General features: G+C 66.8%; 54 protein-coding genes (2 of these 54 running past the window's edge). 24 read left to right on the top strand and 30 right to left on the bottom strand.

The features are described from left to right. Window positions 1-515, bottom strand: the 5' portion of a protein-coding gene (locus ACIGJC_RS00485) for a 5-oxoprolinase subunit C family protein (RefSeq protein ID WP_483710091.1). 505 nt of this gene lie to the left of the window's left edge; the window shows 515 of its 1,020 coding nt (coding positions 1-515); its start codon is at window positions 513-515; the stop codon falls past the left edge of the window. Next, a complete protein-coding gene (gene pxpB / locus ACIGJC_RS00480; RefSeq protein ID WP_483710090.1) occupies window positions 512-1,162 on the bottom strand; it encodes a 5-oxoprolinase subunit PxpB in 651 nt (216 codons plus the stop codon). The genes ACIGJC_RS00485 and pxpB overlap by 4 nt, the downstream gene beginning before the upstream one ends. Before the next feature lie 407 nt (window positions 1,163-1,569). Here pxpB and ACIGJC_RS00475 point away from each other — a divergent pair, with 407 nt between their 5' ends. Genes ACIGJC_RS00475 through ACIGJC_RS00465 form a run of 3 tightly spaced genes read left to right on the top strand, consistent with a single transcriptional unit; the run spans window position 1,570 to window position 6,944 of the window. Then, entirely contained in the window at window positions 1,570-3,537 is a 1,968-nt protein-coding gene (locus ACIGJC_RS00475) for an IucA/IucC family protein (protein ID WP_483710089.1), read from the top strand. Then, window positions 3,534-4,781, top strand: a complete 1,248-nt coding sequence (locus ACIGJC_RS00470; protein WP_483710088.1) for a rhizoferrin export MFS transporter — start codon at window positions 3,534-3,536, stop codon at window positions 4,779-4,781. Before ACIGJC_RS00475 ends, ACIGJC_RS00470 begins: the two co-directional genes overlap by 4 nt. Before the next feature lie 48 nt (window positions 4,782-4,829). After that, entirely contained in the window at window positions 4,830-6,944 is a 2,115-nt protein-coding gene (locus tag ACIGJC_RS00465) for a TonB-dependent receptor (protein ID WP_483710087.1), read from the top strand. A gap of 94 nt (window positions 6,945-7,038) precedes the next feature. Here the strand turns inward: ACIGJC_RS00465 and lipA are convergent, their stop codons facing one another. The 3 genes from lipA to ACIGJC_RS00450 form a co-directional block, all read right to left on the bottom strand. Then, complete coding sequence (gene lipA / locus ACIGJC_RS00460; RefSeq protein ID WP_483710086.1) at window positions 7,039-8,034, bottom strand: lipoyl synthase; 996 nt, start codon at window positions 8,032-8,034, stop codon at window positions 7,039-7,041. A 49-nt stretch (window positions 8,035-8,083) separates the two neighbouring features. After that, the gene (lipB, locus tag ACIGJC_RS00455) at window positions 8,084-8,794 is read right to left on the bottom strand and encodes a lipoyl(octanoyl) transferase LipB (RefSeq protein ID WP_483710085.1); all 711 of its coding nucleotides are present in this window, start codon (window positions 8,792-8,794) and stop codon (window positions 8,084-8,086) included. Between the two features lie 165 nt (window positions 8,795-8,959). Continuing rightward, window positions 8,960-9,328, bottom strand: coding sequence for a DUF2917 domain-containing protein (locus ACIGJC_RS00450; RefSeq protein WP_483710084.1), 369 nt, complete (start codon window positions 9,326-9,328; stop codon window positions 8,960-8,962). Here ACIGJC_RS00450 and ACIGJC_RS00445 point away from each other — a divergent pair. Both ACIGJC_RS00445 and ACIGJC_RS00440 read left to right on the top strand, forming a co-directional pair. Then, a complete protein-coding gene (locus ACIGJC_RS00445) occupies window positions 9,327-9,494 on the top strand; it encodes a hypothetical protein (RefSeq protein WP_483710083.1) in 168 nt (55 codons plus the stop codon). The genes ACIGJC_RS00450 and ACIGJC_RS00445 overlap by 2 nt on opposite strands. A 37-nt stretch (window positions 9,495-9,531) precedes the next feature. After that, window positions 9,532-10,491, top strand: coding sequence for a transcriptional regulator GcvA (locus ACIGJC_RS00440; RefSeq protein ID WP_483710082.1), 960 nt, complete (start codon window positions 9,532-9,534; stop codon window positions 10,489-10,491). 4 nt (window positions 10,492-10,495) lie between these two features. Here ACIGJC_RS00440 and ACIGJC_RS00435 read toward each other — a convergent pair whose 3' ends face one another. The 7 genes from ACIGJC_RS00435 to ACIGJC_RS00405 form a co-directional block, all read right to left on the bottom strand. Continuing rightward, on the bottom strand, window positions 10,496-11,542 hold the full coding sequence (locus ACIGJC_RS00435; RefSeq protein ID WP_483710081.1) for a tyrosine recombinase XerC: 1,047 nt from the start codon (window positions 11,540-11,542) through the stop codon (window positions 10,496-10,498). A gap of 35 nt (window positions 11,543-11,577) precedes the next feature. Then, the gene (locus ACIGJC_RS00430) at window positions 11,578-12,249 is read right to left on the bottom strand and encodes a DUF484 family protein (protein WP_483710080.1); all 672 of its coding nucleotides are present in this window, start codon (window positions 12,247-12,249) and stop codon (window positions 11,578-11,580) included. A gap of 83 nt (window positions 12,250-12,332) precedes the next feature. Further along, the gene (gene rodA, locus ACIGJC_RS00425) at window positions 12,333-13,475 is read right to left on the bottom strand and encodes a rod shape-determining protein RodA (RefSeq protein WP_483710079.1); all 1,143 of its coding nucleotides are present in this window, start codon (window positions 13,473-13,475) and stop codon (window positions 12,333-12,335) included. Between the two features lie 11 nt (window positions 13,476-13,486). Further along, window positions 13,487-15,790: a penicillin-binding protein 2 gene (gene mrdA / locus ACIGJC_RS00420; protein ID WP_483710078.1), complete on the bottom strand. Its 2,304-nt coding sequence runs from the start codon at window positions 15,788-15,790 to the stop codon at window positions 13,487-13,489. Between the two features lie 31 nt (window positions 15,791-15,821). Then, entirely contained in the window at window positions 15,822-16,334 is a 513-nt protein-coding gene (gene mreD / locus ACIGJC_RS00415) for a rod shape-determining protein MreD (RefSeq protein ID WP_224082885.1), read from the bottom strand. After that, the gene (gene mreC / locus ACIGJC_RS00410; protein WP_483710077.1) at window positions 16,334-17,299 is read right to left on the bottom strand and encodes a rod shape-determining protein MreC; all 966 of its coding nucleotides are present in this window, start codon (window positions 17,297-17,299) and stop codon (window positions 16,334-16,336) included. Before mreC ends, mreD begins: the two co-directional genes overlap by 1 nt. Before the next feature lie 211 nt (window positions 17,300-17,510). After that, window positions 17,511-18,554 (bottom strand): rod shape-determining protein, encoded by a 1,044-nt coding sequence (locus ACIGJC_RS00405; RefSeq protein WP_483710076.1) that lies wholly within the window; start codon window positions 18,552-18,554, stop codon window positions 17,511-17,513. A gap of 622 nt (window positions 18,555-19,176) precedes the next feature. Between ACIGJC_RS00405 and gatC the strand changes: the two genes are divergently transcribed. From gatC to gatB, 5 genes are all read left to right on the top strand, one after another. Next, the gene (gene gatC / locus ACIGJC_RS00400; protein WP_483710075.1) at window positions 19,177-19,476 is read left to right on the top strand and encodes an Asp-tRNA(Asn)/Glu-tRNA(Gln) amidotransferase subunit GatC; all 300 of its coding nucleotides are present in this window, start codon (window positions 19,177-19,179) and stop codon (window positions 19,474-19,476) included. 64 nt (window positions 19,477-19,540) lie between these two features. After that, window positions 19,541-21,046, top strand: a complete 1,506-nt coding sequence (gene gatA / locus ACIGJC_RS00395) for an Asp-tRNA(Asn)/Glu-tRNA(Gln) amidotransferase subunit GatA (RefSeq protein WP_483710074.1) — start codon at window positions 19,541-19,543, stop codon at window positions 21,044-21,046. Next, entirely contained in the window at window positions 21,043-21,507 is a 465-nt protein-coding gene (locus tag ACIGJC_RS00390; protein ID WP_483710073.1) for a hypothetical protein, read from the top strand. Before gatA ends, ACIGJC_RS00390 begins: the two co-directional genes overlap by 4 nt. Before the next feature lie 9 nt (window positions 21,508-21,516). Continuing rightward, window positions 21,517-22,599: a dienelactone hydrolase family protein gene (locus ACIGJC_RS00385; protein ID WP_483710072.1), complete on the top strand. Its 1,083-nt coding sequence runs from the start codon at window positions 21,517-21,519 to the stop codon at window positions 22,597-22,599. Between the two features lie 84 nt (window positions 22,600-22,683). Further along, a complete protein-coding gene (gene gatB, locus ACIGJC_RS00380) occupies window positions 22,684-24,141 on the top strand; it encodes an Asp-tRNA(Asn)/Glu-tRNA(Gln) amidotransferase subunit GatB (RefSeq protein WP_483710071.1) in 1,458 nt (485 codons plus the stop codon). A gap of 63 nt (window positions 24,142-24,204) precedes the next feature. Here gatB and ACIGJC_RS00375 read toward each other — a convergent pair whose 3' ends face one another. From ACIGJC_RS00375 to ACIGJC_RS00360, 4 genes are all read right to left on the bottom strand, one after another. Beyond that, the gene (locus ACIGJC_RS00375; RefSeq protein ID WP_483710070.1) at window positions 24,205-25,104 is read right to left on the bottom strand and encodes a transglutaminase family protein; all 900 of its coding nucleotides are present in this window, start codon (window positions 25,102-25,104) and stop codon (window positions 24,205-24,207) included. Window positions 25,105-25,112: 8 nt separating this feature from the next. After that, complete coding sequence (locus ACIGJC_RS00370) at window positions 25,113-27,734, bottom strand: circularly permuted type 2 ATP-grasp protein (RefSeq protein ID WP_483710069.1); 2,622 nt, start codon at window positions 27,732-27,734, stop codon at window positions 25,113-25,115. Next, window positions 27,731-28,402: a tetratricopeptide repeat protein gene (locus ACIGJC_RS00365; protein ID WP_483711577.1), complete on the bottom strand. Its 672-nt coding sequence runs from the start codon at window positions 28,400-28,402 to the stop codon at window positions 27,731-27,733. The genes ACIGJC_RS00370 and ACIGJC_RS00365 overlap by 4 nt, the downstream gene beginning before the upstream one ends. A gap of 231 nt (window positions 28,403-28,633) precedes the next feature. Then, the gene (locus tag ACIGJC_RS00360) at window positions 28,634-29,605 is read right to left on the bottom strand and encodes a magnesium and cobalt transport protein CorA (protein ID WP_483710067.1); all 972 of its coding nucleotides are present in this window, start codon (window positions 29,603-29,605) and stop codon (window positions 28,634-28,636) included. A gap of 198 nt (window positions 29,606-29,803) precedes the next feature. On the opposite strand from ACIGJC_RS00360, the gene minC reads away from it, so the two are divergent. The 4 genes from minC to ACIGJC_RS00340 all read left to right on the top strand — a co-directional run bounded on the left by minC (window position 29,804) and on the right by ACIGJC_RS00340 (window position 33,147). Further along, window positions 29,804-30,604, top strand: a complete 801-nt coding sequence (gene minC / locus ACIGJC_RS00355; protein ID WP_483710065.1) for a septum site-determining protein MinC — start codon at window positions 29,804-29,806, stop codon at window positions 30,602-30,604. Between the two features lie 67 nt (window positions 30,605-30,671). Then, on the top strand, window positions 30,672-31,487 hold the full coding sequence (gene minD, locus ACIGJC_RS00350) for a septum site-determining protein MinD (RefSeq protein ID WP_483710063.1): 816 nt from the start codon (window positions 30,672-30,674) through the stop codon (window positions 31,485-31,487). A 24-nt stretch (window positions 31,488-31,511) separates the two neighbouring features. Further along, complete coding sequence (gene minE, locus ACIGJC_RS00345) at window positions 31,512-31,766, top strand: cell division topological specificity factor MinE (RefSeq protein ID WP_006164360.1); 255 nt, start codon at window positions 31,512-31,514, stop codon at window positions 31,764-31,766. A 292-nt stretch (window positions 31,767-32,058) separates the two neighbouring features. Beyond that, entirely contained in the window at window positions 32,059-33,147 is a 1,089-nt protein-coding gene (locus ACIGJC_RS00340) for a porin (protein ID WP_483710060.1), read from the top strand. Between the two features lie 82 nt (window positions 33,148-33,229). Here the strand turns inward: ACIGJC_RS00340 and ACIGJC_RS00335 are convergent, their stop codons facing one another. Further along, complete coding sequence (locus ACIGJC_RS00335; protein ID WP_483710058.1) at window positions 33,230-33,937, bottom strand: response regulator transcription factor; 708 nt, start codon at window positions 33,935-33,937, stop codon at window positions 33,230-33,232. Between the two features lie 212 nt (window positions 33,938-34,149). Between ACIGJC_RS00335 and ACIGJC_RS00330 the strand changes: the two genes are divergently transcribed. Next, window positions 34,150-34,854 (top strand): response regulator transcription factor, encoded by a 705-nt coding sequence (locus ACIGJC_RS00330; RefSeq protein ID WP_483710057.1) that lies wholly within the window; start codon window positions 34,150-34,152, stop codon window positions 34,852-34,854. Here the strand turns inward: ACIGJC_RS00330 and ACIGJC_RS00325 are convergent. After that, a complete protein-coding gene (locus tag ACIGJC_RS00325) occupies window positions 34,841-35,827 on the bottom strand; it encodes a Bug family tripartite tricarboxylate transporter substrate binding protein (RefSeq protein WP_483710056.1) in 987 nt (328 codons plus the stop codon). The genes ACIGJC_RS00330 and ACIGJC_RS00325 overlap by 14 nt on opposite strands. An 83-nt stretch (window positions 35,828-35,910) precedes the next feature. Further along, window positions 35,911-36,114, bottom strand: a complete 204-nt coding sequence (locus ACIGJC_RS00320; RefSeq protein WP_483711576.1) for a hypothetical protein — start codon at window positions 36,112-36,114, stop codon at window positions 35,911-35,913. Here ACIGJC_RS00320 and ACIGJC_RS00315 point away from each other — a divergent pair. Both ACIGJC_RS00315 and ACIGJC_RS00310 read left to right on the top strand, forming a co-directional pair. Continuing rightward, the gene (locus ACIGJC_RS00315; protein WP_483711585.1) at window positions 36,014-36,370 is read left to right on the top strand and encodes a hypothetical protein; all 357 of its coding nucleotides are present in this window, start codon (window positions 36,014-36,016) and stop codon (window positions 36,368-36,370) included. The two genes, ACIGJC_RS00320 and ACIGJC_RS00315, sit on opposite strands and share 101 nt — an antisense overlap. A 184-nt stretch (window positions 36,371-36,554) precedes the next feature. Next, a complete protein-coding gene (locus ACIGJC_RS00310; protein WP_483710055.1) occupies window positions 36,555-37,310 on the top strand; it encodes a hemerythrin domain-containing protein in 756 nt (251 codons plus the stop codon). Here the strand turns inward: ACIGJC_RS00310 and ACIGJC_RS00305 are convergent, their stop codons facing one another. The 3 genes from ACIGJC_RS00305 to ACIGJC_RS00295 all read right to left on the bottom strand — a co-directional run bounded on the left by ACIGJC_RS00305 (window position 37,311) and on the right by ACIGJC_RS00295 (window position 40,568). Further along, window positions 37,311-38,705 carry a GAF domain-containing protein gene (locus ACIGJC_RS00305; protein WP_483710053.1) on the bottom strand — a complete coding sequence of 465 codons (1,395 nt, stop codon included), beginning with the start codon at window positions 38,703-38,705 and terminating at the stop codon, window positions 37,311-37,313. It lies immediately after the preceding gene. A gap of 1 nt (window position 38,706) precedes the next feature. After that, window positions 38,707-39,186 (bottom strand): hypothetical protein, encoded by a 480-nt coding sequence (locus ACIGJC_RS00300; protein WP_483710052.1) that lies wholly within the window; start codon window positions 39,184-39,186, stop codon window positions 38,707-38,709. Window positions 39,187-39,335: 149 nt separating this feature from the next. After that, the gene (locus ACIGJC_RS00295) at window positions 39,336-40,568 is read right to left on the bottom strand and encodes an MFS transporter (protein ID WP_483710050.1); all 1,233 of its coding nucleotides are present in this window, start codon (window positions 40,566-40,568) and stop codon (window positions 39,336-39,338) included. 127 nt (window positions 40,569-40,695) lie between these two features. Here ACIGJC_RS00295 and ACIGJC_RS00290 point away from each other — a divergent pair, with 127 nt between their 5' ends. After that, window positions 40,696-41,523 (top strand): AraC family transcriptional regulator, encoded by an 828-nt coding sequence (locus ACIGJC_RS00290; protein ID WP_483710049.1) that lies wholly within the window; start codon window positions 40,696-40,698, stop codon window positions 41,521-41,523. A 6-nt stretch (window positions 41,524-41,529) separates the two neighbouring features. Here the strand turns inward: ACIGJC_RS00290 and ACIGJC_RS00285 are convergent, their stop codons facing one another. From ACIGJC_RS00285 to ACIGJC_RS00275, 3 genes are all read right to left on the bottom strand, one after another. Then, window positions 41,530-42,753 carry a M20 aminoacylase family protein gene (locus tag ACIGJC_RS00285; protein WP_483710048.1) on the bottom strand — a complete coding sequence of 408 codons (1,224 nt, stop codon included), beginning with the start codon at window positions 42,751-42,753 and terminating at the stop codon, window positions 41,530-41,532. Window positions 42,754-43,105: 352 nt separating this feature from the next. Beyond that, window positions 43,106-43,948, bottom strand: a complete 843-nt coding sequence (locus ACIGJC_RS00280) for a fumarylacetoacetate hydrolase family protein (RefSeq protein ID WP_483710046.1) — start codon at window positions 43,946-43,948, stop codon at window positions 43,106-43,108. Then, the gene (locus ACIGJC_RS00275; RefSeq protein ID WP_483710044.1) at window positions 43,945-44,682 is read right to left on the bottom strand and encodes a GntR family transcriptional regulator; all 738 of its coding nucleotides are present in this window, start codon (window positions 44,680-44,682) and stop codon (window positions 43,945-43,947) included. The genes ACIGJC_RS00280 and ACIGJC_RS00275 overlap by 4 nt, the downstream gene beginning before the upstream one ends. 180 nt (window positions 44,683-44,862) lie before the next feature. Here ACIGJC_RS00275 and ACIGJC_RS00270 point away from each other — a divergent pair, with 180 nt between their 5' ends. The 6 genes from ACIGJC_RS00270 to gstA all read left to right on the top strand — a co-directional run bounded on the left by ACIGJC_RS00270 (window position 44,863) and on the right by gstA (window position 51,216). After that, window positions 44,863-46,161 carry an MFS transporter gene (locus ACIGJC_RS00270; protein WP_483710042.1) on the top strand — a complete coding sequence of 433 codons (1,299 nt, stop codon included), beginning with the start codon at window positions 44,863-44,865 and terminating at the stop codon, window positions 46,159-46,161. A gap of 89 nt (window positions 46,162-46,250) precedes the next feature. Then, window positions 46,251-47,447 carry a serine hydrolase domain-containing protein gene (locus tag ACIGJC_RS00265; protein WP_483710040.1) on the top strand — a complete coding sequence of 399 codons (1,197 nt, stop codon included), beginning with the start codon at window positions 46,251-46,253 and terminating at the stop codon, window positions 47,445-47,447. A 65-nt stretch (window positions 47,448-47,512) separates the two neighbouring features. Next, window positions 47,513-48,241, top strand: a complete 729-nt coding sequence (locus tag ACIGJC_RS00260) for a maleate cis-trans isomerase family protein (protein WP_483710038.1) — start codon at window positions 47,513-47,515, stop codon at window positions 48,239-48,241. A gap of 31 nt (window positions 48,242-48,272) precedes the next feature. Continuing rightward, window positions 48,273-49,694 carry a dihydropyrimidinase gene (gene hydA, locus ACIGJC_RS00255; RefSeq protein ID WP_483710036.1) on the top strand — a complete coding sequence of 474 codons (1,422 nt, stop codon included), beginning with the start codon at window positions 48,273-48,275 and terminating at the stop codon, window positions 49,692-49,694. A 35-nt stretch (window positions 49,695-49,729) separates the two neighbouring features. Continuing rightward, window positions 49,730-50,467: an aspartate/glutamate racemase family protein gene (locus tag ACIGJC_RS00250; protein WP_483710035.1), complete on the top strand. Its 738-nt coding sequence runs from the start codon at window positions 49,730-49,732 to the stop codon at window positions 50,465-50,467. Window positions 50,468-50,589: 122 nt separating this feature from the next. Further along, on the top strand, window positions 50,590-51,216 hold the full coding sequence (gstA, locus tag ACIGJC_RS00245) for a glutathione transferase GstA (protein ID WP_483710033.1): 627 nt from the start codon (window positions 50,590-50,592) through the stop codon (window positions 51,214-51,216). On the opposite strand, the gene ACIGJC_RS00240 is transcribed toward gstA, so the two are convergent. The 5 genes from ACIGJC_RS00240 to dbpA all read right to left on the bottom strand — a co-directional run. Then, a complete protein-coding gene (locus ACIGJC_RS00240) occupies window positions 51,217-52,008 on the bottom strand; it encodes an oxygen-binding di-iron domain-containing protein (protein WP_483710032.1) in 792 nt (263 codons plus the stop codon). A gap of 135 nt (window positions 52,009-52,143) precedes the next feature. Further along, on the bottom strand, window positions 52,144-52,785 hold the full coding sequence (locus ACIGJC_RS00235; protein ID WP_483710030.1) for a glutathione peroxidase: 642 nt from the start codon (window positions 52,783-52,785) through the stop codon (window positions 52,144-52,146). Between the two features lie 91 nt (window positions 52,786-52,876). Further along, window positions 52,877-54,367 carry an MDR family MFS transporter gene (locus ACIGJC_RS00230; protein ID WP_483711575.1) on the bottom strand — a complete coding sequence of 497 codons (1,491 nt, stop codon included), beginning with the start codon at window positions 54,365-54,367 and terminating at the stop codon, window positions 52,877-52,879. A 336-nt stretch (window positions 54,368-54,703) separates the two neighbouring features. After that, window positions 54,704-55,144, bottom strand: a complete 441-nt coding sequence (locus ACIGJC_RS00225; protein ID WP_483710028.1) for a CBS domain-containing protein — start codon at window positions 55,142-55,144, stop codon at window positions 54,704-54,706. A 149-nt stretch (window positions 55,145-55,293) separates the two neighbouring features. Beyond that, window positions 55,294-56,361, bottom strand: partial view of an ATP-dependent RNA helicase DbpA gene (gene dbpA / locus ACIGJC_RS00220; RefSeq protein WP_483710026.1) — the 3' portion only. It continues 351 nt past the right edge of the window; the window shows 1,068 of its 1,419 coding nt (coding positions 352-1,419); its start codon lies off the right edge, out of view; its stop codon occupies window positions 55,294-55,296.

Below are 56,361 nucleotides of genomic sequence, written 5' to 3'. Positions count from 1 at the left end.
GCCCACGACGGCGCTTGCACGCCGAGCCAGTCGGAGCCCTCGGCCACGCCGGGGCGTGCGGCGGCAAGGCGGTCGCCCTCACGCAAGGCACGGCCGGCAAAACCGCCGAAACCGGCTTTGAGGTCAGTGCTGCGCGAGCCCATGACAGGCTCCACATCGATGCCGCCCGCCACGCACAGGTAGACGCGCGTGCCGCCGCGCGTCGCGGGCAGCGTGAGCGTCTCGCCACGGTGGACATCGAAGGCATGCCACGACCAGACCGATACGCCGTCGAGGTTGGCGTTGCACTCGGCGCCGGCCAGTGCCACGCGCATATCTTCGTGGAAACGCACGGCCGCACGGCCGAGCGTGAATTCGACCGCGGCACAGCCGGCGGCGTTGCCGAGCAGCCGGTTGCCGATGGTCAGCGCCAGCGGATCCATGGCGCCCGCAAGCCCCACGCCAAAGCGGCGAAAGCCGGTGCGGCCAAGGTCCTGCACGGAGGCCAGCGCACCAGGCCGGACGATCTCGATCACGCGATGACCTCCTCGGCAACAAAACGCACGGTATCGCCGGGGGCAAACAGCGAAGGCGGGTCGCGGTCGGCCACGAACAGCGCGGCGTCGGTTCGCCCGATCAATTGCCAGCCGCCGGGGGCGGCAGCCGGATAGATGCCGGTCTGCTCGCCGCCGATGCCCACGGAGCCGGCCGGGACGGCCAGCCGCGGCTCGCGTCGGCGCGGCGTGGCCAGCTCCGGCGCCAGTCCGCCCATGTAGGCGAAGCCTGGCTGGAAACCCAGGAAGTAGACGACGTACTCGCCAGCGCTGTGGCGGCGCACCACTTCCTGCGCGCTCAGGCCCGTATGCGCAGCGACGTCGGCCAGGTCGGGCCCATGCTCGCCGCCGTAGCGCACGGGAATTTCCACGAGCCGGCCGGCGGCCTGGCTCGCCTCGCCCGAGGCCCAGGCGAGCTTCAGGTTGCGCTCCAGCGCGGCCACATCGGCGGCCTCGTCAAAGATCACCGTCAGGTTGTTCATGCCGGGCACGACATCGACGACGCCGCGCCAGTCGGACGCGCGCGCCGCCATGGCCCAGATGCGGCGCTGCGCCGCGAGCGAAGCCGGCGGCGGCACGCTGCAGAGCAGCGCCTGTTCGGCAAGACGGCGGACGGTGCATTGGGGCATGGCGACTAGAGGTGAAAACAAGGCTGGCCACGGTATATGCAGTGTAGGCAGCAAAATACCGGGGCACGAAGAGCGTCGAAGGACGCTCGCGCGATTTAATAGCACTTCATCGACAATTTATCGATGAATTCATCATATCGAAACCCTGTCATGGCGGGCACCGGGGATGACCCTAGGTTTCCGCTGGGCCCGGACGGAATTCCGTATGACACAGATCGAGGAGGAGGCCAAAAAGCCATATATAATTGCAAATGATATTCGTTTGCGTTTAAACTACCGCGCAGAAAAAAGCGCGCCATTCCCGGATCGCGTATCCGGTCCTCGATCGGTCCCTACATCAGGCCCCCTTGCGTCGCTGGGCGAGTTTCTGGCTCGTCCGCACGCGTCAATGACCTGTAGGAGCCATCGTGCAACGCCAAGCCGATTCCGCCGCCCTTGCAATCCCTGTCGCCGCGGCCGACAACCTGTCTTTCGAAGCGATTCCCGCGCTCGCCCAAGCCGGCGTCCGTGCCCCGCACTGGTCCGAGGCCCGGCAGATGGCACGCCGGCGCGTGCTGTCGCGCCTGTTGCAGGCGCTGTTTCGCGAAGCCCTGCTCAGTCCCGACCAACTGATCGTCGACACGTGTGCGGACGTCACGCTGCTGCCGGTCTGGCAGCAACGTGTGCTGCTGAGCTTCACCGGCCTTCGCCCGGGGGCGCTTGGCAGCTGGATCCTGGCCGGCGACGTGACCGTGCTCGCGCACGGTCGCCCGCCCATTCCTGTCGAGCGGCCGTCTGCCCTGCTCGATTGCCTCGGGCCGCTGCTCGACACGCAGGAGGCCGGGGCCGAGAGCCCGGCCGCCATCATCCGGCTCGCGACCGAACTCGACAACAGCCAGGACAACGACACGCTGTGCCAGGCGTACCGGCTTGCCTGGGGTGAACGGCTGGCGGCCGAACGCGCCGCCAGCGGAGCACGGGACGCCATCAGCCTGCTTGCGGGCGATGGCACGCCACCAGCCCTGGCGCGCACCGAGCAATGGGGCACGGGTGGCCATCCCTGGCACCCGGCTTGCAAGACCCGCCTGGGGTTGGCACCGAGTCAGGTGATCGCGTTATCGCCGGAGTTCGAGGCTCAGGTGCAGGTCGGCCTGACCGCGGTGGCCGCGCACCGTGTCAGTGTGACGACGATGGAAGGCACGCCGCAGTATGTCGCGTGGTTCGCCGCCACCTTCCCCGAGGCGATGGCCGGGTTCCGCCAGGCACTGGCGCAACGCGGACTCGCAGCCGAGGCATGGCTGCCCTTGCCCGTGCATCCGTGGCAGCGCGATGCGGCGTTGCGCGAGACCTTTGCCGCCGAACTGGCCACCGGCGAGCTGATTCTCCTGCCCGACCTGTCCATCGCCGCACGCCCGACCATGTCGTTCCGCACCGTGGCTGCCGACGGTGCGCCGGGCGGCCCGATGCTCAAACTGCCCGTCAGCATGAGGCTGACCAGCGTGGAACGCACGGTATCCCCCAAATCCGCCGTGATGGGGCCACGCGTCAGCACCCTGCTCGAGCGCATCTTGTCCGGCGATGCGGCGCTTGCGCGCGTGCTGTCGGTCGTTCCCGAACGCCATGGCCTGCATCTGATCGACGCCGACGACAATCGTGCGCGCCATCTGTCGATGATCGTGCGCGACAACCCGACCACATGCATTGCGGGCAACCAGCGCCTGCTGCCGGTCGGTGCGTTGTTCACCCCGGACTTCACCGCCGACATGACGGGCGCTGCCGCGCCTGTGCTGCTCGACACCGTGCTCGCGCGCCAGGCCAACGGCAGCCGCGCCGAGCGCGCCATGCGCTTCTTCGACGCCTATCTGCGCGTGGCGATTCCGGCTATCGTTGGGCTCTACCTGCGCTACGGCATCGCGCTGGAAGCGCACCAGCAGAACACCTTCGTCGCGATCGACGCGGCAGGCATGCCGCAACGGCTGGTGGTGCGCGACTTCGGCGACGTGAAGATCGCGCTGCCCGCGCTCGAGGCGCAAGGCTTCTCCATCTCGCCGTTCCGTGCCGGCCACACCACCTACCCCGATCGCACCATTGCGCGCAGGAAGCTGATCCATGCCTTCCTGCTGTGCCATATCGGCGAACTGGCGCTCGCGCTGTTCCCCGAGCACGGCAGCGCGCAGGGCCTGCGCCAGTGGCATGAGGCCATGCACGCCGTGTTCGAACAGCATCGGACCTTGCTGGATGCCGATACATGGGCACACGAGCGTCACGCGCTGCTGCAGGCACCGTGGACCTTCAAGACCTTCGTGCGCATGCGCCTGCGCGACCAGTCGGACGACATGCACGCCACGCTGCCCAATCCATTGGCGAACATGGCAGCGCCGGCGGTGCCCGCATGAATCCGTCGACTGACGCCGGCGCCTGGCGCCGCGCCATCCGGTGGCTGCTCGCCATCCAGGCGCTGTCGATGGGCGCGATGGAAATGACCGGCCCGTTCTGGCCACTGTTCCTGCGCGAACTGGCGCCGCTGCCGCACGTGCCGTTCGCATGGGTGGCCAGCGCGGCATACTTCGCGCCGATGGCCGCCACGCTGCTGACCGCGCCGTGGTGGGGACGCCTTGCCGACCGCACCGGCCCCAAGCCGATGATCCTGCGGGCACTGATCGCGCTGGCGGCATCACAGCTATGGACGGTGTATGCCGATTCCGCCGCCAGCGTGCTGCTGGCGCGTACCGTGCAGGGCGGGCTGGCCGGCTTCCTGGCGGCGGCACAGGTCTACGCGATGCGCGTGGCACCGGCCGATGCGCGTCGCCGCGTCTTCGCCGACCTGCAGACCGTCACCGCCTGCGGCAGCTTCATGGCGCCGCCGGTTGGCGCATGGCTGGTGGGCTCGATGGGCTTCCGGCTGGCCAACGCAACCGGCGCGGCCATCATCCTGGCTTGCATTCCGCTCGCCATGCTGTGCCTGCCATCGGCCAGCCCGGCGCCGCGCCGCCAGGCGCCTCTCACCGCCACGGCAACTGCGGCGGCCCACACGCCGCTGGGCGGCCTGGTCATCGGCCTGCTGCTCGGCACCGTGGCCGTGCAGGCCGCGCGCATCATGCCGCAGGCCTTCCTCGCGCCGTACATCACCGAGACGCTGCACGGTTCGGTGATGCTGGCCGGCATCGCCTACAGCGCCACGGCGGCCACGCTCGCGCTGTCGGCGCGCTGGTGGGCAAGGCGCTTCGCCGGCTTGCCGATCGACCTCACGCTGGGACGCGTCTGCGCGCTCACGGCCGTGTGCGCAGCCACGGCGCTGTGGCAAGGCTACGCGCAGGGCGAAACCGGCTTCATCGCCGCGCGCCTGGCGTGGGGGCTTTGCCTCGGCGGCCTGCTTCCGGTGCTCAACAGCCTGGTGGCCGAAGCCAGTCCGGAAGACCGCCAGGGCTTCGCCCTGGGCCTGTGCAGCAGTGCGGCCAAGGGCGGCGCGCTGGTTGGCCTGGGCGTGGCCGCGGTCTCGATCGGGCTATTCGGCTGGCGTGCGGGATTCGTCGCCATGGCGGCCGTGTACGGCGTGGCCCTCGTGACGCTGCTGTTCGTGCGCTGGGCAGCCACACCTGCTGCCACAGCCTCGGCGCGCCTGACCATGCCCGGCGGCTGACTTTGCCGCATCACCAATCGGATCAACTTTCTTTTCATGGAAACTGCAATGCCAACGAAACGGCTGTGCCTGTCCCTGGCCATCCTTGGATCCCTGCCGCTAGCGCCTGGCGCCCGTGCCGCCGAGGGGGCGCCCGACGCAGGCACGCTGCCGGCCGCCACCGTCTCGGCCAAACGCGACGACACGAGCTACGACGCGCCAGTCTCGGGCACCGCCACCAAGATCCCGGTGCCGTTGCGCGAGATTCCGCAATCGATCAACGTCGTGCCGCACGCGGTGATCGAGGACCAGAACGCGCTCTCGATCAATGACACGCTGCGCAATGTGCCGGGCGTGTCGGCGTCGCTCGGCGATGCGCAGCGCGACCAGGTCACCATCCGCGGCTTCTCGTCGATCAACGACCAGTACGTGGACGGCCTGCGCGACGATTCGCTGTACTTCCGCGACTTGTCGAACATCGACCGCATTGACGTGCTGAAAGGTCCGTCCGCCGTGCTGTACGGCCGCGGCTCCGCGGGCGGCATCATCAACCGCGTGACTAAGAAGCCGGTGACGCCGACCATGGCGGAGATCGGCGTGCTGTTCGGCACCGAAGGCCAGAAGCGCGCCGATTTCGACCTGAACACCTCGGTCGGCAACGACGCCGTGCGCGCGCGCCTGACCGGCGCCGTGGAGGACTCCGGCGGGTTCCGCAACGACTACTTCCTGCGCCGGCAGGCGATCGCGCCGTCTCTCCTGTTCAACCTGGCACCCGACACCAAACTCACTCTCCAGTTCGATTACCTGCACGACAAGCGCATTGCCGACCAGGGCATCCCGTCGTACCACGGCCGTCCCGCGAACGTGCCGATCAGCACGCGCTACGGCTCGGCCAACGCGGGCGATGGCAATGTCGACAGCACGGTCAAGAGCGCGACCGCCACGCTGGACCACCGTTTCAACGACAAATGGTCGTTCCACAGCGCGGTACGCACCTACGAATACTCGCTCGGCCGCAACAACTATGTGACGGTCAAGAGCGTGAACGACGGCCCGATCCCGACCGTCACGCTCAACGTCAACCAGCGCAACCGCAGCGACCGCGGCACCTTCTGGCAGAACGAACTGACCCAGAAGGCCGAGACCTGGGGCATCGAACACACGCTGCTGTACGGCATCGAACTGGGCTACCAGGACAAGAGCGACCGCGTGGCGGGCCTGCGGCAGAGCTTCACCTACAACCTGTTCGACCCGGTGCTGCAGGTGCTGCCGACGGTGCCGGCCAGCGCGGTGCCCAACAACTACGGCCTGTCGCGCAACGAGACCTACGCCATGTACGCGCAGGACCTGATCAGGCTCTCGCCGCAGTGGACGGTGCTGGCCGGCCTGCGCTACGAGCTCCTCAAGCAAAGCCGCGACGACCTGACGCCGAAGAACCAGGACATCGCGCGCAACGACCGGCCGTTCAGCCCGCGCGTGGGTGTGGTCTATCACCCGGTCGAGCCGCTGTCGCTGTATGCCATGGCCAGCCGCTCGTTCCAGCCGGTGTCCGACAGCTTCGTGTTCTTCCCCAACAGCAGTTCGCTGGCCCCGCAGTCGACCACCAACTACGAGATCGGCGCCAAGTACGACCTGTCCGCCGGCGCCAGCGTGACGGCCGCGCTGTTCGACATGAAGCAGACCAACCTGACGTCGGCCGACCCCGTCACGCTGCAGGGCGTGCCCATCGGCACGCAGCGCACGCGCGGGCTGGAGCTGTCGTTCACTGGCGAGATTGCCAGGGCGTGGTCGCTGATCGCCAGCTATGCCTACCTGAACGGACGCCTGGATAATCCGTACGACAAGAGCGGCGGCGTGGCCGTCAGCGGCAACCAGCCGTCGCTCACGCCACGGCATAGCGGCTCGCTGTGGCTCAAGCACGACCTGCCGTACGGCTTCTACGTGGCCGGTGGCATGCGCGCCGAAAGCGCGCGCTTCGCTTCGCAATACAACGTGACGACGCTGCCGGGCTATATGACCGTAGACCTGGGCGCCGGTTATCGCAGCCGCCATGTCGACGTGACGCTGACCCTGCAGAACCTGTTCAACCGCGCCTACTTCATCTCGGCCCACGGCGCGGCCGAGAACTACAACATGCCCGGCGCGCCGCGCACGGCGCTGCTGGCGTTGCGCTACAAGATGTAGGACTGCGGGCAAGACGCCAAAAGCAAAACGCGCCGGCCGGGAAGAACCCGGCCGGCGCGTCAGCGTGGCTGCGTGACAGCGTCAGGCGAAGCGCTCAGGCAAACCCGGCTTGATGCGCCTGCTGGTCGGCGTGGTACGAACTGCGCACCATCGCGCCCACGGCGGCATGCGTGAAGCCCATCTTGTAGGCCTCTTCCTCGAACATCCTGAAGGTGTCGGGATGCACGTAGCGCAGCACCGGCAGGTGGTGGTTCGACGGCGCCAGGTACTGGCCGATGGTCAGCATGTCGATGTCGTGCGCGCGCATGTCGCGCATGACTTCGAGGATTTCCTCGTCGGTCTCGCCCAGGCCGACCATCAGGCCGGACTTGGTCGCCACGTTCGGGTTGCGGCGCTTGAATTCCTTCAGCAGCGTGAGCGAGTGCGCGTAGTCGGCGCCCGGGCGGGCCTGCTTGTACAGGCGCGGCACGGTTTCCATGTTGTGGTTCATCACATCCGGCGGGCAGCCCTGCAGGATGTCCAGCGCCTTGTCCAGGCGGCCGCGGAAGTCAGGGACGAGCACTTCGATGCGGGTCACCGGCGACAGTTCGCGGGTCTGGCTGATGCAGTCCACGTAGTGCTGGGCGCCGCCGTCGCGCAGGTCGTCGCGGTCGACGCTGGTGATCACCACGTAGTTCAGCTTGAGCTGGGCGATCGTGCGCGCCAGGTTGCCCGGCTCGTTCACGTCGAGCGGATCGGGGCGGCCGTGGCCGACGTCGCAGAACGGGCAGCGGCGCGTGCACTTGTCGCCCATGATCATGAACGTGGCCGTGCCCTTGCCGAAGCATTCGCCGATGTTCGGGCAGCTCGCTTCCTCGCACACCGTCACCAGGTTGTTGGCGCGCAGGATGTCCTTGATCTCGTAGAAGCGCGAGTTGCCGGTGGCGGCCTTCACGCGGATCCAGTCCGGCTTCTTGAGCTTTTCGGCCGGCACGATCTTGATGGGGATGCGCGCGGTCTTGTCGGCAGACTTCTGCTTGCGGGTCGGATCGTACTGCTCCGCGGGGGATTGCGGGGCTTCGCTGGAGGAGGCGATCAGGGCGTCGCTCATAAATTTCTCCGCACGCGCAACGGCGTGCAATTCGCTTGTCAGCTTGTCACTAAGAGGCCAGGGCCGGCGTGGCGGCAGTCTTGTCGGCCGCCAGCGCACGGGCCTCGCGCGCTGCCAGCACCTCGCACAATGCCGCCGCCAGGCGTCGCGCGATGTCAGTTTGTTGTGCGGCGGTCACGGGCTGGTCCTGCCAGTGTCCACCGGCAGTGGCCATGTCGACCGTTTCCAGTCCGGCATAGCCGCACGGATTGATGCGCAGGAACGGCGCCAGATCCATCTGCACGTTCAGGCTGACGCCGTGATAGCTGCAGCCATTGCGGATCTTGAGCCCGAGTGCGGCAATCTTCGCGCCCCGGTGCGGCCCGTCCGACAGGTAAATGCCGGGGGCGCCGGACTTGCGCTCAGCCGCGAGATTATACGCGGCAAGCGTGTCCAGCACGGCCTGCTCGATGTCGTTCACCAGCTCGCGCACCATCAGTTTGCGACGCTTGAGATCGAGCAACAGATAAGCCACCACCTGGCCGGGGCCGTGGTAAGTGATCTGTCCACCACGGTCGATCTGCACCATCGGGATATGCGCATCCGGCGCCAGCAGGTGCGCGGGATCGCCCGCCTGGCCCAGCGTGTAGACCGGCGGATGCTCGACCAGCCAGATCTGGTCGGGCGTCTCGGGCGTGCGCGCGGCAGTGAAGGCGCGCATCGCGTCGAAGCAGGGCTGGTAATCCTCGCGGCCCCGCTCGAAGACTTGAATCGGATGCATGGCGAGAGTGTAACGAAAAGGGCCGGCTTACGCCGGCCCCCGCCACGTTCATGGGGAATTAGTCAGTCCGGCCGGGTGTCCGCGCTGCCGGTTTCATCGCCCGGCCTCGACCAGACCAGGCGAAGCCTTAGCGCATGGGCTTCCGACGTCTCTCCGCCCATCGCGTCACGCGGCCTTGGCGTGGTCGTCGCCCGGCGTCCATTCCGTGCCTCGAACCAGGCGCCGCAAGCTGCGGTACACGAGGTGGGGGACATCCGCAAGCGTCAGCGCCGGGCGGCGCGCCTCGGCGATCAACGCCAGCCGCACGGCACGGCGGGCCCGCGGATCGATGCTCAAGACCACTTCATCGCCACGCCGCAGCAGCAGGCTCGCGCCACAACGCAGCCAGTAGTCCTCGGAATCGCCTTCGCGGGTAATCCACAGGTCGGTGCCGGCGGCATCTTCCACATGGAGGCGCTGTGCCGCATGCATGGACAGCGCCGTGACTTCGCCGGGATTCAGTGTGAAAACTGTCGTTGTGAGCAGAGCTTGCATGATGGATCTCCTGTCCGCCGGCCTCGGCACGCTTGCCGGGTTTTGCCACATGTCCGGTACTGGCCTGGTTTTCCTGCCAGTACACTTCGATTCGTCGTGGCAATGGGGCGCCGGTGAACTGAATTCTAGTGATTGCCCGGGCACTGGCAAAACGATATATTTTTAAGGTTATTGTTAGCAAAATTCACAAAGCGGAGCATGTCATGACATGGAAAGGCGCATGGGAAAGGGATATGCCGCGTGGCTGGCACCGCGAATTGCCGCGCCTGCCGGCGCTGACAGCGTTGCGCGCGTTCGAAGCGGCGGCCCGGCACGAGAGCTTTTCGCGCGCGGCGACGGAATTGTTCGTCACGCACGGCGCGGTCAGCCACCAGATCCGCGCGCTGGAAGAGGAACTTGCGATGCCGCTGTTCGAGCGCCACGGCAAGCGCGTGGCGCTGACACCGGCCGGGCGCCTTTACGCCGAGCGCATCCGCGATGCCCTGCTGCAGATCGCCGATGCCACGCGCGTGCTGCAGTCCGGCAACCGCGACAAACGGCTGACGATCAGCACCATGCCGTCATTCGCCGCGCGCTGGCTCATGCCGCGCATTGGCAGCTTTATCGAACGGCATCCGGAGCTGGACGTCGAGCTGCTGTCGTCGAATACGCTCGTGGATTTTGGCCAGGAAGAGGTCGATATCGCGTTGCGCATGGGCACTGGCGACTATCCGGGCCTGTACGTGGAAAAGCTGCTCGATGATGTGTTCTTTCCGGTCTGCAGCCCCGCCTTCAACGGCGGACGCCTGCCGGAGCGGCCCGCCGACCTGGCCGGCCTGAACTTGCTGCGCGGCGAAGGCGACCCGTGGAAGCCATGGTTCGATGCCGCAGGGCTGGACTGGCCCGAGCCGCGCAAGGGGCTATTGCTCGAAGATTCGTCGCTGTTGCTGCAGGCAGCGGCCGAGGGCCAGGGCGTCACACTGATCCGCTCTTCGCTCGCTTACAACGACCTGCTGTCCGGCCGCGTGGTGCGGTTGTTCGATGTCAGCATTCCATGCCCGTGGCTGCTGTATTTCGTGTGCGCGCCCGGGGCGCTGGATTCGCCGAAAGTGCAGGCGTTTCGAGGTTGGCTGTTGCCGGAGATCGAACGGTTCCGGGAAGTGCTGGCGCAGTGGGCGGATTGAGAACTCAGTCCTTCACGGGCGACGCCTTGTCATTGTCGTCCTTGTCCTTTGCCGACGCCGCCCTTCCGGCCCGCGGATGGGCCTTGTCATAGACCTTGGCCAGATGCTGGAAGTCCAGCGAGGTGTAGATCTGCGTCGTGGAGATGCTGGCATGCCCGAGCAACTCCTGTACCGCCCGCAGGTCGCCCGACGATTGCAGCATATGCGTCGCAAACGAATGCCTCAGCATATGCGGATGCACGTCGGCTGGCACGCCGGCACGAATCGCCTGCTCCTTGAGCCGCAACTGCACCACGCGCATCGACAGCCGGTGTCCGCGCGCACCGAGGAACAGTGCGGACGCATCCTCGGGCGCGGCACCCGGCCGCAATAGCTGCTCGCGCACGGCAAGCCACCCGCGCAACGCGTCCATCGCCTTGCTGCCGACCGGCAACGTGCGCCGGCGCGAGCCCTTGCCGGTCACGGTCAGCTCGGCGCCGGACATATCGATCCAGCCGGCCGATTCATAGCCATCGCGCTTTTCATAGCGGGCGTCGAGCTGCACCAGTTCCGACAAGCGCAATCCGCTTGAATAGAACAACTCCCACACGGCCTGGTCGCGCAGCGCGGCGGCATCGGTCCCCGCGGAATGCGAGACCAGCGCCACGGCATGCTCGACGGATAGCGCCTTGGGCAACCGGTGACCGGAACGCGGCGCGCGCACGCCATCCACGGGATTGGCCTGGACGCCCAGGCCGTGCTGCGCCGCCCAAAGATAGAAGCCGCGCCAGGCGGACAAGGTGCGGGCAATCGTGGTGCCTGCCAGGCCTGCGCCATGCAGGCGCGCGGCAAAGGCGCGGATATGGCGCGTCTGCAGCGCCAGCAGCGCAAAGCCCGGCGCGTGCCTGGCGGCGTGCGCCTGCAGCGCGGTCAGGTCGCGGCGATAACTGCTGATGGTGTGTTCGGCAAGCTTGCGGCTGCCTTGCAGCCAGGCCAGATATTGCGCGATGACGGGGTCGGCCGCCGGCGGCTCCGTATCCGCCGCTGAGACCTTGGTCGGATCGTGGGTCATGGAAGCAAGGCGTGGACGACGCGGCCCGCTGGAATTCACTCGCGCAGGCGATTCAGCGCGGCACCGGCCACTTCGCCGATCTGCGTCAGGTAGGCCGTGCCCATGCCCTCGAGGAAACGGCGCGGATCGGGCGAGCCCAGCACCAGCAGGCCGAAGGCCGCGCCCGGCACCTCGCCGGCGGTGCGCACGGGCGGACGCAAGGCCACCATGGCGAGCGATGCGACTTCGTCGAGTTCCAGCAGGCCGGCCGCCTCGAAACCCGCGTTGGCGCCACAGTACGGCGCGCGCAGGCCTTCGGAGAACAGTTGCAGGTCATCGCTGGCGCCCTGCGCCACTTCCATATGGGCATACTGCTCCGCCACATCCCACAGCTTGAGCGCCACGGCGGGCACATCGAACACCTGCTGCAGGCCGTCCTGCACGGCATAGGGCAGCGCGTGGGAGTCCGGCTCGCCCATCAGCCGCATTTGCCAGGCATGCATGCGCTGCTGGGTGCGGTCATTGTCGTGCCCGTGGCGCATCAGGTCGGCCAGGCGCAGTTCCAGTACCTTGTTCTTTTCACGCAGGATTTCCATCTGCCGTTCCTGCAGCGACACCGCACGGTGGCTGTGCGGGCTGGTCAGCTGCACGGTGGCGAGCAGCTCGGCATGGTCTTCGAAGAACTGGGGATTGCTCTGCAGGTAGGCGGCGACGTCTTGGGCGTTCATGGGCTTCGAACCGAGAGAATTTTGCATGGCAGTTTAGCAAAGCGGGGCGCCGGCGCCCCGCCCTGGGCCATCGTCCCTCTGTATTACGTCTGGATCAGCCGTTTCTGTCGGGAAATCGCCATCAGGATGCCGATGCCCGCGCCCAGCGTCACCAGCGCCGTGCCGCCGTAGCTCATCAGCGGCAGCGGCACGCCCACCACGGGCAGGATGCCGCTCACCATGCCCATGTTGACGAAGGCATAGGTGAAGAAGATCAGCGTGATGGAGCCAGCCAGCAGCCGCGAGAACAGCGTCGGCGCGTTGGCGGCAATGAACAGGCCGCGGAAGATAAGCAGCAGGTACAGCACCAGCAGGACGGCATTGCCGATCAGGCCGAACTCCTCCGAATACACCGCGAAAATAAAGTCGGTGTGCTTCTCCGGGATGAATTCCAGGTGGGTCTGGGTGCCCTTGAGCCAGCCCTTGCCCTCGACGCCGCCCGAGCCGATCGCGATGATCGACTGGATCGTGTGAAAGCCCTTGCCGAGCGGGTCGGTGGTCGGGTCCAGCAGCGTGCACACGCGATGCTGCTGGTAGTCATGCAGGACCGGCCAGGTCACGCCGGGTGCGCAGATGTCGTTCTGGAACGTGATCAGCAGCGAGACCGCCACCACCAGCATCGCCATCAGCGGCAGGATGATGCGCCAGGTCAGGCCGGCAAAGTAGATCACGTAGATGCCCGCCGCCATCACCAGCAGCGCGGTGCCCAGGTCGGGCTGCTTGGCGATCAGGCCGACCGGGATCAGCAGCAGCACCAGCGCCACCGCGAAGTCATACCATCGGACCACGCCCTCGCGCTTCTGGAAGTACCAGGCCAGCATCAGCGGCATGGAAATCTTCATGATCTCGGACGGCTGGATCACCATGCCCACGTAGAGCCAGCGGCGCGCGCCCTTGCGGATCAGGCCGAACATGGCCACCGCGATCAGCAGCGCCACGCCGATGGTATAGATCGGCACCGCCACGCGCATCAGCGTTTGCGTGGGAAGGTAAGCGATCACCAGCATCACCACGTACGACAGCAGGATATTGCGCAGCTGGTCTTCGACCCGGCCCGGCATGTCGATGGCGGCCGAGTACAGGGCCACGATGCCGGTGGCGAACAACAGGAACACGATCAGCGCGAGCGGCTTGTCGAAGCCGGTGAACGCTGTCTTGATCAGCGACAGGACGCGACGCTTGTCCATGCGCGTCTCCTTCAACGGGTGACGTCGGCGCCCGTCGCCGGCGTGGCGGCTACGGGCTTGACGCGTGGTTTGGGCGCGGGCGCCTTGGCGGCGGCGGCCGCGGAGGCCGGTGCCACGGGCTTGGGCTTGCTGTGGCCCAGCGCCTGCAGCATGCGCTCGTCCAGCGTCTCGACGGCCGAAGCCGGCGCGATCGCGGCGGGGTCGAGCGCCACGGCCGCGGAGGCGCCCGCCACCGCGGACGCCGGCGCCGCCGACGCCACGGAAGCGGCACCAACCGCGCTGGCCGCCACGGCACTGGCACTGGCACCGCTCGACATCACCGTCGCGCTGGCGATGCTCGCTGTGTTGCCTGTGGTGAAGACGCTGGCCGTATCGACCGGTGGCCGCTCGGCCGGCGGCGGCGCCGAGGCCTCCAGTTCCGCCGGCCATTTGCCGAGCAGGTAATAGTCCATCACCTTGCGCGCGATCGGGGCCGCCACCGCAGCGCCGAAGCCCGCGTTCTCGACGATCAGCGCCAGCGCGATCTTCGGGTTGTCGGCAGGCGCGAAAGCGGTGTAGAGCGAATGGTCGCGCTTGCGCTCGTCCAGCGCGTGGTGGTTGTACTTTTCGTTCTTGCCGAGCGTGTAGGTCTGGGCCGTACCGGTCTTGCCGGCCGACTCATAGGCCGCACCGGCGAACACGCGCGCGGCGGTGCCCGAGTGCGTCACCGCGACCATCGCGCGCTTGATCACGTCGATGTCGGCCTGCTTGAAGTCGAGCCGGTAGCTTTCCTTGGGCACCGTCAGCGTGCGCTTGCGCGTGACCGAGTCCTCCACGGCCTTGACCAGGTGCGGCTTCATCGCCGCGCCGTTATTGACGATGATCGAGATCGCGTTGGCGAGCTGCAGGATCGTGAAGCTGTTGTAGCCCTGGCCGATGCCCAGTGAAATGGTTTCGCCGTCATACCACTTCTGTTGCTCGGGCTTGCGGTAGGCCTTGCGCTTCCATTCCATGGATGGAAGGATGCCGCGGCTTTCGCCCTCGATGTCGATGCCCGTGATCTGGCCGAAGCCCAGCGGCTTCATGAAGTCATGGATGGCATTGACGCCCATGTCGCGCGCCAGCGCATAGTAGTAGGTGTCGCACGACTGCACGATCGAGGCCTGCATGTCGACCCAGCCGTGGCCGCCCGGCTTGTCGTCGCGGAAGGTATGGTTGCCGAGCGTGAACGAGCCTGGGTCATGCATGCCCCAGGCAGCGGTGCGCTTGCCGGTAGTGAGCGCCGCCAGCGCCATGAACGGCTTGTAGGTCGAGCCCGGCGGATATGTACCCCGAAGCGGGCGGTTCAGCAGCGGCTTGTCGGGCGAATTGTTGAGCTCGCTCCAGGTGTTGCTGTCGATGCCTTCGACGAACAGGTTCGGGTCGAAGGTCGGCTTGGACACGAAGGCCAGGATGTCGCCGGTGGAAGGCTCGATCGCCACCAGCGCGCCGCGGCGGTCGCCGAACAGTTCCTCGGCCAGCTGCTGCAGGCGGATGTCGAGCGACAGGATCAGGTTATTGCCCGGCGTGGCGGGCGACGTCGACAGCGTGCGGATGGGCCGGCCGCCCGCGCTCACTTCCACTTCCTCGAAACCGGTCAACCCATGCAGCTCGGTTTCGTAGCTCTGCTCCAGGCCGATCTTGCCGATGTAGTTCGAGCCCTTGTAGTTGTCGGCGTCCTTGCGCGGGTCGTACTTGGCGCCATCGGCGTCGTTGGCCTCGTCCATGGCCTCGATGCGCTCCTGGTCGCGCTGCGAGATGCGGCCCAGATAGCCGATCACGTGCGATGCCGATTCGCCGAGCGGATACTGCCTGAACAGCCGCGCGCGCACATCCACGCCGGGGAAGCGGAAACGCTGCGCGGAGAAGCGCGCCACCTCCTGGTCCGTCAGCTGGCTGCGAATCGGCAGGCTTTCGAAGCTGCGCGACTCTTCCTGCAGACGCTTGAAGCGGCGGCGGTCGCGCGGCTGGATGTCGACCAGCGACGACAGCGCTTCAATGGTGTTGTCGAGCGTATCGGTCAGCTTGGACGGCGTGATCTCGAGCGTGTAGGCCGAGTAGTTGCGCGCCAGCACGATGCCGTTGCGGTCCATGATGATGCCGCGGTTGGGCTCGATCGGCGCCACGGAGATGCGGTTGTCCTCGGCCTTGGCCGAATACTGGTCATGCTTGTACCACTGCAGCCAGAGGAAGCGCGTGAACAGCAGCCCGAAGCAGATCACCGTGAACAGCGCCGCGGCCGCTACGCGGAGGCGAAAGCGGCCGATTTCCAGTTCGACGTTGCGGATTTCGGTCATGGTACTGCCGGGTTGGATACGTTTATCGCGCTCAGATCGGACGCGTTTCGTCGACGTCGACCGAGCGGCGCTGCGGTGCGAGCAGCACGGCGGTAGCCATCGGCCAGAGCAGCGCTTCGATGCCGGGCGCCAGCAGCAGCGGCCAGCCCGGCAGCGGCGCGCCCATGGCCAGGCGGATCACCACCGGCACCGCGTGCGCGACGAACAGCAGCGGCAGCACGTGCAGCGCCTGCGTGTAGACCGTGAACCACAGCACGCGGCGGTGGATGGTGATGGCGAAATAGGCCAGCAGCGTATAGGCCACCGCATGCTCGCCCAGCAGGCGCGCGTCATGCACGTCCATCAGCAGGCCCAGTGCGAACGCCACGCCCATGCCGACCTTGCGCGGCTGGTGGATGTTCCAGAACACCAGCACCAGCGCCACCATGTCGGGGATCCACAAGGTGGTGCCCCACGGCATCAGGTTGAACAGGAACGCCATGACAAAGCTGAACGCGATGAACGCGGGGTTCACCGGGCGCAGCAGGTACTGTGGATTGGTCACTATTGAGCCTCCTTGGCGGCGGGGGCAGCCTTGGCCGCCGCGGCGCTGGCTGCCGCGGCACGCGCGGCGGCCGAGCGGGCCCCCTTGGCGGGCGCATCGGGCTTGTCCTCGGCCGCTTCGCGCGGCGGCATGGCCGAGTCGTAGCGCACCACCAGCAGCTGGCGGTGCGCACGCACGCCCGCCACCGGTTCGCACCACACGCGCGAGAAGGCGGTATCGGCCTTGCGCTCGACATGCGTGATCTTTGCCACCGGCAGGCCAGGCGGGTAAGTGCCGTCCAGTCCGGATGTCACGAGCAGGTCGCCCTGCTGCAAGTCGGCCGCCGCGGCCATGAAGCGCAGGTCAAGCTGGCCGGCGCGCGCGCCGCCGAAGGCCACGCTGCGCAAGCCATTGCGTACCACCTGCACGGGAATCGCCAGGTCCTTGTCGGTCAGCAGCGTGACTTCGGACTGGAACGGCGAGACCCGCGTCACCTGACCCACCACGCCGCGTTCGTCGATCACCGGGTAGCCGGCGCGCAGCCCTTGCTGGCTGCCCTTGTCGATCACGATGCGCTGCGAATACGGATCGCGCGCGTCGTAGAGGATTTCCGCCGCCGTGACCGGCGTGGCCGACTGCTGCTGCAAGCTCAGCAGCTTGCGCAACTGGTTGTTCTCGGCTTCGAGCTGCGCCTGGCGCACCGAGGCTTCGGCCTGCTGCACGGCGCCGAGGCGCAGTTCACGGTTTTCGCTGGCCAGCGCGGCGGACGATTGCGCGTAGTCGAACACGGCGCGCAGCGCATCGCGCGGCACCAGCACGACGCGCTCGATGGGCATCAGCACCGTGGCGGCCACCTGGCGCACGACGCTGAGCGCATTGAAGCGCGCATCGACGATCAGCAGCGCCAGCGCGATGGCCACGTACAGGACCAGGCGCGCGACGGCCGAAGTCCCTTGCTTGAAAAGCGGCGGTGGAGAGTAATCCATTTAGCCGGGCGCGGGCGTTGACGGGATGGAAGACGAATGCGGAAGCGGAAGCGGAAGCGAGACCGAAAGCGCAAAGACATTGCCGCCCCGGCCGGACAGCGCGGAGGCGGCAATCGTTTCCGCGGGAGCGTACCCGCGGACGCGGCCTTGCCCCGCAGCCCTGATCAGGAGATCCGGCAGGCGGTGCATCGCCGCGTGCAATCCGGTGGCCTTACTCGTACGAGAAGATGCCGCCCAGCTTGTCCATGCGTTCCAGCGCCATGCCGGAACCGCGCACCACGCAGGTCAGCGGGTCTTCGGCGACCAGCACCGGCAAGCCGGTTTCCTCGGCCAGCAGGCGGTCCAGGTCGCGCAGCAGCGCGCCGCCGCCGGTCAGCATCATGCCGCGCTCGGCAATGTCGGCGCCCAGTTCGGGCGGAGTCTGTTCCAGCGCGATCTTGACGGCCGAGACAATCTGGTTGAGCGGATCGGTCAGCGCTTCGAGGATTTCGTTGGACGACACCGTGAAGGCACGCGGGATGCCTTCGGACAGGTTGCGGCCCTTGACTTCCATCTCGCGGACTTCGGAACCCGGGAAAGCCGAGCCGATTTCCTTCTTGATGGCTTCGGCGGTCTGTTCGCCGATCAGCATGCCGTAGTTGCGGCGGATGTAGTTGACGATGGCCTCGTCGAACTTGTCGCCGCCGACGCGCACCGAACCCTTGTAGACCATGCCGCCCAGCGAGATGATGCCCACCTCGGTGGTGCCGCCGCCGATGTCCACCACCATCGAGCCCGACGGCTCCGACACCGGCAGGCCGGCGCCGATCGCGGCCGACATCGGCTCCTCGATCAGGTACACCTGGCTGGCGCCGGCGCCCAGCGCCGATTCGCGGATGGCGCGACGCTCGACCTGGGTCGAACCGCACGGCACGCAGATGATGATGCGCGGGCTCGGACGCAGCAGCTTGGTGTCATGCACCATTTTGATGAACTGCTTGAGCATCTGCTCGGTCACGGTGAAGTCGGCGATCACGCCGTCCTTCATCGGGCGGATCGCCTCGATATTGCCCGGCACCTTGCCCAGCATCTGCTTGGCTTCCTTGCCCACCGCCTGGATGGTCTTCTTGGCGTTGGGTCCGCCTTCCTGGCGGATGGCCACGACCGAAGGCTCGTCCAGGACGATGCCCTTGTCGCGCATATAGATCAGCGTGTTGGCGGTGCCGAGGTCGATGGCGAGGTCGTTGGAGAAGTAGCTGCGGAGAAATCCGAACATCAGGAATCCTGTTTTCTGTTGGGTTCGCGGGTAGGCGAAGTGGCCGGCACCGCCTGCGGGCCGGCCACAATATATGTTCATGCGGGTAAGGTCGAGGCTTCCCGGGCGCCGGCTAGTCGGCCATCCGCCCCCTCGCGGGGGGCGCCGGCAAACCGCCGCAGTGCGCTGTCGCGCACCACTCTTACGGGAACCTTTGATTAGACCTCACGAAAAAGTTCGCGAAAAGACCACGTCGATGCGAGTTTGCTGAAGATCAGCAATGCAGCGGAGGGCTAATCAGAGGGACCCAGACCATCGCGCCTCGGGCAGTGCACGGCACGTGGCCAGTGCAGTCCGAAGCACGTTTGACGGCAGCAAAGCTTACGTCGAAAAAGTGGCAATTTGCGCACCCGCGAGATAACGCCGGCGGTCATGTGGCGTAGACGCTGCCAAAGGTCGGGAGGCACGCAATGATACCTTATAATTCCTGCTGAATCGGGCGTTTACGGCCTGAAAACCACAGCTGATCCGACGACCCCGGGGCGCCCCTCCGGCACCTGCCCCGGCCGCGCGGCGCACCCGCCGCATGCCTCCGGCGCCTGTGCCGCAAGCGCCTTTTTGCACCCGAACTATCCACCTCGCCATGGCCCTCGACCTATCCGACGTCAAGCGCATCGCCCATCTGGCTCGCATCGAAACCACCGATGAAGAGGCGTCCCAGACGCTTGCGCAGCTCAATAACTTCTTCTCGCTGGTCGAGCAGATGCAGGCGGTCGACACCACCGGCATCGAGCCCCTGGCCCACCCGCTGGCCACCGTGCGCGACATGGCCCAGCGCCTGCGCGAAGACGCCGTGACCGAAAGCGACCGGCGCGAAGACTACCAGCGCCCCGCGCCGGCCACCCAGGATGGCCTCTACCTGGTGCCCAAGGTCATTGAATGACCCGGGCCGGATGTCCCGACCGCACCGCACCGACGCACGCCACCCCTGATGCCAACCGACTGTCATGCCCTTTTCCGCTGATTCCGTGACCTCCCTGCGCCAGCTTGCCGATGCCCTGGCCGCGCGCACCGTCTCCGCCGAGGAACTCGCCCGCACCTACCTGGCCCGCATCGAGCAGGCCGGCGCGCTGAACGCCTTCACCCATGTCGACGCCGAACGCACGCTGGCCCAGGCGCGCGAAGCCGATGCGCGCCGCGCCCGCGGCGATGCCACGCTGCTGACCGGCGTGCCGCTGGCCCACAAGGACGTGTTCGTCACGCGTGGCTGGCGCGCGACGGCCGGCTCGAAGATGCTGGCCAACTACGAAAGCCCGTTCGACGCCACCGTGGTCGAGCGCATGGCCGCCGCCGGCATGGTCACGCTAGGCAAGACCAATATGGACGAGTTCGCGATGGGCTCGTCCAACGAGAACTCGTTCTTTGGCGCCGTGCGCAACCCGTGGGACACCGAGCGCGTCCCGGGCGGCTCGTCGGGCGGCTCGGCCGCTGCCGTGGCCGCCGGCCTGGCGCCGGCCGCGACCGGCACCGACACCGGCGGCTCGATCCGCCAGCCGTCGTCGTTCTCGGGCATCACCGGCATCAAGCCGACCTATGGCCGCGTGTCGCGCTACGGCATGATCGCCTTCGCGTCGTCGCTGGACCAGGGCGGCCCGATGGCCCACACCGCGGAGGACTGCGCCCTGCTGCTCAACGCCATGGCCGGCTTCGACCCGAAGGATTCGACCAGCATCCCGCCCGAGCAAGGCGGCGTGGATGAGGACTTCACCCGCCACCTGGGCCGCGCGCGCGCCGGCGCCTCGGAAAGCCAGCCGCTGGCGGGCCTGCGCATCGGCCTGCCGCGCGAGTACTTCGGCAAGGGCCTGTCGCCCGACGTGGAAGAGACCGTGCGCGCCGCGCTGCGGCAGTACGAGCAGCTCGGCGCCACGCTGGTCGAGGTGTCGCTGCCCAAGACCGAGCTGTCGATCCCCGTGTACTACGTGATCGCGCCGGCCGAGGCGTCGTCGAACCTGTCGCGCTTCGACGGCGTGCGCTACGGCCACCGCGCGGCCGAGTACCGCGACCTGCTCGACATGTACAAGAAGACCCGCGCCGAAGGCTTCGGCACCGAGGTCAAGCGCCGCATCATGGTGGGCGCCTACGTGCTGTCGCACGGCTACTACGACGCCTACTACCTGCAGGCCCAGAAGATCCGCCGCATCATCGCCGACGACTTCCAGCGCGCCTTTGCCCAGTGCGACGTGATCATGGGCCCGGTCGCGCCGACGGTAGCGTGGAAGCTCGGCGAAAAGACCTCCGACCCGGTGCAGATGTACCTGGCCGACATCTTCACGCTGTCGACCAGCCTGGCCGGCCTGCCCGGCATGAGCGTGCCGTGCGGCTTCGGCGAAGGCAATATGCCGGTCGGCCTGCAGCTGATCGGCAACTACTTCGACGAAGCGCAGCTGCTCCAGACCGCGCACGCGTTCCAGCAGGCCACCGACTGGCACCTGCGCCGTCCCGCCAAGGCATGAAACGGCTTGCGCAAGTCTTCCGCCTGATCATCGCCGCGGCCCTGGCCGCGGTGGTGGCTGGCTGCATCCAGTTGCCGATCCTCGGCAAGCCGACGCCGATCGCGGCCCGCGATATCGACATCGTCGGCGACTGCCGCCGCACCGAGGAAGACGGCTTCCGCGAGGACGCCCAGTTGCGCGTGTCCGACAACAGCGTGCAGCAGCTCTCGTGGAAGCTGTGGGTCGGCAAGCGTGGCTCGTGCACGTTCAACCTGGCCGATTTCCGCCAGACCAAGAAGAAGCCGCAAATCGAGCTGCGCGCCAACGACGGCAGCGGCTGCGAGCTGATGATCTGGCAAGATCCGCGCCGCGTCACGCTGGCGCATGCCAACTGCGCGCAGCGCTGCACGCCCGGCATTTACGAACAGGCGTGGCCGGTGATGTTCGAGCCCGGCACCGGCGCCTGCGCGCAAACCCGCTGAGGCCGCCTGATGACCGCCACGCCCGCCAGCTACTGCCTGCATCGTCTGCACCGGCTCGCCACGTGCGTTGCCGGTGCAGCCGGCATGCTGCTGGCTGGCGCCGTCTTCGCGCACACGCCCGCGCCGCCGACGCCGGCACTGGTGCAGCCGGCCAATACCGCGCCGCTCACCGCGCTAGCGCCCGGTGCCACCACGCGCACTGCGCCGGCCGTCAGGCCCGTCACGCCGGCACTGCGCGTGCAGTTGCCGGGCGATCAGGGCGCACCGCCGCTTAACGCCTACTGGTTCGTGCCGCGCGAAGGCAGCACGCCGCGCACCCAGCCGCTGCCGGTGGTGATCGCGCTGCATGGCTGCAGCGGCCTGATCGGTGCGAGCCCGGAAACCGTGCGCGCGGACGCGGGCCATGTGGGCAGCACTGGCGGCGACACCAATGCCGCGTCCGCGCTGCAACCGCGCTATCGCGATTACGCACAGTGGCTGACCGAGCGTGGCTACGCGGTGCTGATGCCCGACAGCGAGTCGGCGCATGGCAAGCTGCCAGGCTGCGGCGATTCGGCCGAGACCCGGGGCGTGGATGAACGCATGCGCCGCACCGACGCGCTGACGGCACTGCGCTGGGTGGCGCGCCAGCCCGGCATCGACGCCACGCGCATCGTGCTGCTGGGCTGGTCCAACGGCGCGCAGGCGGTGCTGGCCACGGTCGATGCAAGCCGTCCGTGGCCGGCCAACACGCCGCAAGTGGAACGTGCCGTGGCGTTTTATCCGGCCTGCAAGCGGGCGGTGCAGCAGCACAATTTCCGGCTGCGCGCACCGGTATTGCTGATGATCGGCGGGGCCGACGACTGGACGCCGGCCACACGCTGCGCGATGCTGCAGAACGCGGTGCTGGCGCGCCAGCCAGGCGCGCGTTTCCGGCTGGAGATCTACCCCGGCGCGTACCACGGCTTTGATGGCACCAGCGAATTGCAGGTGCGCCGCGACGGGCCTGGCGGCGCGCGCGCCGGCCGCGGCGTGACCGTCGGCGGCGATGCCGTGGCGCGCGTGGCCGCCATGGCCCAGCTTGATTCCTGGCTCGCCAGCCCCGACCCCTGAGCGCGCCACACAGACACTCGGGTCCGGCGCCTGCGCCGGACCTTTGCAACAGACAGAACCCAAGAACCGAACAGGAATACCGCCATGCAATGGGAAGTGGTGATCGGCCTCGAAACGCACACGCAGCTTTCGACGGCCTCCAAGATTTTCTCCGGGACCTCCACCGCCTTCGGCGCCGAGCCCAACACACAGGCCTCGCCGGTGGATCTCGCGCTGCCGGGCGTACTGCCGGTGCTCAACAAGGGCGCGGTGGAACGCGCGATCCAGTTCGGCCTGGCGATCGGCGCCACCATCGCGCCGCGCAGCATCTTCGCGCGCAAGAACTACTTCTACCCTGACCTGCCCAAGGGCTACCAGATCAGCCAGTACGAGATCCCCGTCGTGCAGGGCGGCACGATCACCATCCAGGTCGAAGGCAAGAAGGGCGAGGTCTATGAAAAGACCGTGCAACTGACGCGCGCCCACCTGGAAGAAGATGCGGGCAAGTCGCTGCACGAGGACTTCGCCGGCATGACCGGCATCGACCTGAACCGCGCCGGCACGCCGCTGCTGGAAATCGTGACCGAGCCGGACATGCGCAGCGCTGCCGAAGCCGTGGCCTACGCCAAGGCCCTGCACTCGCTGGTGGTGTGGCTGGGGATCTGCGACGGCAATATGCAGGAAGGCAGCTTCCGCTGCGACGCCAACGTGTCGGTGCGCCCGGTCGGGCAGAAGGAATTCGGCACGCGCCGCGAGATCAAGAACCTGAACTCGTTCCGCTTTTTGCAGCAGGCGATCGAATACGAAGTGCAGTGGCAGATCAACGAGATCGAAGACGGCCGCAAGATCCAGCAGGCCACGGTGCTGTTTGATCCGGATACCGGCGAAACGCGTGCCATGCGCACCAAGGAAGATGCGCACGACTATCGCTATTTCCCTGACCCTGACCTGATGCCGCTGGAAATCGACGCGGCGTGGATCGAGCGCGTGCGCGGCGAACTGCCGGAGCTACCGGCGGCGATCCAGGCGCGCTTCGTTTCGAAGTATGGCCTGTCGGCCTATGATGCCAGCACGCTGACTGCCACCAAGGCGCTGGCCGGTTACTACGAAGCGGTCGTGACCGAAGCCGGTGCGGCCAATGCCAAGCCTGCGGCCAACTGGCTGATGGGGGATGTCGCTTCGCAATTGAATCGCGAAGGCATGAGCATCGATGCGGCGCCGGTCAAGCCGGCGCAACTGGCCAAATTGCTGGCGCGCATCGCTGACGGCACGGTGTCCAACAACACCGCCAAGAAGGATGTCTTCCCTGCCATGTGGGCTGGCGAATCGGATGGCGATGCGGACGCGATCATTGCCGCCAAGGGGCTGAAGCAGATGTCCGATACCGGTGAACTGGAAAAAATCATCGATGACGTGCTGGCTGCCAATGCCAAGTCGGTGGAAGAGTTCCGGTCAGGCAAGGAAAAGGCCTTCAATGCGCTCGTCGGGCAAGCGATGAAGGCGACCAAGGGGAAGGCGAATCCGGCGCAGGTGAATGAGCTGCTGAAGAAGAAGCTCGGCTAAGCGTTTTGAAGGTGCCTCATGTTTCGCCGGCTACACCGGCGAAACGAGCGCCTCCCCTTCCGGTCACTCCATCGGCCTCACAGTCACGGCCACCTCCACCCGATGGGCGCCCCCGCCCACGATCACGCCATGCAGCAACGGCACATCGCTGTAATCGCGGCCTAGCGCCAGCGTAACGTGACGCGTATCCGCCAGCACATTGTTGGTCGGATCAAGATCCACCCAGCCCACCACCGGGCAATACACCGACACCCACGCATGCGAAGCATCGGCGCCAGTCAGCCGCGGCTCGCCGGGTGGCGGCTCGGTGCACAGATAGCCGCTGACATAGCGCGCCGCGAGCCCCACGGAGCGCAGGCAACCAATCATGACCTGCGCATAATCCTGGCACACGCCGCTGCGCTGCGCGAAGGCCTGCATGGCCGGTGTATCCACCTCGGTGGATTCGCTGTGATAGGTGAAATCTTCGTGAATGCGCCGCATCAAATCCATCGCGCCGGCGACGACTGGCACACCCGCGCCAAAGCTTGGCAACGCGTATTCAAGCAGCGCCGGATGCAGCGCGATATTGGGCGAAGCGAAGACGAATTGCGTGGCCGGCTCGAACGGCTGGCCCGCGTGAAAACGCAGCGACTGAGCGACCGTCTCCCACGGTGCGGACGCGGACACCTTCAGCGCCCGCCAGCGCGGCGTCAGTACCACGGTGCTGGAACAGGTCAATTGCATCTGTGTGTGCGGCACGTCGAGCATGTAATGCAGCACGCGATTCCCAAACGCGTCGGTTCGCCCATGCTCGTGCGTAGGCGCCGGCTCGAGGCGGGTGTCGTGCTCGGTGACGGCCTGCCACGGCAAGTCAGGCGGCGTGACGACGGCACGCTGCTGCGCGTGCTCGACCGGCTGCGAATAGCGATAGGTGGTGGTATGCAGCACGCTCAGCGTGCTGTTTCCGGCAGGAGAGCTCACGGCGTCGTTCACCGAATGTCGGCGTCGGGGTTGGCGGCTGCATGGCTGAAGTAGCGCGCGCCGATCTCGTCCGATACGCGCGCCATGCGCTCGATGAACTGACTGCACAACGCCGACAAATTGGCTGCATCGCCCTCACCGTCGCATAGGGACTCGCACAATGCCGCGCGCGTTGGCAGCGCGCTCGGCGCGGGCAGCAGTTCCGCGAGCGGCACACGCGCCTGTGCGCTGCCGCCCGGCGCCAGCTGCGCCAGCTTGCCGCGCAGACGCTCCAGCAAACCGTAGAGGCCGCGCGGATTGGCGGGCTCCAGCACGAGCAGGTCGACCAACGCCGCCAGGTCGGTGCGGCCCGGATAAAGCGAGCGGTACGTCAGCGTGCAATCGAACAGGTGCAGCAACAGATCGAAGCCGCTGCGCGAGCGCAGCGCGCCGGTGTCGATCGCGGCCAGCAAGAAGCCGCTCATGGTGGACAGGCGTTCGATATGGCGGCCGATGAAAACCAGTCGCCACGCTTCGTCGCGCGACATGCGGTCGCCTTGCGCGCCGTTGATGGCGCCAAGCTGCATCGCCAGATGCTCGAGCGCGGCCAGAACACGCGCGCGGTCGTAGCTGACGGCGCCGCCGTCGGCGGCAGCCAGCGTCGCTTGCGTCATGGCGTCGCCGAAATCGTTGCGCGCGGCCAGGATGGTGCGCCAGTGGTCGTTGGACAGGCGGTTGCGGATCTCGCTGGCGGTGGCCGCGTGCGCGGCGAGGTTCCGCGCGAGACCCGTGCCGGCGCGCGCGTCCGCCAGCGTGGCCACCAGGCTGTGCTCGAACCGGCTCAGCGATACGTCGGGCTGCGGCGCCCCGGCCGGCACCAGGCCCGCCAGTTGCGCGAGGCGGCCCAGCATCGATAGGGTGCCGTCATCGGTATCGTCGCTGCTTTCGATCGAGCCGAGGATCTGCCGGCACAGCCTCACGTTGTTCTCGGCGCGTTCGGCGTAGCGCCCGGCCCAGAACAGGTTCTCGGCCGCGCGGCTCGAAACCGCCAGCGCCCGCGCGGGTGTCGGTACGGCGAGCCCGGCGCGGGTGGCCAACGGTGCGGGCGGCACCGGCTGGCCGGAAAGCACCCATGTATCGGCACTCGTGCCGCCGAGCTGCATCGACACCGATTCCAGCCCCGGTGCCGCGAGCCGGCTGAAGCCGCCCGCCATGACCTGCCAGCCGCCATTGCCGTCCGCCACGGCAAATACGCGCAGCATGGCCGCGCGCGAGCCGATCCGGTCGCCTTCCCAGCATGGCGTGTGCGATAGCGGCAGCGGCGGCTGCAAGGTGTAGCGGTCGGGCATGCGGGCAATGCGCTCGCGCCAGCCGTCCAGCGCCTGCAGGCCCAGTTCCATGCCCAGCACGGGCTCGTCGGTGAGATCGGCGCGGCGTGGATAGGTCGGCATCACGAAGGCTTCCGTCAGCGTGGCCAGCGCTTGCTGCCGCGCGGCGTCTTCTCCGCACCACCAGCTCGGCACACCGGGCAGCCACAGCCGCTCGCCCAGCAGCGCTTCGGCAATGGCGGGCAGGAAGCCGTGAATCGCCGGTGTTTCCAGGAAGCCGGAGCCGGGCACGTTGGACACCATGACGTTGCCCGCGCGCATCGCCTCCAGCAGCCCCGGCACGCCCAGCGTGGAGTCGTGGCGCAGTTCGAGCGGATCGCAAAAGATATCGTCCAGGCGCCGCAGCACCACGTCCACGCGTTCGAGTCCGCCGAAGGTCTTCAGGTAGACCACGTCATTGCGCACGGTCAGGTCCTTGCCTTCCACCAGCGTGATGCCAAGGTAGCGCGCAAGAAACGTGTGCTCGAAATAGGTCTCGCTGTAGGGGCCGGGCGTAAGCAGCACGATGTGGTGGCCCGTGCCGGAAGCGGCCGTACCGCTGCCAGTCTCTGTCGCCGCGGCCAGCGGCGCATGCGCGAGCGTCGACACCAGTTGCGCGAACGCCGGCGGCAGGCGGCGCACGTGCAGGCCGCGGAAGGCATCGGTGAACAGGCTGGAGATGATGAGGCGGTTTTCGAGCGCGTAGCCCATGCCCGAAGGCGTATCGGTGCGATGCGCCATGACGGTCCACCCACCTTCGGTGTGCACCAGGTCCACCGCGACGATCTGCAGGAAGCTGCCGCCCGGCGGCCGGTAGCCGCGCAGCGGATGCAGGTAGCCCGGATGCCCGTAGACCAGCCCCGGCGGCAACAGTCCGCGCGACAGCAGCGTCTGTTCGCCATAGATATCGGCCACGATCGCATTGGCCAGCGTGGCGCGCTGCGCGGCGCCCCGCTCGATGACTTGCCAGTCCTGATCGGTCACCAGGAACGGAAACAGTTCCAGCGGCCAGGCGCGCGCCGCGCCATGGTCGGCATAGACGTTGTAGGTCACGCCGTTGTCGCGGATCTGCCGCGCCATGGCCGCCGCGCGCGGAGCCAGCACGTCAGCGCCAGGCTCGCCCACGACGGCGAAGAAGCGCGCCCACGCCTCGCGCAGCGAACCGTCGGGCAACCGCAATTCATCGAGGTGTCCCGCCGGGGCCGGCTGTGCCAGGCCAACGGCGGGGGCAATCGGCGCCGGGGCATGGGGGGCGAGACTCGTCCCCTTGCGGGGGCCGCTCACATCGTACCGCCGGCCTTCGCGCGCACGGTCTCCTCGAGCAGCGAGCGCAGCTTGGCCAATGCGCCCGGATCGCCATGCGCCGCCGAGCGCGCATACCAGATCTTGGCCTGTTCGATGTCCTTGCCCACCACGCCGGGCTCGCCGCGCTCATAGTAGCTGCCGACGATGTACTGGGCCCCCCCGTCGCCCGCGCTGGCGGCGCGGCTGTACCACTCGAACGCCTTGGCATAGTCGCGCGGCAGGCCGCGGCCGGTGAAATAGTTGGTGGCCAGCGCCATCTGCGCCTGCACGTGGCCGCCCTGCGCGGCGCGTTCGTACCAGCGGTTGGCCTCTTCCAGCGAACGCGGCACCAGTTCGCCGCGCTCGTACAGGTCACCGAGGGTGAACTGCGCGTGCGTCATCTGGTTGTCGGCGGCCTTGCGCAGCCAGGTCAAGGCTTCCTGCGGCCTGGCAGGCGTGCCTTCGCCGCGCAGCAGCATCATCGCGTAATTGAACTGGGCCAGCCGGTTGCCGTCGCGCGCGGCGGCGGCAAAGCCGCGCAGTGCGGCATCGAACGCTCCGGACTCGTAAGCCGCGAGCGCCTCGCGCGTCTGCGCCTGAGCTGGCTGCACAGGCGCGGTCGCGGCGTGGAGGGGGGAGGCGGGCCAGGCCGCCAGCATGATGGCCATCACCGCAACGGCCAGCGGACGACGAGTCACCGGGCCGGCTGCTGCTGCGGGCCAAAGCGAGGGGCGGGCTAGTGGCATGGCGGACTCCGGATGCGCTGGGCATTCTTGAATCCAGTGTAGGAGGCGGCGATGCGTGCCGGAAGCCGATGACAGGGGCCTGATTATTCGTTCGAATAATGAATTTAAGAAAAAATTGGATTACAAAATTCTTTCTGAGAATAAAAATGGCCATCAGATCCATCCGGCGCGATGTAGCCGGCGCCATAGCGCGGCGCACGCCACGGCCGTCGTGCCGATCACGACCGGGTACGCGTAGTGGAATTTCAGCTCGGGCATGAACGAGAAATTCATGCCGTAGAGGCTGAACACCACCGTCGGGATCGCCAGGATGGCGCCCCAGCCAGCGAGCCGCTTGACCACCTCGTTCTGCCCCACGGTGACCAGGGCCAGGTTGACCTGCACCGCCGTGGTCAGCATCTCGCGCACGACATCGAGCGTGCGCACGAGGCGGCTCGCGTGGTCTTCGATGTCGCGGAAATAGGCGCGCAATTCCTTGGGCACGAGGTCTTCGTGCAGCCGGATGAGCTGGCTGCAGATATCCTCGACCGGGTTCACCGCATTGCGCAGGCGCAGCACCTGCCGCTTGATCTGGTACAGGCGCTCGATTGCGGCGCGGTCGAACTCGTCGCGGAAGATGCCCTGCTCCAGCTCGGCGAAGGTGTCCTCCAGGCGCGTGACGATGGGCAGGTAGTGGTCGACCACGAAGTCCATCAGCGCGTACAACACATAGCCAGGACCGTTGGCCAGGCCCTGCGGGTCATGCTCGCAGCGCTCGCGCACCGGCGCGTAGGTGCTGCTGGCGCCATGCCGGACCGACACCACATAGTTCGGCCCGACGAACAGATGGGTTTCGCCGACCACGACCTCGTCCTCGACCAGCTGCGCGGTGTTGAGCACGACGAAGACCGAGTCGCCATACGCCTCCAGCTTGGGCCGCTGGTGTGCATCGAGCGCATCCTCGACCGCCAGGTCGTGCAGTCCGAAGGATTGCTGGACCTGGCGCAGCAAAGCCAGGTCGGGCTCATGCAAACCCAGCCAGACGAAGGTGTCCGGGACGCTCAATGCTTCAGGGATCTCTTCGATGCCGACGGTACCGAGCCGCTTGCCCGCCCGGTAAGCCACACAATTGACGATTGCGCCCATGACAGCTCCATTCCGCAGATGGCGCAATCGTAACAAGGCGTCATGGCATCTGTCGGACGGGGTTGGCCGCGCTGGCGCTGGCGCCACTTGTGGGCCTCCCATGGATTGCGTGCGGCACTTGGGGACAAAGTCGGCCTATTTGTTACAGTTCGCACCGAAACCGCAGTTAGAATGTGGCATTTCCACGGTCACCCGGCTATGTCACAGAAGAAATCGCCACGCTTCGAGCTGCGCAGTGGCAATGTAGACGCCCTCCTTCTCGCGCTCCAGACCGCCGACATGGCTGCACTGCGAGACGACCTGCTCTCCCGGTTCGAAGCCACTCCCGATTTCTTTTCCAATGACGTGATTGCGCTGGACCTGCGCGCGCTTGAAAGTGACGATGCAGTCTCGCTCGACACCGTGATCGGCACGCTGGCGACGCTCAAGGCCCGTGCCATTGGCGTGGTCGCACGCCCGGCGCAGCACGAGTGGGTGCAGCGCTTCGGCCTGCCGCTGCTCGACAGCCAGAGCCGCCGCGGCCTGCGTGAACCGGCGGAAACCGCCGAGGCGGCCGACCGCGCTGCCGCAGAGGCCGCTGCCGAGCAGGCCGCGCGCGAGGAAGCGGCCCGCACGGCCGCCCAGTCCGCCGCCGACGCCGCCGTCAAGGCCGCCATCCAGCAGACCCAGACCGTCCTGATCGACAAGCCGCTGCGCTCGGGCCAGCAAGTCTACGCGCAAGGCGACGTGGTCATCATGGACGTGGTCAGCTACGGCGCCGAGGTCATCGCCGAGGGCAACATCCATGTCTATGCCCCGCTGCGAGGCCGCGCGCTGGCGGGCGTGAAGGGCAACACCAGCGCACGCATCTTCAGCACGTGCATGGAGCCTGAACTGATTTCCATTGCCGGGATCTATCGGACGGCCGAGCAGACGCTGCCGGCCGACGTACTCGGCAAGACCGCCCAGGTTCGCCTGGCCGATGAAAAGCTGATCCTGGAAGCCATCCGGTTCCGATGAGCCGGCGACCAGCCCCGAACCGAATCACTGCAGCGCAAGCTTCAACCTAATTACGGACCAAAGAGCCATGGCAAAAATCATCGTTGTGACCTCCGGCAAGGGAGGCGTCGGCAAGACCACCACCAGCGCCAGCTTTGCCGCGGGCCTGGCCCTGCGCGGCCACAAGACTGCCGTGATCGACTTCGACGTCGGCCTGCGCAACCTCGACCTGATCATGGGTTGCGAGCGCCGCGTGGTGTATGACCTGATCAACGTGGTGCAGGGCGAAGCCAACCTGCGCCAGGCCCTGATCAAGGACAAGAAGTGCGAGAACCTGTTCATCCTGCCGGCCTCGCAGACGCGCGACAAGGACGCACTGACCAAGGACGGCGTCGAGAAGGTGATCAAGGGCCTGGTCGAGATGGACTTCGAGTACATCGTCTGCGACTCGCCGGCCGGTATCGAATCGGGCGCGCTGATGGCCATGTATTTCGCCGACGAAGCGCTGATCGTGACCAACCCGGAAGTGTCTTCGGTGCGCGACTCCGACCGCATCCTGGGCATCCTGGCCTCGAAGACCAAGCGCGCCAGCGAAGGCGGCGAGCCGATCAAGGAACACCTGCTGATCACCCGCTACAACCCCAAGCGCGTGCACGGCGGCGAGATGCTGTCGCTGACCGACATCCAGGAAATCCTGCGCATCAAGCTGATCGGCGTAGTCCCCGAATCGGAAGCCGTGCTGCACGCGTCCAACCAGGGCACGCCCGCCATCCACCTGGAAGGCAGCGACGTGGCGGACGCGTACGGCGACGTGGTGGACCGCTTCCTGGGCAAGGACAAGCCGATGCGTTTCACCGACTACCAGAAGCCCGGCCTGCTGTCGCGCATCTTCGGCAACAAGTAAAACCAATACGGAGGACTCATCCCCATGTCGATCCTGTCCTTCCTGCTGGGGGAAAAGAAGAAATCGGCCTCGGTCGCCAAAGAGCGGCTGCAGATCATCCTGGCCCATGAACGCACAGGCCATTCGGCCCCGGCGGACTACCTGCCGGCACTGCAGCGCGAGCTGGTGGCGGTGATCTCCAAGTACGTCAAGATCAGCGACCAGGATCTGCGCGTCAGCCTGGAGCGCCAGGACAACCTGGAAGTGCTCGAAGTCAAGATCGAGATTCCCCAGGGCTGATTCCCCCCTTGCCCTGCCACCGGCGCCTCTTTCCACAAGGGGTGCCGGTGCCGCTTCACGCCCTCCCCGCACTACCAATTAGCGTCTGATGCTGGTGCAGCGCACCAACACGGTATTGTGTAGCGGCCAGACAACGGATTTGCACCAAAATCCTGCTCGAATTCGGCCTCCAGCGCGTAATTGTGTCCTTCGTTCTGACGTTTTGTTAAATTTTCGCGGCGTTCACAGGAAACGTGATCCCGTGCCCCGCCGTGATCCGGCGGAGACCAGAACAGAACAGAAAAGGAGCACCATGAAGAAATCGGCCATCGTCCTCGCCGCCGGCAGCCTGCTGGCAGGTTCCGCGTTTGCACAGACTTCCGTCACGCTGTACGGCATTGCCGACGTCAGCGTACGCTACACCACGCACGCAGATGCATCGGGCCACGGCAAGACTGAACTGACCGACGGCGCCGTCACGCAAAGCCGCTGGGGCCTGAAGGGCAGCGAAGCGCTGGGCAACAACCTGAAGGCGATCTTCCAGCTCGAAAATGGCTACAGCCTCGACACCGGCAAGCTCAACTCGGCCAACACGCTGTTCAATCGTCAAGCCTACGTTGGCCTGAGCGGTGACTTCGGCGCTGTCAAGCTGGGCCGCCAGTACACCGAAGGCTTTAATTTCTTCGGCGACTACGATCCGCTGACCATCGGTAACTACACCGCCAACGCCTGGCCGTTCTTCCTGACCCAGTTCCGCAACAACAACGTGGTCAGCTACGGCGGCAAGTTTGGCGGCCTGGACGTCGGCGCCAGCTACGGCTTCGGCGAAACCGCCGGCAGCATGAGCTCCAACCAGTACTGGGGTGCCCGCGCCGCTTACACCTATGGCCCGTTCGGCATCGGCGGCGTGTACCAGGAAATCCGCAACCAGGCTGGCGAGCGTCAGCAAATGTTCGGTGCTGCCGGTAAGTACAGCATCGGCCCGGCCAAGATCTTCCTGGGCTATCTCGGCGGCAAGGATCGCACTGGCGTGATCGACAACGGTTTCATGAACCAGTCGGCCGGATCGACCACTGGTGGCGCTCAGACCCTGATTACTGCCGGTGCAGTGAACAACCCGCGCAAGGATCACCTCGGCTACGTCGGCACCACCTACCAGGCCACCCCGGCCCTGGCAGTGACCGGTGCGTTCTACTACGACTACATCGAGAACAAGAACGGTATCGCTGGCAACGGCGGCCACCGTTACGCTGGCGTGCTGCTGGCCGAGTACTCGCTGTCCAAGCGTACCCAGGTGTATGGCACCATGGATTACAACCACGTCTCCGGCGGCGCGACGACAGAGCTGCCGGGCGCCAACAACCAGCTGGGCGTGGCCGCTGGTATCCGCCACATTTTCTGATCGTTTCCCGATCGGTTGAATGTCTGGCAGAAAGGCACCTTCGGGTGCCTTTTTTTATTGCCGGCCGCAATGCTCTGCGGCTTCAGGCCGCTTCACTTTCCGCCAGCTCCAGACGGTATCCATGTGTATAGACCGGCGTCAGCCGGAGTCCGTTCGCGGCATGCAACCCCAGCTTGCTGCGCACGCGCGACACATGCGTGTCGATGGTGCGCGACAGCGGCGAGATCTCGCGGCCCCAGACGGTGGCAATGATGTGGTCGCGCGTGACGATGCGCCCTTCGTTGCGGAACAGCAGCACCGCCAGGTCGAATTCCTTTGGCGTCAGGCAGACCGGATGCCCGTGGAAGGTCGCCTGCCGCGCGGCGCAATCGAACACGTACCCGGCCAGGCGCAACGGCGTGTTGCGCGCGAAATCCGCGGGACAGGCGCGGCGCAGTACGGCGCCGATGCGCGCCGATAGTTCGGCGGCCCGGACCGGCTTGACGATGTAGTCGTCCGCGCCGGCCATCAGCGCGCTGACCGCGTCGGCCTCGGCATCGCGCGCGGAAAGGAACATGACCGGGATGCGCCGGTCCAGGTTGCCGCGCAACCAGCCCAGCACCTCGGCACCGGACATGCCCGGCATCTGCCAGTCGATCAGGAGCAGGTCGAAAGCCTTGTCATGCAAGGCCAGCAGCAGGCGCCGGCTCTGGCTGAAGCTCACGCATTCGTAGCCGGCTTCATTGACGATCCTGCGGATCAGCGCCGCATGGACGGGATCGGCTTCCAGCGAGGCGATGGTCTTTCTCATGGTCTCTGTTCCTCAGCGTTTGCGCGTGATGGAATTAGAAACCTCGGACCGGGACGTCAGAATAGGACGGCCCTCAAAACGGCCCGTCAACAATCGTTTACTTCTGGCCGCAGACGCGCGTCCCTACCATGGGCCATTGCCGTGCCGGCCATTGCGCCGGCCAGGCATCCCCGCCGGACTTCCCCCGATTCGGCAGCGCCAGGAGAGACGACGTGAGAATTGCCGTATTGGAGGCCGACCCGACGCGGGCCATCGGCATTGACCAGACCCTTCGCCTCAACGGGCACCAGTGCACGCGCTACATTCACGGCCGCTCGCTGATCCAGGCGCTGCACGGCGGCACCTTCGACATGCTGTTGCTGGACAGCGATGCGCCGGGCATTTCCGCGCTGGACGTGTTGTCATGGGTGCGCCGCACGCTCGGCCACGAGCTGCCGGTGATGCTGCTCGGAGACAGCGACGACGACAGGCATATCGCGGCCTGCTTTGGCGAAGGCGCCGACGCCTATCTGCGCAAACCCGTCGGCATGGCGGAACTCGCTGCAAGAGTGATGGCGCTGCTGCGCCGCGCCGGCCCGGGCGGCGAGCATGCCTGCGACCTGCAACACGGCGCCTTCCGCTTCGCCACGGCCGATCGCCGTGTGTGGATCCACGGACGGCCGGTGGCGCTGGCGCCCAAGGAATTCGACCTGGCCGTGCTGCTGTTCCGGAACCTAGGCTCGCTGGTGCTGCGCCAGACCATGGTGAACGAGGTCTGGCGCTATCACGTCGAGGCGGCTTCGCGCACCGTCGACAGCCATCTGTCGCGCGTGCGCACCAAGCTGGCACTGTGGCCGCACAACGGCGTGCGGCTGTGCGCCGTCTATGGCCTCGGGAACCGGCTGGACCCGGTGGCGCAAGACGTCAGTCGGCCTTGATGCCGGCTTCCTTGACGATGCGCGCGTTGTCGACGGATTCCTCGTGGATGGCCTTGGCGAACTGCGCGGCCGTGCCGCCGGTAGGCACTTCGCCGCCCTTGAGCAGGCGCTCGCGCACCTCCGGCTCGCCGAGGGCCTTGTTGAGTTCGGCGTTGAGCTTGTCGATGATCGCCGGCGGCGTCTTGCCCGGGGCGAAAATGCCGAAGGTCGAAGTCAGGTTCGCCTTCGGGTAGCCCAGTTCAGCGAGCGTGGGCACACTGGCCATGCTTTCGAGGCGCCTGGGCGCGCCCACGGCGAGCGGGCGCAGCCGTCCGGCCTGCATGTGCTGGGTCAGCATGGGGCTGGCATTGGTGCTCATGACCTCGAACTGGCCGCCAAGCGCGTCGTTCATCTGCTGGCCGGCGCCCTTGTACGGAATCAGCGTCAGCTCGGCCTTCGACCCGGCCTTCACCTGCTCCAGCACGACGTGCCCGACCGTGCCGAGGCCCGAGGTTGCCCAGCGCACCGAACCCGGCTTGGCCTTGCCCTGCGCCACCAGGTCCTGGAAGGTCTTGCCGGCGAAGCTCTTCGTGGCGACGATCAGCACCGGCGAGTACATCACGCTCATGACGGGCGCCACATCGCGCTGCGGGTCATAGTTGACGTGCCCCACGTGCGGATTGAGCGTGAGCGGGCTGGTCGACGCAAAGCCGAGCGTGTAGCCATCCGGCGCGGCCTTGGCCACGGCATCGATGCCGATGCTGCCGCCGGCGCCGGCCTTGTTCTCGACCACCACCGAAGTCCCCATCTGGGCGGAGAGCCGCTCGCCGAGCGCACGGGCCACGGTATCGCTGATGCCGCCCGTGGGATAGGCGACGATCATGCGGATCGGGCGGCTGGGGTAGGAATCGGCGGCGGCGGCGGGCAACGCTGCAGCCATCAGGCTGGCGGCGCCAAGCGCAGCCAGCACGGGCAAGCGGGAATGAAAAGCCATGACAGATGGGGGAGATGGAAGGGCGCGCGGCGCGGGGCCGCATCGCGCGTTATCTTAGCCGATCGGCTGGCGGGGCCTGCGTCTCAGCGTACCAGCGGGTGCTCGGGCACCCAGGACACGAACAGTTCGTTGGCACGGTCGTAGAGACGCCACACCGTGCCGCAGTCGCGGCAGCAGAACGTAAGCATGCTGTACGGAACGCCAGCCTGGCTCTGGCCGGCCTGCGGTGCGGTATTGCGCAGCGCCAGGCAGGACGGCGGTTCGCGGCGCCGCGGATCCGCCGCCAAAGCCAGGCAGCGCTCGCAGGCAGGAACAGCGGTGGACGGAGAAGCAGGAAGCGAAGGTACGGCGGACGTCATGCCCGCCATGATGCCGCAAAACGTCCGCATGCTGCGCGCCCTGCCGCACGCCGCCCGCATTCGCGTTGTTTTGCGCCATATAGACCACATCCATCGCGATCCATGCGATTCGCGCGCATGCGCACCGGTCGAAAGCGCGATCTTCACCGGCATTCGCACGCAATCGCTCAATTCCGCGCTTTAAGGAACAGTTAAGATTTCCTGAGCGAACTTTTACGAACCTGCCGTCCCGCCGCTTTCTAGACTGCCTTGCATGCGGCGGCCAGCACCGGCCTGATGGCGCCGCGATCCGGATTGCCACTGGCGCCGGACTTGCCCCATCGCAGGCCGCCCGGCACCGCAGGTGCCCTGAAGGAGACAGGTTCATCATGGCAGTCACTGGCAACACCCTCGGCTTCGCGCAATCCCATCAACAGGCGCACCAAGCGCCGCGCTTCGATATCTACGCTCGCATCCACAAGGCGCTGCGCGCCTTCATGGCCGACACGCTGTTGCGCGTCGGCCGCACCGACACCGACGACGAGGCCGAGCTGCGCGGCACGCTGAGTCAGGTACGCGATCTGCTGTCGGCTTGCGAACAGCACCTGCACAAGGAAAACGACTACGTGCACGCCGCCATGGAAGCGCGCGTGCCGGGCTCCACGGCGCGCATCGCCCACGAGCACGTCACCCATATGGCCGAGATCCGCGCGCTGCTCGCGCTGGCCGACCGGGTCGCCGCCACCATCCCGGTGGCGCGCGCCGATGCCGTCCGCGAGCTGTACCGCCAGTTGTCGCTGTTCGTGGCCGAGAACTACGAGCACATGCACTTCGAGGAAACCCGGCACAACGCCGTGCTGTGGGCCAGCCATACCGACGCCGAGCTGCTCGACGTGGAAAACCGCATCGTGGCGTCGCTGCCGCAGGAGACGGTCGGCATGATCGCGCGCTGGATGCTGCCGAACATCACGCCCGCCGAGCGCGCGCTGATGCTGGCCGGCATCCGCGACAACGCGCCGGCGGAAGCCTTCACCGGCCTGCTCGATGTCTGCCGCACGCTGCTGCCGATGCCGGACTGGATGAAGCTGACGCGCGCGCTGGGCCTGCCCGCCGGCCCGTCCCAGGCGGCGTGGGCCGCGGGCTGATCAGCCGCTTCGCTCTACATGCTCGATCCGCAGCGGCCGCGTCACGCGCAAGGCGAAGCGGCCGCGGCCGGTGCGCTCGATGCGCACGCTGGCGTCGCGCTCGACCAGCCGGCGCGCCAGCAGCACCAGCCGGGCTTCAAGGTTGTCGCTGATGTCCGGCAGGCCCAGCGCGGGATCGAGCCGCAGTTCGCGGTTGGTGAAGGCCTCGCGCCCGGCGTGCAGGTAGTCGCAGACCAGGCGCCGGAAGATCGCGCCGGCCACGCCCTTGATCAGGTAGTCGTCGTCGAGGAAGACGCTGCTGTCGGCCTCGAAGTAGCGCACCAGCACGGGTTGCGGCTCGCGTGGCGGCGCATCGCCGGGGACGGACGCCGCGGCGGCTTCATCGGCTGCGGCGTCCGCGCTGGCCTGCAGCCCGCGCATGGCCTGCCCGAGCTGCCCGGCCAGCACCACCAGCGCGTCCTCATCCTCATAGGTGAAGCGCAGTTCCCGCTCGCTTTCGACGAACAATACGCCAAGCAACGTGTTGCCGGCGCACACCGGAACCGCCAGCTGGCTGCCCGGCGCCGTCAGGCCCGGCAGCGGAATCTCGGTATCCAGCCGTGCCGACAAACCGGTGTCGATCACGCTGTCGCGCATGGCGCGGCTGTAGCTGCGGTCCGAGGTCATGTGGATGATGCGGATCGGCGTGCGCTCGCGCGCGGCGACGCCGATCACGCCGTCCCCCAGCGCGATCTCGGACCCCACGCCGGAGGCCACGTAGCCGTGGCTGGCGACCGTATAGAGCCGTCCGGCGCTGGCATCGTGCATCAGCAGCATGGCGTGGTCGATGCCGAAGTCCGCCGCCAGCCCCGCCATCGCCACGTCAAAGAGCTGGCCGGTCTCGGTGCAGGATGCCAGTCTTTCCGTCATGCAGCGCAGTGCGCCGAGCCGTTGCCAGCGAACCTGGCCGGGAGGCTCGCTCAGGCGCCCGCCGCCCGGCACGGTCTCGATCAACGAAACCCGATACACATCCGCGCCGTGCAGCCGGAACACGTTCTCCATGCCCGAATGCGAGGCAATGCCGGCGAGCCGGGCCTTCATATGCTCGAACAGCGGACCCGCGGTTTCGGTGCGCAGGTAATGCACGGTCAGGCGGATCATGGCCGCCGTGTCCGGATGGATCATCAGCACCGTGCCGACCGGGTTGGCCAGCACGTTCTCGCGCGTCTTGTTGAAGAACTGGAACGACAGCGCGACATGCTGCGGATCGACATATTGCACGTGCGAGAGATACGCGACGTTGGGCGTGCCGTCCGCGGAGCAGGTGGCCATCACGGCGGGAATCACGCCTTCGAGGCAATCACGGATATCGGCCGCGGTCAGCGGGGCCTTCATTGGGGCGCGCGTCGTTGCCATCTCAGATCGTTGCCGGGCTGAGTGCCTGCCCGGCCTGCGCCCCCGGCGTCTGCTGGAACGCCTGCGTCGGGGTAAAGCTGACGGCGGCAAGTTCGTCGTCCGGGCACCCCAGGAAGGCATGGGCGAGCGCGGCCTCGTGGCCGATCAGGCTGATCTCCTCGCCAAGCGCCTCGCGGTAGGCGGCCACGCGCGCGCAATCGCCAGGCTGCAGCGGCGTTTCGCGCGCGTCAAAACCCTTGAGTTGCAGCGTGCGGTGCGTGCTCGGTTCGCTGAAGACCACGGCGATCGACTGGTTGGCGGCGATGTCGGCCAACACCTGCAGCGACTGCGGGCGGCACAGGAACACGGTCACGCAGGCGTCGTCATCATCGATGCGATAGCCGACCGCGCGCATCAGGTGCGGTATCCGTGCGGCGTCGCGCGTTGCGGCGATCACCGATACGCGGCGATCGAGCACGGCGGCCTGGCCGTCCGCACGCAACGCGGCAAGCGCCGACGGTGGCGAAGCTGAAATTGGCGTGGGTAGGGATGGCCGGCGCGCAGGCATAGTCCCCAGTGTAGGAGACGCCGGTACCAGTTAAAACGCCCCGCCAGGGCGGGGCGCAATGGCGCTGTGTGCGCTGGCGCGCGTCAGGCAGTCTTGCGCCGGCCGCCAAGGTCTGGCAGGAACACCGCCAGCAGGCCCAGCAGCGGCAGGTACGCGCACAGCCGGTAGACGGCCTGGATGCCGTGCGTGTCGGCCAGCCCGCCCAGCACCGCGGCGCCGATGCCGCCCATGCCGAAGGCGAGCCCGAAGAACAGGCCCGAGACCATGCCCACCTTGCCAGGAATCAGCTCTTGCGCGAACACCAGGATTGCCGAGAAGGCCGACGCCAGGATAAAGCCGATGACGAAGGTCAGCACGCCGGTCCAGAACAGGCCGACGTGCGGCAGCACCAGCGTGAACGGCGCCACGCCGAGGATCGAGGCCCAGATCACGCGCTTGCGGCCGATGCGGTCGCCGATCGGGCCGCCCAGGATGGTGCCCGCCGCCACCGCAAACAGGAATACGAACAGGTAGACCTGCGCGCTCTGGCGCGCCAGGCCGAACTTCTCCATCAGGTAGAAGGTGTAGTAGGTGGTGAGGCTCGCCATGTAGAAGTACTTGGAGAACACCAGCACCAGCAGGACCACCATGGACCGCACCACCACGCGCGTCGGCACCGGGCTGGCCGTGGCACCGGCCGCCTTGCCCTTGCGCGCGCGGTGCGCGAGCTGCTGCGCATACCAGCCGCCGATCTTCCACAGCACCGCGATGGCCAGCAGCGCCGCCAGCGAGAACCACGCCACGCTGGCCTGCTTGTGGACGATGCCCGCCGCCAATAGCGGCCCCATGGCGCTGCCGCCGTTGCCGCCGACCTGGAAGATCGACTGCGCCAGCCCGTGCTGGCCGCCCGACGCCATGCGCGCCACGCGCGACGACTCCGGGTGGAAGATCGACGAACCGGTGCCCACCAGCGCCGCGGCCACCAGCAGCACGCCGTAGGTCGGCGCGACCGACAACAACAGCAGCCCGGCCAGCGTAAAGCCCATGCCAATGGCCAGCGAATGCGGCTTGGGATGCTTGTCGGTGTAAAGGCCGACCACCGGCTGCAGCAGCGATGCCGTGACCTGGTAGGTCATGGTCAGCAGGCCGATCTGCACGAAGCTCAGGTTGAAGCCGCCCTTCAGCATCGGATAGATCGCCAGGATCAACGACTGGATCATGTCGTTGAGGAAGTGGGCGAAGCTGATCGCGGACAGGACGCGAAAGCCCGTGCGTTCGGCGGATGGCTCGGGATGGACACCGGCAGCGGCGGCCTTGGAGTCGATGGTTGTGCTCATTGGCGGTTTCGACAGGACGGATGACGAACCGCTGGGGGCGCTCGTCGGGACAGTAAGAAACGCGATGCTATCTGGCCCTCGACCGCCTGTCCTGCGAGAATGGGTCCATAACCTTGGAGAAAAGGACATGTCACCGTTACGTGTGTGGAAGCCGGCACCGGCGGCAACCCAGGCCCTGGGAGACACGTACACCAATCCGCCGCGATATGTGCACTTTGATCGCAGTCCCATGCCGGTCACGGCGATGGCGGCGGATTACCAGCCTGGCGACGTCACATCCCGGCATCAGCACCCGCACGCGCAGCTGATCCACGCGGTCCACGGCGTGATGGTCGTCTCGACCGACGAGGGCCAGTGGATCGTGCCGCCCACGCGCGGCATGTGGATGCCCGGCGGCACGCAGCACTGGATCCGCATGGTGGGGCAGGTACGGATGCGCACCGCCTATATCCGTCCCGACGCGGCGCCGGACCTGCCGCGGCGCTGCACCGTGCTTGGCATCTCGCCGCTGCTGCGAGAACTGATCCTGGCCGCGATCGACGTGCCGCTGCCCTACTCCGCCGATTCGCGCGACGGGCGGCTGATGCGCCTGCTGCTCGACGAGGTGGTGCTGGTGCCGACGCTGCCGCTGCACCTGCCGCATCCGGCCGATGCCGGACTGCGCCAGATCTGCGATGCCATCATCGCCGCGCCCGATACCTCATTGACGCTGGCCGGCTGGGGCGAACGGCTCGGGGTCGATCCGAAGACCATCCAGCGCCGCTTCGCACGGGAAACCGGGATGACGTTCGGGCAGTGGCGGCAGCAGGCGCGGTTGCTGGCGGCGCTGGAGCGACTGGCCGCGGGCAGCAAGGTGGTGGATGTGGCGCTCGATCTCGGCTACGAGAGCCCGAGCGCGTTTGCGACGATGTTCAAGCGGCAGTTCGGCGTACCGCCAAGCGCGTTTTTTCGATGAACCCGATTACCGGGACAGGTAACGCTCCACAAGCCTCGTCCAGTACGCCGCGCCAACCGTCAGGTTTTCGTCGTTGAAGTCGTAGCCCGGGTTGTGCAGCAAGGGCTGGTTGGCGCCATTGCCAAGGCGCACGAAGCATCCGGGCCGCTGCTGCAGGTAGTAGGCGAAGTCCTCGCTGCCGGTAATGCGCGCGGCCTGCGTGACCACCTTCTCGGCGCCGACCAGTTCCTCGGCGATCTGCCGCGCGAATTCGGTTTCCCGTTCGCTGTTGATCAGCACCGGGTAGCCGTGTACATAGTTCACCTCCGCCACGGCGCCGTAGCCGTCGGCCTGCGCGATCGCGAGCTGGCGGATGCGAGCCTCCAGCGAGGCCCGTACTTCCGGGCTGAACGAACGCACGCTGATTTCCATGCGCGCGCTGTCCGGGATCACATTCGGCGCGTGGCCCGCGTGCAGCGTGCCGATGGTGACCACGGCGGTTTCGTTCGGGTCGACATAGCGCGATACCACCGACTGCAGCGCCATCACCAGGCTGCCCGCCACCAGGATCGGGTCCACTGACTGATGCGGCCGCGCGGCATGGCCCCCCTTGCCGCGGATGGTGATGGTGACCGTGTCGCAGGCCGCCATGAACGGGCCCGAGCGGAACAGGAAATGGCCCTGCTCCACGCCCGGGTGGTTGTGCAGGCCGAAGATGGCGTCGCATGGGAAGCGTTCGAACAGGCCATCGGCCAGCATGCGCTCGGCCCCGCCGCCAGCGCCGATTTCCTCGGCCGGCTGGAAGATCATGTGAACGGTGCCGTTGAAGTTGCGGGTGCGGGCCAGTTGCTTGGCTGCGCCCAGCAGGATGGCGGTGTGGCCGTCGTGGCCGCACGCATGCATGCGGCCCTCGTTCGCGCTCGCATATGGCAGGCCGGTGCGCTCGTGGATAGGCAGCGCGTCCATGTCCGCGCGGATACCGATGCTGCGTCCCCCGGTGCCCGACTTCAGCGTGCCCACCAGGCCCGTGCCGCCGACACCACGCGTCACCGCGTAGCCCCAGCTCTCCAGGAGACTGGCGACGAGCCCGGAGGTACGGACTTCGTCAAAAGCGAGTTCGGGGTTCTGGTGGATGTTGCGCCGGATGGCTTCGAGTTCGGCGCGGCTGTCCAGGGTGTCGGCCAGCGCGCAGAAGCGGCGCTTCAGGGTGGTACCAAGGTAAGTCTCGATCTCGGGGGCGTGCTCGGACATGGCTTGATTTTCTGGCGAAGACTGTGGACGGTCAGATGCGCCGTCCTTATAACCAGTATTTCACTTAGAAATCGCAACGCAACCGTCATGCCGGGGATTTCATGTAAATCCCTGTAATCGGGCCCTTTTCGACACCGGGACTGTTGCTCGCGCGGCACGCTTTGTATGGAAACCCGACGCTTTGTATGAAAGGGTTTCTGCGGGGAACCTTGAGGAGGTCTACGCCGCGCCTCTTGCGTGCTCCCTCTCCCGCTTGCGGGAGAGGGGTTGGTGGGGAAGGCTGGCGCAGGATCAAGCGTGGTGCCTTAACCACCCCTCTCCCCATGAGAGGAGAGGGAACACAATCGGCACATCACTCGTACGCAACCACCTTTTGCCCCTGCACGCCCAGCCCTTCAATGCCCAGCCGCATCGTGTCGCCCGCCTTCAGGAAACGCGGCGGCTTGAAGCCCATGCCCACGCCCGGCGGCGTGCCCGTGGCGATCAGGTCGCCGGGTTGCAGCGTCATGAAGCGGCTGACGTAGCTGACCACCGTGGCCACGTCAAAGACCATGGTCGCCGTGCTGCCTTTCTGCACACGTTCGCCATTGACCTCCAGCCACAGGCCCAGCGCCTGCGGATCGGGCACTTCGTCGCGCGTGACCAGCCACGGGCCGACCGGGCAGAACGTGTCGCAGCCCTTGCCCTTGTCCCACGTGCCGCCGCGCTCGATCTGGAATTCGCGCTCAGAGACGTCGTTCACCACGCAGTAACCGGCCACATGGCTCAGCGCGTCTTCACGCGAGACATTGCGTGCGGTGCTGCCGATCACCACGCCCAGCTCCACCTCCCAGTCGGACTTCACCGATCCGTAAGGCAGCATCACATCGTCATCGGGGCCGTTGAGCGAGCTGTTGGCCTTGAGGAAGACGATCGGTTCCGCCGGAATCGGCATGCCTGCTTCGGCCGCATGGTCCGCATAGTTCAGGCCGATCGCGATGATCTTGCCGATGCCGGTCCAGGGCACGCCAAAGCGCGTGCCCTCCACGACCGGCAGCGTGGCCGCATCGACCTGAGCCAGTCGTGCGAGCGCATCCGGCGACAGCTGCGAGGCGGTGATGTCCCCTACCACGCCGGACAGGTCGCGCACCTTGCCCTGCGCATCGATCAGGCCCGGGCGCTCGGCGCCGGGCTGGCCAGTTCTCACCAGTTTCATTGTTTTCCCTTGGATGGATTGTTCTGCCGGTCGGCTACCCCCGCGAGCGAGCGCGCGACGACGGTCATCACTTCGTTGGCGGTGTTCTCGGAATGCCGGCGCAGCACTTGAGCCAGGCGCGGCCGGCCCGGCTCTCGCAGCGCCGCCATGATTTCCTCATGTTCCTCATGCGACTCCTGCCAGCGCAGCATATCCGCGTTGGCGGCGCCGCGGGCACGGTGCACCTTGCTCATCAGCGCGGCATAGACCGCCGCCAGCACCGGGTTGGCGGCACCGTCGATGATGAGCTGGTGGATTTCCTGGTTGATACGGAAATAGTCGGTGCGCCGCCCCGCCTCGTGCGCGTCGATCATGGCCTGGTGGCGGCGCTCCAGCCTGGCCTGCGCGGCATCGTCCAGGCGCTGAGCGGCCAGCTCGCCAGCGGTCGCCTCCAGGCCGTGCAGCGTTTCGAAAGTCGAACGCAGTTCGTCAAGATCCAGCGGCGCGACGCGGTAGCCAATGTACTGCCGGTGCAGCACCAGACCTTCGGCCACCAGCACCTTGAGGGCCTCGCGCAGCGGCGTCTTCGAGACATCGAACGCCTCGCAGAAGGCCCGCTCGTCGATGCGCTCGCCGGGCGGAAGTTCGCCCTCTTCGATCATCGTGCGCAGGCGTGCCGCGATTTCGGCGGACATGCCCAAAGTGCGCAGACGGGCAGTTTTCGGAAGCGTTTGTGTCACGGACGTCACCAGCATGGGGAAATTTGCACCAACCGAAGGCTATCACACCCACAATTGTGCAATTGCATCTACACAAAATCAATGACTTACGTGAGTTGTAATTACAGATTACGTATCCTATACTCCGATCCGGTTGCGCGACACAGACTACAAACGCCTCAATTGAAGGACCTGGAGTAAGGAGACACCCCCGTCATGCAAACGACAAGCCAAGCCGGCACCCTCACGGCCACGCGCAGCAGCGTGCGCTGGAAAATCTTCCTGATGATGCTGATGCTCGTCGCGATCAACTACATCGACCGCGCGTCGCTGTCGGTCGCCATGCCGCTGATCGCCAAGGAGTTCGACCTCAGCCCCGCCATGCAGGGGCTGATCCTCAGTTCCTTCTTCTGGACCTATGCATTCATGCAGATCCCGGGCGGGATGCTGGCCGACAAGTACAAGCCGCGCATCGTGATTGCCTGCGCCACCGTGTTCTGGGGTTTCTTCCAGGCCATCGCGGCGGTCTGTACCAACGCCACCGCGCTGCTGCTGACCCGACTCGGGCTGGGCGCCTCAGAAGCGCCGATCTATCCGGCCGGCGGCAAACTCAATGCCATCTGGATGACGCAGAACGAACGCGGCCGCGGTGCCACGCTGCTGGACGGCGGCGCGCCGCTGGGCGCGGCGCTCGGCTCGCTCATCATCGCCGGACTCATCAGCGAACTCGGCTCGTGGCGCATGTCGTTCGTGGTCGCCGGCGTCGGCACCGTGCTGGCCGGCTTCGTGGCCTGGTGGTACATCCGCAATTCCCCGCGCGAACACAGCGGCGTCAATGAACTCGAAGCACGTCACATCGAGGAAGCCCACGCACGCGAACACAGCACCGAGCCGACCAACCTGTCCGGCCGTTCGCTCGACTTCTTCAAGTACCGCTCGGTGTGGTGCATGGCCATCAGCTGGATGTGCTTCAACGCCGTGTTCTACGGCCTGCTGACCTGGATGCCGACCTACCTGAGCAAGGCACGCGGCTTTGACCTGAAGACGATGGGCGGCGCGAGCTTCCTTATCTTCATGAGCGGCTTCGTGGGCGAACTCGTCGGTGGCTGGATCGCCGACAAGTGGAAGGAAGCCGGCGGCCGCCCCAACGTGGTGATGCGCACGCTGTTCGGTATCGCGGCCGTGGTCGCCACCGTGTCGATCTTCTCGGTGGCCTATGTCGCCAATGCGGTGGCCGTGGTGGCGCTGCTCTCCTCCACCATGTTCTTCCTGCGCTGGTGCGGCCTGTTCTGGTCCGTGCCGTCGATGCTGGGCACGCGCAACAAGATTGGCTTCCTGGGCGGCCTGATGAACCTGGGCGGCAATATCGCCGGCATCAGCGTGCCGATCATCGTCGGCCTGATCGTGCAGGCCACGGGCTCCTACTTCCTGGCACTGATGTTCTTCGCGGCGGCCGGCGTGGGCCTGCTGCTGGCCTCCACCTCGATCGACTACGAGACGAAGATTCCGGTCTGACCCGCACCGGTCCCTAAGAAAGCCATATCCGCACCCGTCGCGCAGGCGTCCGTCCAACGGACGGCGCGGCGAGGAGGAGGAGACATATCATGACTCGCATCCCCCGCATGCTGGCCGCCGCCGTGCTTGCCGTCGGCGCCCTGCAGGTCCACGCCGCCCCGGCGGCACCCGCCCGTGCAAGCGCCGATGGCGTTCCGGCCGCGCAACCCGAGGCTGTCGGCGTCGACTCGGCGAAGCTCGTGGCTTTGTCCGAATGGATCCGCCGCGACAAGCTCGACGTGCGCAGCCTGCTCGTCATCAAGGACGGCAAGCTCGTGTTCGAGCGCTACGGCGACGGCCTCTCGCGCGACTACAACCATGAGTTGTATTCCGTCACCAAGTTCATCAGCGCCCTGCTGGTAGGCACGCTGGTCGGAGACGGCAAGCTCAACGCCGAGGACGCGCCGGCCGCACGCCTTGCCGCCGCGCGCCCCGACCTTGCGCCGGCGCTTGCCAACAAGCAGGCGATCCAGCTGCGCCACCTGATGTCGATGTCGAGCGGGCTGTCGTACAAGCTCGTCGAAGGCACTGACACGCTCTACTACGGCGTGCCCGACCGGCTCAAGGTCGCGGCCTCCGCCAGCGTGCGCGTCGCGCCCGGCACCGAGTTCGACTACATCGACGTCAATCCCGTGCTGGTCGGCGCCACCATCAGCCAGGTCACCGGACTGCCCGAGCAGCAATATGCCGAGCAACGCCTGTTCAAGCCGCTCGGCATGCAGCACTACCGCTGGGACGGTGCCGATGGCAAGGGCGCGGTCTCCGGCGGCTGGGGCCTGCGCCTGCGCTCCATCGACATGGCGAGGCTCGGCCTGCTGATGCTGAACCAGGGCCGCTGGAACGGCCAGCAGGTCGTGCCGGCATCCTGGGTCGCACGCATGACCACGCCGTCCGGACCGGCGCCAGACTATGGCTTCTACTGCTGGGTCAACAACATCGTGAAGAGCGAGCGCGAATTCAGCGCCATGGGCTACAAGGGCCAGTTCATCACCGTGCTGCCGAAGCAGAACGCGGTCATCGTGATGAACAGCATCATGTCCACGCAAGGCGGCCTGCGCGACGCGGCCTACCTCGACCTGTACCGCCGCATGGTGAACGACTACGTGCTGCCCGCGCTGCAGGCCGGCAACGCCGTGCACCCGGATGCCGCGCGACAGGCAGCGCTGCGCAAGGAGCTCGAATTGGCACGCACCAGCCCGCGCGTGCCCGGCACCGCCCTCGCCTTCAACGACAAGCCCGAACAGTAAGCCCAAAAATAAACAGCGGAGCGCCGCGCACGACGGCGCCCGCACCATTCCTGAGAACTACTGCAATGACCAAGCAAATCCGCCTCGGCATGCTGACGCCGTCCTCCAACACCGCGCTCGAACCGATCACCAGCGCGATGGTCAGCGGCCTGCCGAACGTAAGCGCGCATTTCTCTCGCTTCACCGTCACCGAGATCTCGCTGCGCGACCAGGCGCTGGGCCAGTTCGACCTCGAGAAGATCCTGGGCGCCGCGCGCCTGCTGGCCGATGCGCGCGTCGACGTGATCGCGTGGAATGGCACGTCGTCGGGCTGGCTCGGCTTCGACAAGGACGAGGCACTGTGCAAGCAGATCACCGAAGCCACGGGCATTCCCGCCACCACGTCGGTGCTGGCGCTCAACGAGATCCTGGAAAAGACCGGTGCGCGCCGCTTCGGGCTGGCCACGCCGTACCTCGACGACGTGCAGCAACGCATCGTCGCCAACTACCAGCGCAGCGGCTTCGATTGCTCGGCCGAGCGCCATCTGGACCTGCACGTGAACTACAGCTTCGCCGAGGTCGAAGAGGACACTATCCGCACCATGGTGCGCGAACTCGCCAAGGACGCGCCGCAAGCCATCACCACGTTCTGCACCAACCTGCGCGCGGCGCACCTGGTGGAAGCGCTGGAAGCCGAGACCGGCATTCCCGTGTACGACACCATCTCCACCGTGGTGTGGAAGTCGCTGCGCCTGGCCGGCGTGGATACGCGCGCGCTGACCGGCTGGGGCCGGCTGTTCCGCGAAGTCCAGTAAGGCAGCGAGTCAACGAACCGGAGTGATGACCATGCCCGCAGACAACAACCTCGACCTCGTGATCCGCAATGCCGACGTGGTCACCGCTTCCGACCGCTTCCAGTGCGATATCGGCGTGCGCGACGGCCGCATCGTCGCGCTCGGCCAGGGCCTGCCGCAAGGCAACCGCGAAATCGACGCCACCGGCCTGCTCGCGCTGCCCGGCGGCGTCGACGGCCACTGCCACCTGGACCAGCCCATGCCCGACGGCATGCGCATGGCCGATGACTTCTTCACCGGCACGCGCGCGGCCGTGTGCGGCGGCACCACCACGGTGATCCCGTTCGCCGCGCAGGAAAAGGGCCATTCGCTCAAGGCAGCCGTCGCCGATTACCACAGCCGCGCCGAAGGCCGCGCCGTGATCGACTACGCGTTCCACCTGATCGTGGCCGACCCGACGCCCGCCGTGCTGCAGGACGAGCTGCCCGCGCTGATCCGCCAGGGCTACACCTCGTTCAAGGTCTACATGACCTATGACGACCTGAAGCTGTCGGACCGCGAAATGCTGGAGGTGCTCGACGTCGCGCGCGAACACAAGGCGCTCGTGATGGTCCATGCCGAGAACTCTGATTGCATCTCGTGGCTGACCGACAAGCTCACCGGCGAAGGCCGCATCGCGCCCCGCTTCCACGGCCTGGCGCGTCCGGCGCCGGTCGAGCGCGAGGCCACGCATCGCGCCATCACGTTCGCCGAACTGGTCGATGTGCCGATCCTGATCGTGCATGTGTCGGGCAAGGAAGCGATCGAGCAAATCCGCTGGGCGCAGGGCCGGGGACTGAAGATCCTGGCCGAGACCTGCCCGCAGTACCTGTACCTCACCGCCGACGACATGGGCCTGCCCGGCGATGACGGCTATGAAGGCGCCAAGTGCGTCTGCAGCCCGCCGCCGCGCGATCCGGAGAACCAGGCCGCCGTGTGGCGCGCGCTGGTCAACGGCGTATTCAGCGTGTTCTCGTCGGACCATGCGCCGTTCAATTACGACGATCCGGAAGGCAAGAAGCTGGGCGGCAGCACCGAGCATGCGTTCGACCACATTCCCAATGGCGTGCCGGGTATTGAAACGCGCCTGCCGCTGCTGTTCGACGGCGTGGCGCGCGGCAAGCTGTCGCTGCACCAGTTCGTAGAGCTGACTTCGTACCGTCCGGCCAAGATCTATGGCCTGTATCCGCGCAAGGGCACCATCGCGGTCGGCGCCGATGCGGACATCGTGCTGTGGGATCCCGCGCGCAAGGTGCGCATCACCAACGACGCGCTGCATCACGCGGTCGACTACACGCCGTATGAAGGCATCGAAGTGACTGGCTGGCCCGTGACCGCTTTCTCGCGCGGCGACATGCTGGTGCGCAACGGCGAGTACCTGGAGCCCGCGGCCGGACGCGGCAGGTTCCTGGAAGCCGGGCAACCCGAGGTCTGAACCGAACACATCGCGGAATCCATCGCAAACCCATCATGAATCTCCTGATCGTCAACCCCAACATCAGCGAGTCGGTCACCGACCTGATCCACGCGGAAGCGCTGCGCACTGCCGCGCCCGAGACGAACATCACCATGGCCACTGCGCAGTTCGGCGTGGCCTATATCGAAACGCGCTTTGAAGCGCTGGTGGGCGGCTACGCGACCGCGTGCGCCGCCGCCGAGCATGCCGGCAAGTTCGACGGCCTGGTCGTCGCCGCCTTCGGCGACCCGGGCCTGGCCGGACTCAAGGAGCTGTTCGACGTGCCCGTGGTCGGCATGACCGAGGCCGCACTGGCCAGCGCCTGCCTGCTGGGCCAGCGCTTCTCGATCATCGCGATCTCGCATCGCATCGAGGCGTGGTATCGCGAATGCGTGGCCAGCAACGGCCTCTCGTCGCGGCTCGCAAGCATTCGTTCGCTGCAGGAACCGCTGCGCGATATCGGCAGTGTGCAGGAAGACCATGCCGCTCGGCTGGAAGAACTCAGCCTGCAGGCCGTGCGCGAAGATGGCGCCGACGTCATCATCGTCGCCGGCGCGCCGCTCGCTGGCTTGGCGCGTTCGCTCAAGGGCCGCATTCCGGTGCCGGTCGTCGATGGCGTCAGCAGCGCCGTGCGCCATTGCGAATCGCTGGTCGCGCTGCAGGCCGGCACCACGCGCGAAGGCAGCTTCGCGCGGCCGCCGCGCAAGCCCAATGCCGGCCTGCCGGCAGCGCTCTCGCAATTGCTCGCCTGAGCGCATCCGGTGCGAATGCGCAGGGGCACGCCCCTGCGCATTGCCTGCCACCCGTGCAAGTCCTAGACTGCGTGCACGGCCACTGCATCACGCCGTGGCCCAACGCGACATAGGACACCCTGATGAAGCTCTACTATTCCCCCGGCGCCTGCTCGATGGCGGTCCACATCGCCCTGCGTGAAGCGGGACTGCCGGTCACGCTCGCCAGGGTCGACCTGGTCCACCACAAGCTGGTGGAAGCCGAGAACGGCAGCGACGATTTCTACGCGATCCATCCCCGCGGCTACGTGCCCCTGTTGCAGCTCGACGACGGCTCGCGCCACAGCGAAGTGGCCGCGCTGCTGCAGTACGTCGCCGATCTGGTGCCCGAAAGCAGGCTGCTGCCGGCTGCAGGCACGCGAGAACGGCTGGAAGCCATCAGTTGGCTCACGCTGGTCTCCACGGAATTGCACAAGGTGTTCAGCCCGTGGCTGTGGCACAAGGAAACCGCCGACAGCACCGCGCAGGTGTGCAAGGCCAAGCTGCAGCTGCGCTTCGCCGAACTCGACCGCCACCTGCAATCCAGCGAGTACCTGACCGGCAGCACCTTTACCGTGGCCGATGCCTACTGCTTCACGATTCTGGGCTGGGCACGCATGCTGATGATGCCGCTGACGGCATACCCATTGCTGCAGCAATACCTCGCGCGCGTCGCCGCGCGCCCCGCCGTGCAGGAAGCCATGCGCGCGGAAGGCCTGCTCCGCGGCTGATCAGTCCATCGTGGCGCGCGCTGGCGGCACGCGATAGTGATTGGAGGTAAGCAGGTCCAGCCCGCACTGCAGGTTCTCGACCCAGTCGATGAAGCGCGCCACCATGGCCTTGCCGCGAAACGACGGCCCGTGCTGCGGCACGATCCATTCGATATCGAGCGTGCGCGCCATGGCCGCCCATAGCCGGCAGGCGCGGTTGCCGCTCATGTAGCGCTGGTGGAACGGCAGCATGCGCGGCGCGTGGGCATCGAAATCCGTGACGGTGGTGCCAGCCTCGCCGGCACTCGTCATGGCCGCGCCCAGGTCTCCCGAGAACAGGATCTTGCTGACCGGATCGTAGAACTGGAAATTGCCCTCGGAATGCAGGAAGTGCGCCGGCAGGGCAATCAGCGAACTCCGGCCCAGCGGGATATGCGCGCCGGCATCGGGGATGGTCACGATGCGGCCAGCGGTCTTGCCAGCCTGGCAGAAATGCGGAAGAAAGCGCGCCCAGACCCGGGAAATCAGCACCTTGCAGTCCGACCCGGTCAGCCAGCGGCCGACCGAAGCGACGATATCCGGATCCGCGTGCGAAGCCAGCACGTAATCGAGCTGCTTTGGCGGAAAGTAGCGGCCGATAGCCAGGTACAGCTCGCTGTAGGTCATGTTGCCGCCCGGATCGATCAGCGCGCCGTGGCCGTGGTCCACCACCAGGAACTGGTTGGTCTGCACCACCTCGCCATGCGCCTCTTCGACCAGGTCGGCAAACATCAGGCAGGTGTGTCCGTCTGCGTCGTACAGGGTGATGCCCATCGTCTGGTTCCGCCGTCTGAAAGCGGCGACGTTAATCAGCCGGCGGCGATGGGAGCTTGATGCAGGTCAATTTCTCCAGGCAAAACTGCCCGGCCATGGCCGGGCTGTCGCAGGCGAAAGACAGGTTCGGTCGATTCAGCGCTGGCTGGACAGCAACTGCTCGATCTTCGCCACGAACTGCTTGTCGTCGGGCGTGGTCATGCTGTTGTAGCTGGCCACGACATTGCCCCTGCGGTCGATCAGGTACTTGTAGAAGTTCCATTTCGGCGCGGTACCGGTTTCCTTCGCCAGCATCGCGTACATCGGATTGACATCGCCGCCGCGAACGTGCGACTTGCCGAGCATCGGGAACTTGACGCCGTAGGTGTTGTAGCAAAAATCCGCGATCTCCTTGGACGACCCCGGCTCCTGCGAGAAGTCATTGGACGGGAACCCCAGCACCACCAGCCCGCGGTCGCGATACCTGGAATAGAGCGCTTCGAGCCCTTCGTACTGCGGCGTGAAGCCGCAATAGCTCGCGGTGTTGACTACCAGCACCACCTTGCCGGCGTACTGGCAGAGGTTTTGCGGCGCCTCGTCCTGCAGGCGCGGGAACTGGAAATTGAGCGAGGCCGGGCAGTTGCCGGCCGGCGCAGCGGCCGGGATAGCGGCGGACCTGTCGGCGGCACGCGCCGGGTGCGGCAGGAGCGCGGCACTGGCGGCGGCAAGCGCCAGTGCCGCAGCCAGTGCGGAAGGGTGCAGGAATGCAGCGGCAAGGGCGGTCTGACGGCGGTTCATGCGATGTCTCCTGTCTTTATATGCGGGGGTGTCTCGCTGTATCGGGTACGCCATAGTTTACGCCGTTGGCCGCCTTGCCGCCGGCGACGGCTCAGTCCATGGCCAGCGTGGCGGCGTGTTCAGTGACGCTGCCGCGCAGCTCCAGGTCCGGCATGCAGCGCACGATGCCGAGTGCCAGCAGCGCGGCCACGGCGCCCACGGCGAAGATCAGCTGGAAGCCCGATTCGACGCCCGCAGCAAGCACCTGCCGCACCATCGGCGAGAGCTGCGCGAATGCTTCGCTACCGTGTCGCAGCGCACCCAGGTCCAGCGCCTGCGTCAGCCCGGCGGCGGCCGTGGCGTGACGAAACTCCAGCGTCAGCAGCGTGCCGGCCAACGCGCCGCCCAGCGCGCTGCCGAGCGAGCGCAGCACCAGCAGGGCGCCGGTGCCGGCGCCGGTGTCGCGGCGCTCCAGCACGTTCTGCACGCTCATCAGCGTACCGACCATGACCATGCCCAGTCCGACGCCGCCCACGGCCATTGCGAGCAGCACCACCGCCAGCGGCACGGCGGACGTGGAGAGCGCCAGCACGGCGAGCCCCAGCATGCCAGCCACGAAACCGGCCGTCAGGATGCCGCGCATGCGGCCCACGCGCGGCGCCAGCCACGCCACGATGAAGTTGCCCGCCACGGTGGCCAGCAGGAACGGCATCACCAGCAGGCCCGACATCGACGCATCGGCGCCGCGCATGAGCTGGAAATGCAGGGGCAGGGCAAAAATACACAGGAAGATATTCAGCGCGGCCAGCGCCGAAGCCGCCACGCCCATCACATAGGCACGGTTGGCGAACAGCCGCGGCGGCAGCATCGGATCGGCGGCGCGGCGCTCCTGCCAGGCCAGCGCGGCGACGGCGCCCACGGTCAGCAAGGCCAGCAGGCCAAGCTGCGGCGACAGCCAGTCGAACACGTCGCCGCCCCAGCTCATCGCCAGCAGGAACGCGACGATGGCCACGGCCAGCAGCAGCGCCCCGAGCCAGTCCACGCGCGCACGGCCGCCGCGCACGGGCAGCATGGCCAGGCCGCGGTAGCACATCACCATCGCCAGCCCGCCCAGCGGCAGGTTGATCCAGAACAGCCAGCGCCACGACAGGTTGTCGGACACCCAGCCGCCCACCAGCGGCCCGGCGATGGAAGCCACCGCCCACACCGTCGCCAGATAACCCTGGTAGCGCCCGCGCTGGCGCGGCGCCACCACGTCGGCAATGGCCGCCTGCGCGAGCGACATCAGTCCGCCGCCGCCGATCCCCTGCAGCGCGCGGAACAGGATCAGCTGCCCCAGCGACTGCGCCATGGCGCACGCGACCGAGGCCAGGATAAACAGCGTGATCGCCACCATCAGCAGCCGGCGCCGTCCGAAGCTGTCGGACAGCTTGCCGTACAGCGGCGTGGCGACGGTCGAGGTAATCAGGTACGCCGTCACGATCCAAGACAGGTGCCCGAAACCGTTCAGGTCATTGGCGATCGCCGGCACGGCCGGGATGACGACGGTCTGGTCCAGCGCCGCCAGCAGGATGCACAGCACGATGCCGCCGATCACGCGCATGATGGCGTGGTGATCAATGGCCGGGGCAAGGGGAATGGAAGCGTTGGCCTGACTGGCCGGGGTAAGCGATGACATGGGCGGACAACAGCAGCGCGCGGCGAGATGGCCGCAGGCGGTCAACAAAGCAGGGGGACTGGCACCGGCCGGAAGTCCAGGCGCGCAGCGTTCAGACGCCGCGGCGGATGGCCGGATTCACGAATTCAGCAAACGCATAATTATATGCGCGACTCGCATATGGCGTGCGGCGCCCGTGCAACAACGAGGCTGAAACGCTCAGGAACGGGCAAAGGCAACGGTGGTGCGCGCAGAGCGCACCACCTTGGTTGCGTCCGGCAGCTAGCGGCTGCCGCCGTGGATATAGTGCTCGAGCTGCTCGATGATGAATTGCTGCTCGGAGATGATGTCCTTCACCAGGTCACCAATCGACAGCATGCCGAGCAAATCCTCGCCATTCATCACCGGCAAGTGGCGCATGCGATGCTTGGTCATCAGCGCCATGCATTCGTCGGTGGTCTGGTCGCCACTCACATAGATGACCGACGATGTCATGATGTCGCGCACCAGCGTATCGCGTGACGAACGCTGCATCAGGATGACCTTGCGCGCATAGTCGCGCTCGCTCAGGATCCCCACGATCTTGCCGTGCTCCATCACGAGCACGGCGCCGATGCCCTTTTCCGCCATCAACTGCAGCGCGGCATATACCGTCGCCGTGGGCGGAATGCTGAAGATGGCTTGAGTCGGCTTGGACTCTACGACCTGGCGTGCGGTTGTCATCACCCACTCCTTCTTCTGTCGATCATGCGCTGCGGCAGGGATGCCATGTCCATCAGATTAGCAAAGGATAGTGCGCCCTGACAGGGTGACTTACACGAATCTTCGCGAAGCCGGATCTGAGGGAAACTATGCGGTCGCCCGTGGAGGCCTCACTCCGTCAGCATCCTCACCTTCACCTTCTTGCCTTTGACCTTCCCGGCATTGAGCCGGCGCACCGCTTCCTTGCCGATGGAGCGATCCACCGCGATGTAGGTCGACATCTCCATCACGTTGATCTTGCCGATCTGCTCCTTGGTAAAGCCGGCCTCGCCCGTCAGCGCGCCCAGGATATCGCCCGGACGGATCTTTTCCTTGCGCCCGCCGAGCATCTGCAGGGTCACCATGGAGGGCAGCAGCCGTTCATTGCTGGCCGGCTGCAGTTCGGCCAGCGGATGCCATTCGAACTCGCCGCCGTGGTGCTGCTCCAGGTTGCCGACGCGCCCCATCTCGTCCATGCTGACCAGGCTGAAGGCCCAGCCCTCTTCACCGGCACGGCCAGTACGGCCGACGCGGTGGATATGGATTTCGGGGTCCGGCGTGACTTCCACGTTGATCACTGCGCCAAGTTGCGCGATATCGAGCCCGCGCGCGGCCACGTCAGTGGCCACCAGCACCGAGCAGCTGCCGTTGGCGAACTGCACCAGCACCTGGTCGCGGTCGCGCTGCTCCAGGTCGCCGTGCAAGGCCAGCGCCTGGAAACCCTGCGCGCGCAGCAGGTCCACCAGATCACGGCAGCGCGCCTTGGTATTGCAGAATGCCAGCGTGCTGGCCGGACGGAAATGGTCGAGCAGGCGCCCCACGGCGTTCAGCCGCTCGCCTTCCTCGACCTCATAGAAATACTGGCGGATGCTGGTGCTGTCGTGCCGCTCGGCCAGCTTGACCTCCCGCGGCTTGCGCAGGAACTTCTGCGTCAGCTTGTCGATCCCGGGCGGATAAGTCGCCGAGAACAGCAGCGTCTGGCGCTCGCCCGGACAGCGGCTGGCGACGTAAGCGATATCGTCGAAGAAGCCCATGTCGAGCATGCGGTCCGCTTCGTCGAGCACCAGCGTGTTGATCGCCGACAGCTCCAGGCTGCCGCGGTCGATATGGTCGAGGATGCGGCCCGGCGTGCCCACCACCACATGCGCGCCATGGACCAGGCTGTCGACCTGCGGGCGCATTGGCGAGCCACCGCACAG

It is taken from the genome of Cupriavidus sp. C3SS-1 (assembly GCF_057073755.1).
Note: the sequence above shows the minus strand (reverse complement) of the source record. Positions and strands in the feature narration are given on the sequence as shown.

Coding starts and splice junctions, on each gene's coding strand:
- ACIGJC_RS00445 (WP_483710083.1), top strand. CDS start 9,327: ATGATGGATCTCCTGTCCGCCGGCCTCGGCACGCTTGCCGGGTTTTGC.
- mreC (WP_483710077.1), bottom strand. CDS start 17,299: ATGGATTACTCTCCACCGCCGCTTTTCAAGCAAGGGACTTCGGCCGTC.
- ACIGJC_RS00470 (WP_483710088.1), top strand. CDS start 3,534: ATGAATCCGTCGACTGACGCCGGCGCCTGGCGCCGCGCCATCCGGTGG.
- gatA (WP_483710074.1), top strand. CDS start 19,541: ATGCCCTTTTCCGCTGATTCCGTGACCTCCCTGCGCCAGCTTGCCGAT.
- ACIGJC_RS00360 (WP_483710067.1), bottom strand. CDS start 29,605: ATGGGCGCAATCGTCAATTGTGTGGCTTACCGGGCGGGCAAGCGGCTC.
- ACIGJC_RS00430 (WP_483710080.1), bottom strand. CDS start 12,249: ATGAACGCCCAAGACGTCGCCGCCTACCTGCAGAGCAATCCCCAGTTC.
- ACIGJC_RS00340 (WP_483710060.1), top strand. CDS start 32,059: ATGAAGAAATCGGCCATCGTCCTCGCCGCCGGCAGCCTGCTGGCAGGT.
- gatC (WP_483710075.1), top strand. CDS start 19,177: ATGGCCCTCGACCTATCCGACGTCAAGCGCATCGCCCATCTGGCTCGC.
- ACIGJC_RS00450 (WP_483710084.1), bottom strand. CDS start 9,328: ATGCAAGCTCTGCTCACAACGACAGTTTTCACACTGAATCCCGGCGAA.
- minC (WP_483710065.1), top strand. CDS start 29,804: ATGTCACAGAAGAAATCGCCACGCTTCGAGCTGCGCAGTGGCAATGTA.
- ACIGJC_RS00385 (WP_483710072.1), top strand. CDS start 21,517: ATGACCGCCACGCCCGCCAGCTACTGCCTGCATCGTCTGCACCGGCTC.
- ACIGJC_RS00230 (WP_483711575.1), bottom strand. CDS start 54,367: ATGCGCGTGATCGGCGGCATCGTGCTGTGCATCCTGCTGGCGGCGCTG.
- ACIGJC_RS00440 (WP_483710082.1), top strand. CDS start 9,532: ATGACATGGAAAGGCGCATGGGAAAGGGATATGCCGCGTGGCTGGCAC.
- ACIGJC_RS00280 (WP_483710046.1), bottom strand. CDS start 43,948: ATGAAACTGGTGAGAACTGGCCAGCCCGGCGCCGAGCGCCCGGGCCTG.
- ACIGJC_RS00465 (WP_483710087.1), top strand. CDS start 4,830: ATGCCAACGAAACGGCTGTGCCTGTCCCTGGCCATCCTTGGATCCCTG.
- lipB (WP_483710085.1), bottom strand. CDS start 8,794: ATGCATCCGATTCAAGTCTTCGAGCGGGGCCGCGAGGATTACCAGCCC.
- ACIGJC_RS00250 (WP_483710035.1), top strand. CDS start 49,730: ATGAATCTCCTGATCGTCAACCCCAACATCAGCGAGTCGGTCACCGAC.
- ACIGJC_RS00365 (WP_483711577.1), bottom strand. CDS start 28,402: ATGGCCATCATGCTGGCGGCCTGGCCCGCCTCCCCCCTCCACGCCGCG.
- gatB (WP_483710071.1), top strand. CDS start 22,684: ATGCAATGGGAAGTGGTGATCGGCCTCGAAACGCACACGCAGCTTTCG.
- ACIGJC_RS00265 (WP_483710040.1), top strand. CDS start 46,251: ATGACTCGCATCCCCCGCATGCTGGCCGCCGCCGTGCTTGCCGTCGGC.
- ACIGJC_RS00405 (WP_483710076.1), bottom strand. CDS start 18,554: ATGTTCGGATTTCTCCGCAGCTACTTCTCCAACGACCTCGCCATCGAC.
- ACIGJC_RS00275 (WP_483710044.1), bottom strand. CDS start 44,682: ATGCTGGTGACGTCCGTGACACAAACGCTTCCGAAAACTGCCCGTCTG.
- lipA (WP_483710086.1), bottom strand. CDS start 8,034: ATGAGCGACGCCCTGATCGCCTCCTCCAGCGAAGCCCCGCAATCCCCC.
- ACIGJC_RS00310 (WP_483710055.1), top strand. CDS start 36,555: ATGGCAGTCACTGGCAACACCCTCGGCTTCGCGCAATCCCATCAACAG.
- ACIGJC_RS00305 (WP_483710053.1), bottom strand. CDS start 38,705: ATGGCAACGACGCGCGCCCCAATGAAGGCCCCGCTGACCGCGGCCGAT.
- minD (WP_483710063.1), top strand. CDS start 30,672: ATGGCAAAAATCATCGTTGTGACCTCCGGCAAGGGAGGCGTCGGCAAG.
- ACIGJC_RS00315 (WP_483711585.1), top strand. CDS start 36,014: ATGCTGTACGGAACGCCAGCCTGGCTCTGGCCGGCCTGCGGTGCGGTA.
- ACIGJC_RS00290 (WP_483710049.1), top strand. CDS start 40,696: ATGTCACCGTTACGTGTGTGGAAGCCGGCACCGGCGGCAACCCAGGCC.
- pxpB (WP_483710090.1), bottom strand. CDS start 1,162: ATGCCCCAATGCACCGTCCGCCGTCTTGCCGAACAGGCGCTGCTCTGC.
- mrdA (WP_483710078.1), bottom strand. CDS start 15,790: ATGACCGAAATCCGCAACGTCGAACTGGAAATCGGCCGCTTTCGCCTC.
- ACIGJC_RS00225 (WP_483710028.1), bottom strand. CDS start 55,144: ATGACAACCGCACGCCAGGTCGTAGAGTCCAAGCCGACTCAAGCCATC.
- hydA (WP_483710036.1), top strand. CDS start 48,273: ATGCCCGCAGACAACAACCTCGACCTCGTGATCCGCAATGCCGACGTG.
- ACIGJC_RS00335 (WP_483710058.1), bottom strand. CDS start 33,937: ATGAGAAAGACCATCGCCTCGCTGGAAGCCGATCCCGTCCATGCGGCG.
- gstA (WP_483710033.1), top strand. CDS start 50,590: ATGAAGCTCTACTATTCCCCCGGCGCCTGCTCGATGGCGGTCCACATC.
- ACIGJC_RS00240 (WP_483710032.1), bottom strand. CDS start 52,008: ATGGGCATCACCCTGTACGACGCAGACGGACACACCTGCCTGATGTTT.
- ACIGJC_RS00285 (WP_483710048.1), bottom strand. CDS start 42,753: ATGTCCGAGCACGCCCCCGAGATCGAGACTTACCTTGGTACCACCCTG.
- ACIGJC_RS00390 (WP_483710073.1), top strand. CDS start 21,043: ATGAAACGGCTTGCGCAAGTCTTCCGCCTGATCATCGCCGCGGCCCTG.
- ACIGJC_RS00235 (WP_483710030.1), bottom strand. CDS start 52,785: ATGAACCGCCGTCAGACCGCCCTTGCCGCTGCATTCCTGCACCCTTCC.
- ACIGJC_RS00260 (WP_483710038.1), top strand. CDS start 47,513: ATGACCAAGCAAATCCGCCTCGGCATGCTGACGCCGTCCTCCAACACC.
- rodA (WP_483710079.1), bottom strand. CDS start 13,475: ATGGACAAGCGTCGCGTCCTGTCGCTGATCAAGACAGCGTTCACCGGC.
- ACIGJC_RS00270 (WP_483710042.1), top strand. CDS start 44,863: ATGCAAACGACAAGCCAAGCCGGCACCCTCACGGCCACGCGCAGCAGC.
- ACIGJC_RS00325 (WP_483710056.1), bottom strand. CDS start 35,827: ATGGCTTTTCATTCCCGCTTGCCCGTGCTGGCTGCGCTTGGCGCCGCC.
- minE (WP_006164360.1), top strand. CDS start 31,512: ATGTCGATCCTGTCCTTCCTGCTGGGGGAAAAGAAGAAATCGGCCTCG.
- ACIGJC_RS00435 (WP_483710081.1), bottom strand. CDS start 11,542: ATGACCCACGATCCGACCAAGGTCTCAGCGGCGGATACGGAGCCGCCG.
- ACIGJC_RS00295 (WP_483710050.1), bottom strand. CDS start 40,568: ATGAGCACAACCATCGACTCCAAGGCCGCCGCTGCCGGTGTCCATCCC.